General features: G+C 68.5%; 52 protein-coding genes (1 of these 52 only partly in view). 27 read left to right on the plus strand and 25 right to left on the minus strand.

Features of this window, described 5'->3' with window-relative positions; translation table 11 throughout:
* Positions 1-7: 7 nt before the first annotated feature.
* The 4 genes from VH571_RS02100 to VH571_RS02115 all read right to left on the minus strand — a co-directional run bounded on the left by VH571_RS02100 (position 8) and on the right by VH571_RS02115 (position 5,227).
* Complete coding sequence (locus VH571_RS02100) at positions 8-1,837, minus strand: glycoside hydrolase family 35 protein (RefSeq protein WP_423263084.1); 1,830 nt, start codon at positions 1,835-1,837, stop codon at positions 8-10.
* A 99-nt stretch (positions 1,838-1,936) separates the two neighbouring features.
* Positions 1,937-3,280: an ABC transporter substrate-binding protein gene (locus VH571_RS02105; protein ID WP_123941326.1), complete on the minus strand. Its 1,344-nt coding sequence runs from the start codon at positions 3,278-3,280 to the stop codon at positions 1,937-1,939.
* Positions 3,281-3,344: 64 nt separating this feature from the next.
* The gene (locus VH571_RS02110; RefSeq protein WP_055960399.1) at positions 3,345-4,292 is read right to left on the minus strand and encodes a carbohydrate ABC transporter permease; all 948 of its coding nucleotides are present in this window, start codon (positions 4,290-4,292) and stop codon (positions 3,345-3,347) included.
* Complete coding sequence (locus VH571_RS02115) at positions 4,289-5,227, minus strand: carbohydrate ABC transporter permease (protein ID WP_055960402.1); 939 nt, start codon at positions 5,225-5,227, stop codon at positions 4,289-4,291. Before VH571_RS02115 ends, VH571_RS02110 begins: the two co-directional genes overlap by 4 nt.
* Positions 5,228-5,320: 93 nt before the next feature.
* Here VH571_RS02115 and VH571_RS02120 point away from each other — a divergent pair, with 93 nt between their 5' ends.
* Positions 5,321-6,349, plus strand: a complete 1,029-nt coding sequence (locus VH571_RS02120; protein ID WP_423263085.1) for a LacI family DNA-binding transcriptional regulator — start codon at positions 5,321-5,323, stop codon at positions 6,347-6,349.
* 315 nt (positions 6,350-6,664) lie between these two features.
* Here VH571_RS02120 and VH571_RS02125 read toward each other — a convergent pair whose 3' ends face one another.
* Positions 6,665-7,699 (minus strand): iron-siderophore ABC transporter substrate-binding protein, encoded by a 1,035-nt coding sequence (locus VH571_RS02125; RefSeq protein ID WP_423263086.1) that lies wholly within the window; start codon positions 7,697-7,699, stop codon positions 6,665-6,667.
* Between the two features lie 119 nt (positions 7,700-7,818).
* Positions 7,819-8,289 (minus strand): Lrp/AsnC family transcriptional regulator, encoded by a 471-nt coding sequence (locus tag VH571_RS02130; RefSeq protein WP_423263087.1) that lies wholly within the window; start codon positions 8,287-8,289, stop codon positions 7,819-7,821.
* Positions 8,290-8,469: 180 nt separating this feature from the next.
* Between VH571_RS02130 and VH571_RS02135 the strand changes: the two genes are divergently transcribed.
* Together VH571_RS02135 and VH571_RS02140 are read left to right on the plus strand one after the other, a co-directional pair.
* Entirely contained in the window at positions 8,470-9,045 is a 576-nt protein-coding gene (locus VH571_RS02135; protein ID WP_084816162.1) for a YitT family protein, read from the plus strand.
* A 97-nt stretch (positions 9,046-9,142) separates the two neighbouring features.
* A complete protein-coding gene (locus VH571_RS02140) occupies positions 9,143-9,982 on the plus strand; it encodes a metallophosphoesterase family protein (RefSeq protein ID WP_423263088.1) in 840 nt (279 codons plus the stop codon).
* A gap of 205 nt (positions 9,983-10,187) precedes the next feature.
* On the opposite strand, the gene VH571_RS02145 is transcribed toward VH571_RS02140, so the two are convergent.
* Genes VH571_RS02145 through VH571_RS02170 form a run of 6 tightly spaced genes read right to left on the minus strand, consistent with a single transcriptional unit; the run spans position 10,188 to position 16,190 of the window.
* Positions 10,188-11,666: an AMP-binding protein gene (locus VH571_RS02145; RefSeq protein WP_423263089.1), complete on the minus strand. Its 1,479-nt coding sequence runs from the start codon at positions 11,664-11,666 to the stop codon at positions 10,188-10,190.
* Positions 11,611-12,771 carry an MSMEG_0565 family glycosyltransferase gene (locus VH571_RS02150; protein ID WP_423263090.1) on the minus strand — a complete coding sequence of 387 codons (1,161 nt, stop codon included), beginning with the start codon at positions 12,769-12,771 and terminating at the stop codon, positions 11,611-11,613. Before VH571_RS02150 ends, VH571_RS02145 begins: the two co-directional genes overlap by 56 nt.
* A complete protein-coding gene (locus VH571_RS02155) occupies positions 12,771-13,619 on the minus strand; it encodes a carbon-nitrogen hydrolase family protein (RefSeq protein WP_423263091.1) in 849 nt (282 codons plus the stop codon). The genes VH571_RS02150 and VH571_RS02155 overlap by 1 nt, the downstream gene beginning before the upstream one ends.
* A 9-nt stretch (positions 13,620-13,628) precedes the next feature.
* Positions 13,629-14,921: an MSMEG_0569 family flavin-dependent oxidoreductase gene (locus tag VH571_RS02160; protein ID WP_423263092.1), complete on the minus strand. Its 1,293-nt coding sequence runs from the start codon at positions 14,919-14,921 to the stop codon at positions 13,629-13,631.
* Positions 14,918-15,250, minus strand: coding sequence for an MSMEG_0570 family nitrogen starvation response protein (locus VH571_RS02165; RefSeq protein WP_423263093.1), 333 nt, complete (start codon positions 15,248-15,250; stop codon positions 14,918-14,920). The genes VH571_RS02160 and VH571_RS02165 overlap by 4 nt, the downstream gene beginning before the upstream one ends.
* A complete protein-coding gene (locus VH571_RS02170) occupies positions 15,243-16,190 on the minus strand; it encodes a carbon-nitrogen hydrolase family protein (protein WP_423263094.1) in 948 nt (315 codons plus the stop codon). The genes VH571_RS02165 and VH571_RS02170 overlap by 8 nt, the downstream gene beginning before the upstream one ends.
* Positions 16,191-16,416: 226 nt before the next feature.
* Here VH571_RS02170 and VH571_RS02175 point away from each other — a divergent pair, with 226 nt between their 5' ends.
* Genes VH571_RS02175 through VH571_RS02185 form a run of 3 tightly spaced genes read left to right on the plus strand, consistent with a single transcriptional unit; the run spans position 16,417 to position 19,579 of the window.
* On the plus strand, positions 16,417-16,947 hold the full coding sequence (locus tag VH571_RS02175; protein ID WP_055960425.1) for an MSMEG_0572/Sll0783 family nitrogen starvation response protein: 531 nt from the start codon (positions 16,417-16,419) through the stop codon (positions 16,945-16,947).
* Positions 16,948-16,959: 12 nt separating this feature from the next.
* Entirely contained in the window at positions 16,960-18,036 is a 1,077-nt protein-coding gene (locus VH571_RS02180) for an MSMEG_0568 family radical SAM protein (RefSeq protein ID WP_200919574.1), read from the plus strand.
* 1 nt (position 18,037) lies between these two features.
* The gene (locus VH571_RS02185; RefSeq protein WP_423263095.1) at positions 18,038-19,579 is read left to right on the plus strand and encodes an MSMEG_0567/sll0787 family protein; all 1,542 of its coding nucleotides are present in this window, start codon (positions 18,038-18,040) and stop codon (positions 19,577-19,579) included.
* Positions 19,580-20,218: 639 nt separating this feature from the next.
* On the opposite strand, the gene VH571_RS02190 is transcribed toward VH571_RS02185, so the two are convergent.
* Positions 20,219-21,100 carry an SDR family oxidoreductase gene (locus VH571_RS02190; protein WP_423263096.1) on the minus strand — a complete coding sequence of 294 codons (882 nt, stop codon included), beginning with the start codon at positions 21,098-21,100 and terminating at the stop codon, positions 20,219-20,221.
* Between the two features lie 117 nt (positions 21,101-21,217).
* On the opposite strand from VH571_RS02190, the gene VH571_RS02195 reads away from it, so the two are divergent.
* On the plus strand, positions 21,218-21,841 hold the full coding sequence (locus tag VH571_RS02195) for a TetR/AcrR family transcriptional regulator (RefSeq protein ID WP_423263097.1): 624 nt from the start codon (positions 21,218-21,220) through the stop codon (positions 21,839-21,841).
* Positions 21,838-21,993, plus strand: a complete 156-nt coding sequence (locus VH571_RS02200; RefSeq protein ID WP_423263098.1) for a LacI family DNA-binding transcriptional regulator — start codon at positions 21,838-21,840, stop codon at positions 21,991-21,993. The genes VH571_RS02195 and VH571_RS02200 overlap by 4 nt, the downstream gene beginning before the upstream one ends.
* A gap of 13 nt (positions 21,994-22,006) precedes the next feature.
* On the opposite strand, the gene VH571_RS02205 is transcribed toward VH571_RS02200, so the two are convergent.
* Positions 22,007-22,231, minus strand: coding sequence for a hypothetical protein (locus VH571_RS02205; protein ID WP_423263377.1), 225 nt, complete (start codon positions 22,229-22,231; stop codon positions 22,007-22,009).
* Positions 22,232-22,340: 109 nt separating this feature from the next.
* Positions 22,341-23,210: a sigma-70 family RNA polymerase sigma factor gene (locus VH571_RS02210; protein WP_423263099.1), complete on the minus strand. Its 870-nt coding sequence runs from the start codon at positions 23,208-23,210 to the stop codon at positions 22,341-22,343.
* Positions 23,211-23,365: 155 nt separating this feature from the next.
* Between VH571_RS02210 and VH571_RS02215 the strand changes: the two genes are divergently transcribed.
* The 4 genes from VH571_RS02215 (at position 23,366) to VH571_RS02230 (ending at position 26,038) form a co-directional block, all read left to right on the plus strand.
* On the plus strand, positions 23,366-23,743 hold the full coding sequence (locus tag VH571_RS02215) for a hypothetical protein (RefSeq protein WP_055960450.1): 378 nt from the start codon (positions 23,366-23,368) through the stop codon (positions 23,741-23,743).
* A 62-nt stretch (positions 23,744-23,805) separates the two neighbouring features.
* Positions 23,806-24,450 carry a hypothetical protein gene (locus VH571_RS02220; protein WP_423263100.1) on the plus strand — a complete coding sequence of 215 codons (645 nt, stop codon included), beginning with the start codon at positions 23,806-23,808 and terminating at the stop codon, positions 24,448-24,450.
* Between the two features lie 55 nt (positions 24,451-24,505).
* Positions 24,506-25,078 carry a GrpB family protein gene (locus tag VH571_RS02225; RefSeq protein ID WP_423263101.1) on the plus strand — a complete coding sequence of 191 codons (573 nt, stop codon included), beginning with the start codon at positions 24,506-24,508 and terminating at the stop codon, positions 25,076-25,078.
* 15 nt (positions 25,079-25,093) lie between these two features.
* A complete protein-coding gene (locus VH571_RS02230; RefSeq protein WP_423263102.1) occupies positions 25,094-26,038 on the plus strand; it encodes a hypothetical protein in 945 nt (314 codons plus the stop codon).
* 66 nt (positions 26,039-26,104) lie between these two features.
* Here the strand turns inward: VH571_RS02230 and VH571_RS02235 are convergent, their stop codons facing one another.
* Positions 26,105-26,320 (minus strand): hypothetical protein, encoded by a 216-nt coding sequence (locus VH571_RS02235; RefSeq protein WP_423263103.1) that lies wholly within the window; start codon positions 26,318-26,320, stop codon positions 26,105-26,107.
* Between the two features lie 199 nt (positions 26,321-26,519).
* Positions 26,520-26,975: a MarR family winged helix-turn-helix transcriptional regulator gene (locus VH571_RS02240; RefSeq protein ID WP_423263104.1), complete on the minus strand. Its 456-nt coding sequence runs from the start codon at positions 26,973-26,975 to the stop codon at positions 26,520-26,522.
* 31 nt (positions 26,976-27,006) lie between these two features.
* Here VH571_RS02240 and VH571_RS02245 point away from each other — a divergent pair, with 31 nt between their 5' ends.
* The gene (locus VH571_RS02245; RefSeq protein WP_423263105.1) at positions 27,007-27,267 is read left to right on the plus strand and encodes a hypothetical protein; all 261 of its coding nucleotides are present in this window, start codon (positions 27,007-27,009) and stop codon (positions 27,265-27,267) included.
* A 187-nt stretch (positions 27,268-27,454) separates the two neighbouring features.
* Here VH571_RS02245 and VH571_RS02250 read toward each other — a convergent pair whose 3' ends face one another.
* Positions 27,455-27,973 (minus strand): GNAT family N-acetyltransferase, encoded by a 519-nt coding sequence (locus tag VH571_RS02250; protein ID WP_423263106.1) that lies wholly within the window; start codon positions 27,971-27,973, stop codon positions 27,455-27,457.
* A gap of 183 nt (positions 27,974-28,156) precedes the next feature.
* Between VH571_RS02250 and VH571_RS02255 the strand changes: the two genes are divergently transcribed.
* From VH571_RS02255 to VH571_RS02265, 3 genes are all read left to right on the plus strand, one after another.
* Positions 28,157-28,642: an SRPBCC family protein gene (locus tag VH571_RS02255; protein WP_423263107.1), complete on the plus strand. Its 486-nt coding sequence runs from the start codon at positions 28,157-28,159 to the stop codon at positions 28,640-28,642.
* Positions 28,643-28,764: 122 nt separating this feature from the next.
* A complete protein-coding gene (locus VH571_RS02260) occupies positions 28,765-29,973 on the plus strand; it encodes a sensor histidine kinase (RefSeq protein ID WP_055960474.1) in 1,209 nt (402 codons plus the stop codon).
* Positions 29,974-30,633, plus strand: a complete 660-nt coding sequence (locus tag VH571_RS02265; protein ID WP_055960476.1) for a response regulator — start codon at positions 29,974-29,976, stop codon at positions 30,631-30,633.
* A gap of 159 nt (positions 30,634-30,792) precedes the next feature.
* Here VH571_RS02265 and VH571_RS02270 read toward each other — a convergent pair whose 3' ends face one another.
* Positions 30,793-31,512 carry a hypothetical protein gene (locus tag VH571_RS02270; RefSeq protein ID WP_423263108.1) on the minus strand — a complete coding sequence of 240 codons (720 nt, stop codon included), beginning with the start codon at positions 31,510-31,512 and terminating at the stop codon, positions 30,793-30,795.
* Between the two features lie 308 nt (positions 31,513-31,820).
* Here VH571_RS02270 and VH571_RS02275 point away from each other — a divergent pair, with 308 nt between their 5' ends.
* Positions 31,821-32,738, plus strand: a complete 918-nt coding sequence (locus VH571_RS02275) for a siderophore-interacting protein (protein WP_423263109.1) — start codon at positions 31,821-31,823, stop codon at positions 32,736-32,738.
* 132 nt (positions 32,739-32,870) lie between these two features.
* Here VH571_RS02275 and VH571_RS02280 read toward each other — a convergent pair whose 3' ends face one another.
* On the minus strand, positions 32,871-38,735 hold the full coding sequence (locus VH571_RS02280; protein ID WP_423263110.1) for an Ig-like domain-containing protein: 5,865 nt from the start codon (positions 38,733-38,735) through the stop codon (positions 32,871-32,873).
* A 512-nt stretch (positions 38,736-39,247) separates the two neighbouring features.
* Between VH571_RS02280 and VH571_RS02285 the strand changes: the two genes are divergently transcribed.
* The 4 genes from VH571_RS02285 to VH571_RS02300 all read left to right on the plus strand — a co-directional run bounded on the left by VH571_RS02285 (position 39,248) and on the right by VH571_RS02300 (position 44,281).
* Positions 39,248-40,444: a GAF domain-containing protein gene (locus VH571_RS02285; protein WP_423263111.1), complete on the plus strand. Its 1,197-nt coding sequence runs from the start codon at positions 39,248-39,250 to the stop codon at positions 40,442-40,444.
* A 138-nt stretch (positions 40,445-40,582) separates the two neighbouring features.
* The gene (locus tag VH571_RS02290; protein ID WP_423263112.1) at positions 40,583-40,861 is read left to right on the plus strand and encodes a DUF4190 domain-containing protein; all 279 of its coding nucleotides are present in this window, start codon (positions 40,583-40,585) and stop codon (positions 40,859-40,861) included.
* Positions 40,862-41,116: 255 nt separating this feature from the next.
* On the plus strand, positions 41,117-43,303 hold the full coding sequence (locus tag VH571_RS02295) for a sensor histidine kinase (protein WP_423263113.1): 2,187 nt from the start codon (positions 41,117-41,119) through the stop codon (positions 43,301-43,303).
* 51 nt (positions 43,304-43,354) lie between these two features.
* Positions 43,355-44,281 (plus strand): SDR family oxidoreductase, encoded by a 927-nt coding sequence (locus VH571_RS02300; protein WP_423263114.1) that lies wholly within the window; start codon positions 43,355-43,357, stop codon positions 44,279-44,281.
* Between the two features lie 108 nt (positions 44,282-44,389).
* Here the strand turns inward: VH571_RS02300 and VH571_RS02305 are convergent, their stop codons facing one another.
* The 4 genes from VH571_RS02305 to VH571_RS02320 form a co-directional block, all read right to left on the minus strand.
* Positions 44,390-45,721, minus strand: coding sequence for an ABC transporter substrate-binding protein (locus VH571_RS02305; protein WP_423263115.1), 1,332 nt, complete (start codon positions 45,719-45,721; stop codon positions 44,390-44,392).
* 102 nt (positions 45,722-45,823) lie between these two features.
* The gene (locus VH571_RS02310) at positions 45,824-46,657 is read right to left on the minus strand and encodes a carbohydrate ABC transporter permease (RefSeq protein WP_123942315.1); all 834 of its coding nucleotides are present in this window, start codon (positions 46,655-46,657) and stop codon (positions 45,824-45,826) included.
* Positions 46,658-46,746: 89 nt separating this feature from the next.
* A complete protein-coding gene (locus VH571_RS02315) occupies positions 46,747-47,676 on the minus strand; it encodes a carbohydrate ABC transporter permease (protein WP_055960504.1) in 930 nt (309 codons plus the stop codon).
* Positions 47,673-49,700, minus strand: a complete 2,028-nt coding sequence (locus VH571_RS02320; RefSeq protein ID WP_423263116.1) for a beta-galactosidase — start codon at positions 49,698-49,700, stop codon at positions 47,673-47,675. The genes VH571_RS02315 and VH571_RS02320 overlap by 4 nt, the downstream gene beginning before the upstream one ends.
* 243 nt (positions 49,701-49,943) lie before the next feature.
* Between VH571_RS02320 and VH571_RS02325 the strand changes: the two genes are divergently transcribed.
* The gene (locus tag VH571_RS02325) at positions 49,944-50,966 is read left to right on the plus strand and encodes a LacI family DNA-binding transcriptional regulator (RefSeq protein ID WP_423263117.1); all 1,023 of its coding nucleotides are present in this window, start codon (positions 49,944-49,946) and stop codon (positions 50,964-50,966) included.
* Positions 50,967-50,973: 7 nt separating this feature from the next.
* Entirely contained in the window at positions 50,974-52,152 is a 1,179-nt protein-coding gene (locus tag VH571_RS02330) for an ROK family protein (RefSeq protein ID WP_423263118.1), read from the plus strand.
* A gap of 50 nt (positions 52,153-52,202) precedes the next feature.
* Here VH571_RS02330 and VH571_RS02335 read toward each other — a convergent pair whose 3' ends face one another.
* Positions 52,203-52,601, minus strand: a complete 399-nt coding sequence (locus VH571_RS02335; RefSeq protein WP_423263119.1) for a MerR family transcriptional regulator — start codon at positions 52,599-52,601, stop codon at positions 52,203-52,205.
* Between the two features lie 126 nt (positions 52,602-52,727).
* Between VH571_RS02335 and VH571_RS02340 the strand changes: the two genes are divergently transcribed.
* The 4 genes from VH571_RS02340 to VH571_RS02355 all read left to right on the plus strand — a co-directional run.
* Positions 52,728-53,450 (plus strand): SDR family oxidoreductase, encoded by a 723-nt coding sequence (locus tag VH571_RS02340; RefSeq protein WP_423263120.1) that lies wholly within the window; start codon positions 52,728-52,730, stop codon positions 53,448-53,450.
* A 196-nt stretch (positions 53,451-53,646) separates the two neighbouring features.
* Positions 53,647-54,840 carry a xylose isomerase gene (gene xylA / locus VH571_RS02345; RefSeq protein WP_123941261.1) on the plus strand — a complete coding sequence of 398 codons (1,194 nt, stop codon included), beginning with the start codon at positions 53,647-53,649 and terminating at the stop codon, positions 54,838-54,840.
* Between the two features lie 9 nt (positions 54,841-54,849).
* Positions 54,850-56,325, plus strand: coding sequence for a xylulokinase (xylB, locus tag VH571_RS02350; protein ID WP_423263121.1), 1,476 nt, complete (start codon positions 54,850-54,852; stop codon positions 56,323-56,325).
* A 117-nt stretch (positions 56,326-56,442) separates the two neighbouring features.
* On the plus strand, positions 56,443-57,122 hold the 5' portion of the coding sequence (locus VH571_RS02355; protein ID WP_423263122.1) for an acetylxylan esterase. Its footprint extends 316 nt past the window's final position; 680 of the gene's 996 nt are visible here — the first part of the coding sequence; the start codon lies at positions 56,443-56,445; the stop codon falls past the right edge of the window.

Raw genomic sequence — 57,122 nt, forward strand, 5'->3', positions numbered from 1 at the left:
CGAGCGGTCAGGCACCCTGCACGTCGAACGCATCCGCCCGCGCGGGGCCGAGGTCGGCGAGGGCGGCGAACGCCGGGCGAGGCGCGTCGACCTCGGTCTCGAACAGCACGAGCTCGTTGGCGCCCGAGCGAGTCGCCGGGCCGGGTACGTAGAGGGTGCGCTGCGGCCCGTCGCTCCAATACCGCCCGAGCGGGAACCCGTTCACGAACGCGACACCCTTGCCGAGGCCGCCACTGTCGAGGAACAGATCGGCGGGAGCGCCGAGCGAGAACTCGAAGCGCGCGATACCGGGCCCGACGAGAGGCGAAGACGAAACCGAAGGATCCGCCCCGACCCCGCTCGCTGCCAGCAGATCGAGGTCGAGCGGAAGTGCGGTCCACTCGGCGGTGCGTCCGTCCACCGTGACCTCGCCGATCAGCCCCTTGGGCTCGCCGATCCGCTGGTCGTAGTTGACCCGCCCCTGGTCTTCCAGCAGCACGATGAGCTCGGCGCCCGCGGGCAGGGCCAGGCGTCGATCGCCGCGGGCCCGCTCGAGCACGCCGATGCGAACTCCATCGACGAAGACGATGGCGCGGTCGCGCACCTCGCCGACCTCGAGCACGTGGCCGCCGGACTCGCCCGACGTCGGCGAGCCAGCGTCGGGCAGCGCCGCACGGAGCACGAGGTAGCCGCGGTAGACGCCGAGCTCGTCGAAGGTGGGCGCGGCGGACGCGGGGGCGAGGTGGCCGAGTCGACCAAGAACGCCGAGCAGAGGCGTCGACCCGGCCATCTCGACGACCGGCACGGGTGCCGGGGTGTGAGCCGTCGGATCCTCGATGCTCCTGGGGTCGTCGAAGTCGAGATCGGGCACGTCGGTGTACTTCGCGAAGACCTCGCGGAAGGCGAAGTACTTCTCAGTGAGCCGGCCCGCCTCGTCGATCGGGGCGTCGTAGTCGTAGCTCGTGATCGTCGGCTCGTAGACGCCCTTGTCGTTGGCCCCGTTCGTGAAGCCGAAGTTCGTGCCGCCGTGCACCATATAGAGGTTGACCGACGCCCCGAGGGCGAGCAGCTCGTCGAGGTCACGCGCCTGCGCCTCGGCGGGCGTGGTGTGGTGCACGCCGCCCCAGTGGTCGAACCAGCCGTTCCAGTACTCGGAGCTCATCAGCGGCCCCGTCGGCTGCGCGGCGCGCAGGGTGGCGAGACGTTCAGGGCTGCGGGAGCCGAACGAGCCGGTCTTCAGCAGGTCGGGCAGCGAGCCGTTGTGGAGCATGTCGGGCTCGGGCTGGTCGACCGTGGTGAGTGGAACGTCGATGCCGGCGTCGCGGGTGAGGTCGACGAGGGCGCGGAGGTAGGCGGCGTCGGAGCCGTACGCGCCGTACTCGTTCTCGATCTGGACGAGCACGACCGGCCCACCGTGGTCGATCTGCCTCGGCACGACGATCTCGTAGACGCGCCGGAGATAGGTCTCGACGGCCGCTAGAAAGAGGGGCTCGGAGCGGCGGACGCCGACGCTCGGGTCGCGGAACAGCCAGCCCGGAAGGCCGCCGTTGTCGTACTCGGCGCAGATGTAGGGGCCGGGCCGGACGATGGCGTGCATTCCCGCTTCGTGCACGAGGTCGAGGAAGGCGCCGAGATCGAGCCGGCCGTCGGTGATCCACTCGTCGGGCGTCGGTGCGTGGTCGTTCCACGGCACGTACGTCTCGATGGTGTTGAGGCCGAGGAGCCGGGCCTTGTGGATGCGATCGGCCCAGTGCTCGGGGTGGATGCGGAAGTAGTGGAGAGCCCCGGAGAGGATCCGATGCGGGCGCCCGTCGAGGAGGAAGGCGTCGTCGCCGATCGTGAAGCGGCTCGTGGTCATGGGGTCTCTCTCAGAGTCGGAGGACGGAGAACGGGTGCGACCGAGGTGGTCGCACCCGCTCCGTGACTGTGGTGCTGGTCGAACGCAGTGCTGGTGGGGCTACTTAGCTGTGACGGTGAAGCCCTGCTCGTTGCCGTACTTCACGAGCGCCGTCTGCCAGGCCTTCAGACCGGTGTTGATGTCGGAGAAGTCGGCGTACGACTGACCGACGGTGTCGGCGTAGATGCTGTTCGCGTAGACCTGGAAGGGCAGGTACTTCCAGCCGGAGGCGACCGAGTCGGACGAGCTCTTGAGCACCTCGTTGATGGCCTGTCCACCGAAGTAGTCGGGCTTCGTGGCGAGGAATTCACTCGAGTCGAGCGTGGCGGTCGTCGACGGGAATCCGCCCGAGGCGAGGAACGTGTTGACGCTCTCGTCGCTCGAGTTCAGCCACTTCACGAATCCGGCCGCGAGGGCCTGGTTCTTCGACTGCTTCATGACGACCTGTGCGCCACCGCCGTTCTCGGCCGTGACAGCGGTCTTGCCGTCGTAGGTCGGGATCGGAGCGACAGCCCAGTCACCCGAGCCGGCCTTGGCACCCGACTCGATGACGCCGGGGAACCAGGCACCGGTGATCTGGGTCGCGATCTCGCCGCCGGCGAGCTGCTTGTACCAGTCGTCGGTGAAGCCGGGGGTCTGGGCGAGGAGCTTGTTCTCGACGAGCTCGTTCCAGGTGTCGGCCCACTTCTTGGTGCCCGCATCCTGCAGATTGATCGACACCTTGCTGCCGTCGACCTCGAACGGGCGGCCGCCGGCCTGCCAGATCATGCTCGTCGTGAACCCGGCGTCGCCGGTGTCGGAGTTGATGTAGGCCTTGGGGTCGGCCTTGTGCAGCTTCTTCGCGGCGGCGATGTATTCATCCCACGTCTTCGGCACCTGGATCGAGTACTTCTCGAAGAGCGTCTTGTTGTAGAACATGGCCATGGGGCCGGAGTCCTGAGGCAGACCGTAGAGCTTGCCGTCGAGCGACACCGAGCCCCAGGTCCCGCTGGTGTACTTGCTCTTGAGGTCGTTGAAGCCGTACTGGGTGAGGTCGGTCAGCGAGTCGGCGAGAGCGAACTGGGGCAGCGCGAAGTACTCGACCTGAGCGACGTCGGGCGCCCCGGATCCTGCCTTGACGGAGTTCTGGAGCTTCGTGTACTCGTCGGTGCCGGTACCGGCGTTGACGAGCTTGACGGTGACCTTCGGGTAGGCCTTCTCGAAGGCCTTGACCTGGGCTGCCGCGGACGGGGTCCACGACCAGTAGGTCAGGGTTCCGCCGGCTTTGAGGGCGGCGTCGACCTGGCCGGCGTTTCCGCCGTCGTTCGACGAGCCGCCGCCGCTGTTCGAGCAGCCGGTGAGAGCTGCGGTTACTGCGATCGTGGTGACTGCGGCACCGACGATCGTCCTCAAGCGCTTGTGCATGAGGGGTCCTTTCACTTCGTTGTGTGGGTTGGTGAGGGGAGGGATTGCTGGGGGGGCTGCTGGTCTACTGCTTCACGCCGCCGGCGCCGAGGCCCGACTGCCAGTAGCGCTGGAGGAGCAGGAAGATGATGACGATCGGCACGATGGTGATCAGCGAGCCGGTGACGACCAGGTTGTAGATCGGGTCGGCGGCGACGCCGTTCGCCTGCTGCGACCACTGGTTGAGGCCGACGGTCAGCGGGTACCACTTCGGGTCGCTGAGCATGATGAGCGGGAGGAAGTAGTTGTTCCAGGTCGCGACGACCGAGAACAGCAGCACCGTGACGATGCCGGGCGTCAGCAGCCGGATGGCGATCGTGAAGAAGATGCGGATCTCGCCGGCCCCGTCGATGCGGGCCGCTTCGAGCAGTTCTTCGGGGATCGCGTCGACCGCGTACGTCCAGACCAGGTAGAGACCGAACGGGCTGATGAGCGACGGAAGAATGATCGCCCACGGGGTGTTCGTCAGGCCGATGTTCGAGAAGAGCAGGAACGTCGGCACGGCAAGGGCTGTACCCGGGATGGCGATCGAGCCGAGCACGATGGCGAACACCGCACGTCGACCGGTGAAGCGGAACTTCGCGAGACCGTAGCCGGCGAGGGTCGCGAGCAGCGTCGCTCCCCCGGCACCGACCACCACGTAGAGCAGCGTGTTGCGGAACCAGGTGACGAAGATGCCGTTGTTGTAGGTGAAGACCTGCTGGATATTGTCGAACAGGTGGAACCCGTCGCCGAACCAGAGGCCGAACGACGCCAGGAGGGAGTCTTGCGACTTCGTCGAGTTGACGACGAGGTAGAACAGCGGCACGAGCGAGTAGACGAGGAAGATCACCATGATCGCGGTGAGGCCGCGCGACTTCTTCTCGCGGTAGCCACTGGGGCCGGGCCGGTCACGACGAGAGCGTTTCGACGGACCGCCGGATCCTCGGCCCTGTTCTTCGGGGATGACCTCGGGGCTGGTCAGGGTGCTCATCGGTTCTCCTGTCGCGTGCCGCGGACCTGGACGATGTAGGCGATGACGGCGGTGATGACGCCCATCACGATCGCGACGGTGGCGGAGTAGTTGAACTGCTGGCCGGCGAACGAGAGGTTGTAGGCGTACATGTTCGGGGTGAAGAAGGTGCCGATCACGTTCGGCGCCAGGGTCTTGAGCAGGTTGGGCTCGTTGAAGAGCTGGAAGCTGCCGATGATCGAGAAGATCGAGGCGATCACGATCGCGCCGCGGAGAGCCGGGAGCTTGATCGAGATGATCGTGCGGAGGCTTCCGGCGCCGTCGAGCGACGCCGCCTCGTAGAGCTCGGCCGGGACGACGCGGAGGGCCGCGAAGAAGATGATCATGTTGTAGCCCAGGAACTCCCAGGTCACGATGTTGCCGATCGACGTCAGGATCCAGGTCGAGGTGAACGGCTTGAGCAGGTCGCTGCCGAGCAGGTCGTTGAACGAGCCGGTGAGGCCGAACTGCGGGCCGTAGATGAAGCCCCAGATGAGGGCTGCGACGACACCCGGCACCGCGTAGGGCAGGAAGATCGCGATACGGAAGAAGCTCGCGGCGTGGAGTCGAGCACTGTCGAGGGCGAGAGCCGCGACCAGTGCCAGAACGAGCATCACCGGCACCTGGATCACCAGGAAGATCAGCACGCGCCCGAAGCTCGACCAGAACTTCGAGTCTTGGAGCAGCTGGATGTAGTTGGCGAGGCCCACGAAGTGGTTGCCGCCGATCAGCTGGTCGCGGAACAGGCTCAGGTAGATCGCGTAGCCGATCGGCACGATCAACATGAGGATCAGCACCACCATGAACGGAGCGACGAACATCCAGCCCGTCTGCTTGCCGCGGCCCGTGCGCCGGCGCTTGCGAGGCGTCGGCTCGAGCCGTGCCGCCTTGGCGCCCGTCAGGGTTCCAGAACTCATCGAAACTTCCTCGTCTCCACGATGTTTACGTCAACATCACGGAGGCGACGCTAGCATGGCAACGTCAACATCGCCACCGACCTGGAGGAAATCGTGACCTCAGCGACACCTTCACCTGCCGCGAAGAAGGCCTCCGCCGCAGACGTGGCACGCCACGCGGGCGTCTCGATGCAGACCGTTTCGCGTGTCGCCCGCGATCTCGAGAACGTCCAGCCCGCTACCCGCGACCGGGTGCGCGCCTCGATGGTCGAGCTCGGCTACAGCCCGAACCGTGCGGCCCGCGCCCTCCGATCGGGCCGGTTCCACACGATCGGCGTGATCATGTTCACGCTCTCGTCGTTCGGTAACACGAAGTTCTTGGAGGCCATCGCCGAGGCTGCGGGTCTGGTCGGCTACACGATCACCCTCCTTCCCGTCTCGCAGCGCACCCGCGGAGAGGTCACCGGCGCCATCGCGCGGCTCTCCGAGCAGGCCGTCGACGGAGTCGTCATCGTCATCGAGGCCGACCTGCTCTCCGAAGACGACGTCGATCTGCCCGCCGACGTGCCGGTCGTGATCATCGACTCCAGCCGCCTCAGCGAACGTCCCTTCATCGACACCGACCAAGCCCTCGGCGCCCGGCTGGCCACCCAGCACCTGCTCGACCTGGGCCACGAGACCGTGTGGCACATCGCCGGGCCGCAGACCTTCTATGCGGCCAGGCGTCGTGAAGCCGCCTGGCGCGAGGTGCTCGAGTCGCACGGTCGCGAGGTGCCTCCCCCGTTCACCGGTGACTGGAGCACAGGATCCGGCTACCGCGCAGGCCTCGAAATCGCCCGCCGCCCCGAGATCACCGCCGTCTTCGTCGCGAACGACGGAATGGCCCTCGGTCTCCTGCGCGCCTGCCACGAGCTCGGCAGGGACGTGCCGTCGACCCTGAGCATCGTCGGCTTCGACGACATGACGGAGTCGGAGTCGTTCTGGCCGCCGCTCACGACCATCCACCAGCACTTCGACGAGGTCGGGCGGTCGTCGGTTGCGATGCTCGTGGCGCAGATCGAGCGGACGACGCCGACGCCGGTGACGATGGTGCCGGTCGACCTGGTCGTGCGGGCGAGCACGGCGCCACCGCCCCGCGTCTGAGCCGCTGCGCTGACCGATCTGGTGCCGAGTGCCGTCTAATGCCGCCGGCGGTGGCCCGCACGCGGCATATGGCGGCACTCGGTGCCCCTGAAGCCGTGCGTCCTCGGATCCTTCGTTCGCGAGTGCGCGCCGGTGTCGCCGAGTGCCGTCTAATGCCGTTGGCGGGGGCCCGCACGCGGCATATGGCGGCACTCGGTGCACGAGCCCGCGGCACCCATGCCCGGCCCGACTCGCGAGTGCCGCCTTATGCCAACGGCGGGCCGCCAGGCACCGCATAAGGCGGCACTCGACGGCCCGCCGCGCGAGCAGAACCGGTCAGTCGACCTTGGCGGCCGCCGTCTTGATCATGGCGACGTACTTGTCGAGCGCGTACGGCAGGCTCAGCGGCGTGATGACGGTGGAGGCCATCGCGAGCTGCTGGTTGACGTTCGGCACGTACGAGCCGCGCTTCACCGCCGGGATCGATGCGTAAAGGGGCTGCTTCTCGATCTGTTTCTGGTTGGCCTCGTCGTTGAACCAGGTGAAGACGATGTCGGTCTTGTCGAGCAGGTTGGCCTTCTCGAGGCCGATCGTCGAGACGAAGGTGCCTGCGGTCTTCGGCAGAGCTGCGGCCGTCTTCTCCTGCGTCAGGCCGAGACCCGCGATGATGTCGACGCGCGGGTCGCCCTTCTGGTAGATCGACAGCGAGCCCGGCTCGGCGGCGTAGATGTAGGTGAAGTTGTACTTCGCGAAGTCGGGGTTCTCGGCGGCCGTCTTGGCGAGGGTCGTCTTGATGCCGGCGATCTGGTCGGCGGCCTTGTCGCTCTCGCCGAGGACCTTGCCGATGATCGTCATCTCGTCGCTCCACGAGGTGCCCCAGGCCTCACCGGGGTAGGCGACGGTCGGCGCGAGAGCACTGAGGGTCTTGTACTGCTTGGCAGTGATGCCCGACTGCGGGGCGATGATCACGTCGGGGTTCAGCTCGGCCAGGGCCGTCATGTCGATGTCTGGGTAGACCGCGAAGGTCTTAGGCAGAGCGTCGCCGCGCTTCTCGATGGCCGAGGTGACCCAGGGGTAGTTCTTCTCGGAGTCGCCACCCCAGGTGACCTCCTCGATGCCGACAGGCGTGGTGCCGAGCGAGACGACCGTGTCGGCAGCACCCCAGCCGATGGTGACGACGCGCTTGGGCTTCGACTCGATGGTCGCACTGCCGAGGGCCGACTTGATCGTGACCGGGAAGGCGTCAGAGGCCGATGCGCCCGACGTGCTGCCGGATCCTGCGTCGGACGACGTGCTGCAGGCCGCGAGGGAGAACGCCAGGGCTGCTGCGGCCACGACGGCGATTCCTCGGCGGAAAAGTTTCTGAGACAAGGGATGGTGCCTTTCGGATTGGGTGCCGTGCCACCGTATTAGGTAAGGCTTACTTAGGCAACCCTGACCTAACGGCGTCGAGAGACCCGTGCGCGTCGAGAAATCCGGGCGCAAAAGGCCTAGCCCCGGCCCGCAACGACGGACAACAGCGGCGCCATCCGTCGGGGCACGACCTCGGAGAGCGCGATCGTGGTGTTGGTGCGGACGATTCCGCGGATCCTGAGGATCGCCCCCGTCACGCGCCGCAGATCGTCGGTCGACGACGCGACCACCCGCGCGAGCATGTCGCTGTCGCCCGTGATCGCGTGAACCTCGACGACCTCGGGCAGCGCGAGGAGGCCCGCGACGGCGTGCTCCTCGTCGGCCTGGCTGATCGCGATCGACACGAACGCCATCAGCGGGCGACCGAGCGACGCCGGGTCGAGGCGTCGGCTCTGAGCGCCGAGCACTCCGTCGTCGACCAGCCGCCGTCGCCGGGAGTGCACGGTGGTGCGCGAGATGCCGAGGGCTCGGGCGAGGGCCACGTCAGAGATGTCAGGATCCGAATCCAAGACCTGGATGAGTCGGGCGTCAACAGAATCGATGGTCACCTAGGCATTCTGCAGCGCGTCGGTTGTATTGCAGCCCATTCTGCGCAACAGTGCCCTGGTGAGTTGCGCGAACAGGGCCCGCTACCCACCATTGAGGCCGTGACCCGGATCCTCGATGCCTCGACCGCCGCCCTCGCCGCGACCCCGCCTGAATCGAGGCACTCCGTGCTCGAAGACGTGATGGGTATCGCGACCGGCACGCTTGCCGCATCGCTCGGCCTCTCTCTGCTCAAGACGGCCGGTGTCGTCACGGGCGGCACCGCCGGGCTCTCGCTGCTCATCAGCTACGCCGCGCCGATCCCGTTCGGGGTGCTGTTCTTCGTCGTCAACGCCCCGTTCTTCGTGCTGGCCCTCTGGAAAAAGGGGTGGCTGTTCACCCTCAAGACAGCGATCTCGGTGGCTCTCGTCTCCGTGCTGTCGTCGGTGCACGTCGCCGCGCTCGACGTGTCGAACCTCTCGCCGGTGTACGCGGTGATCGTCGGGAACGTGCTGGCGGGCCTCGGCATGATCGTGCTGTTCCGGCACGGGGCGAGCCTCGGCGGCTTCAACATCGTCGCCCTGATCGCGCAGGAGCGTCTCGGCTGGCGGGCCGGCTACGTGCAGATGGCGTTCGACGTCGCCGTCGTGCTGGCCGCACTCACTGTCGTGCCGGCTTGGCTCGTGTTGCTGTCGGCCGTCGGCGCCGTCGTCATCAACCTGATGATCGCGCTCAACCACCGGCCTGGCCGATACTCGGGCGTGCCGCGCTGGAAGTAGGGCGCGGCTGCGGCTGCGCTGGTCGCCGGAGCGGCGCTGGCCGTGGCGCGGCGCCTTGGCGCGGCGCCGACCGCCAGCGAGCGCTAGCGTGACAGCCATGGCCGTGACGTTCGACATCCTGCACCTGAGCGACACCCACCTCGCGGCCGGCGACACACGCCACTACGGCCAGGTGGATACACGCGAGCAGCTCGACCTCGTTCTGGCCCGAGCGTCGACGATCGCCCGCCTCGACCTCGTCGCCTGCACCGGCGACCTCTCGGACGACGGGTCACCCGAGTCGTACCGCTACCTCCGCGACACCGTCGAGCCCTGGGCCGCAGCCCGAGGGGCCCGCGTCGTCTACGCGATGGGCAACCACGACCTCCCGGACGGATTCCGCGAGGTCTTGGCCCCCGGCGCCGATCCCTTGCGGGGAGTCATCGACGTCGACGGTGTTCGGGTTATCACGCTCGACACGTCGATCCCGGGCAAGGGCTACGGCCGGGTCGGGGCCGAGCAGCTGGCCTGGCTCGCCGACATCCTCGCCACGCCCGCCGCACGCGGAACCGTGATCGCCATGCACCACCCGCCGGTCTCCGCCGAGACTCCGCTGCTCGCGGCCCTCGAACTCCAGGATCCGTCGGAGTTCGCCGCCACCATCACCGGAACCGACGTCCGCCTTGTGCTCGCCGGCCATTACCACCTCGCGCTCCTGGACGAGGTCGCGGGGGCCCGCGTCGTCGTCAGCGGCGGCGTCACCAACCAGGCCGACCTGTTCGCCGCGCCCGACACCGAGGGGGCCTTTCAGGGTAGTGCGGCGAGCGTCGTGAAGCTTCGGGCTGACGGGACCACTCGGATCCTGCCGTTTACCGCCCCCGCCGGCGCCCCGGTCTTCGACCTCGATGCGGCGACGGTGGCGAGTATCGCGGCGGAGGCCGGTCCAGCGTCGGCGTAGCGCTTGCAAATTTGAAGGAGAAACTGCCGCTCGACCCCGCCGGATCGTGATGTTTACGTGCGCCTCTACGCGTTTCTCCTTCGAATTTGCAGCCGCCGGACCGCCGCACCTGCTCCTCCGCCGAGATCGCAGTAGTGGTCGGGTGCAGGCGACGCCAACTGCGATCTCGGCGGGCCGCACGCACAGGCCAGCCGCGCCTGGCCAATCAGCGGTCGGCAAAACGGGAGGCGTAAGCACGGCGACTCGTCTTCCCGGCGTCGGAGCGCACGGGGTCGTGCACCACGTGCACCCGCGAGGGGCGCCGCTCGGGGTCGAGACGTGACCGGGCCCACTCGAGCAGGGCCGAGGGATCCTCGTCCTGGCCCGCGACGTCGACGACGACCTCGATGCGCTGACCGAGGTCGTCGTCGGGCACCCCGAAGGCAACGGCTGACCGCACCGAGAGGTGGCCCTCGACGACGCGCTCGATGTCGGTCGGAAGCACGTTCACGCCGCCGCGGAGAATGACGTCGTCGGCTCGGTCGGAGATGAACAGGTAGCCGTCGGCGTCGACGTGACCGAGGTCTCCGAGGGTGTCCCAGCCATCCGGATCGCGCCGCGACGAGCCGCCGAGGTAGCGGTAGGTCGGCGAGCCCGGGCGTCGCATCCAGATGAGGCCGGTCGAGCCGACGGGCAGCGAGCGAGACGCGTCGTCGAGAGCGCGGATCGACACCTCCGTGCCACCGATCGGGAGACCGACGCTGCCGGGGCGCCCCAGCCACTCGCCGCCGCGGATCGTCACCAGCCCGTTCGACTCGCTGCCCGCGTAGAGCTCGACGAGGGTGTCTGCGCCGCCGGGCACAGCCTCGACCAGCCAGTCGACGAACGCGCGTTTGAGCTCGGGAGCGCAGGGCGCCCCCAAGTGCAGCACGGTCTCGAGCGACGACAGGTCCGCCGCGGCACGAACGTCGGCGGGCAGACGCAGCAGCCGGTGCATCATCGTCGGCACGACCAGCATCCAGGTGACGCGGTGCTGACCAATGGCCGCCAGCACGCGCCGCTCGTCGAACCGCGGCAGGATCACGAGCCGTGCCCCGGTGAGTAACGCCCGGAACGAATAGGTGAACGTCGCCGAGTGCACGAGCGGCCCGGCCACGAGGTGCACTCCCCCGAGCGGCAGGAAAGCGGCGACGGGCTGCGATGCGTCGAGCAGGGCGGGTGCCGTCGCGATCACGATCTTCGGCTGGCCGGTGCTGCCCGACGAGGTGGGCGCCTTCCACGACGCGGCCCAGGCATCGTCGAGCGGCTCGTCCGACAGAGACGGGTCGGGGAGGTGCCCGGCATCGACCCAGGGAAGAGAAGGATTCGCGGACTCGTACCCGACAATCAGCCGTGCCCCCGCCAGCCGCCCGAGCTCGGCCCGCTCCCGCGCGTCGAGCCCCGTCGACACCGGCTGCGGCGTCGCCCCGAGCTTCCAGATCGCCGCGCACACCACGATCACCTCGACCGTGTTCGGCAGCGAGACGGTGACGAGGTCGTCCTGCCCGACACCGCGCGAGGCGTAGTCGCGCGCGAGACGATTCGACTCCCGGTCAAGGGCGACCGCTGTCAGCGATCGGTCGTCGTCGATGGCGACGACGCGCTCCGGGTCAGCCTCGGCGAGCGCCGTAATGATCCCTGAGATCGACTGCCTGGCCACGGTCACCGCCCTCTCCGACGCGCGCGTAGAACACCTCGTGGAGCGCGGCGACGTCGTCCCAGTCGTGGCCAGCGGCGAGGGTTCGCCCGGCTTCGGGATCGGGAGCGGCGCCGTCGAGGGCGGCGGCGAGCTGACCGGCGATCGCCTCGACGTCAGACGCGTAGAGCACGGTGTCGCCGAAGACCTCGCGGAGCACGGGCAGATCGCGGGCGACGACCGGCACCGAGGCGGCGAGCGCCTCCATCGCGGCGAGACCGAAGCCCTCCTTGGTCGACACGAAGGCGAGAGCGGCGGCCCCGGCGACGAGCGGAGCCACATCGGCCTCGTCGAGCACGCCGAGGATGAGGGGGTCGAGGTCGAGCTCCTGCACGCGGGCGTCGAATGCCTCGCGGTAGGGCCGGTAGTCGAACAAGGTCTCGCCGCCGCCGAACACGAGCCGCGTCGCCGGGTGCGTGACGCGGAGCCGAGCGAACGCCTCGATCAGGTCGAGGCTGCCCTTGCGCGGCTCGATGCCGCCGAGGGCGAGGACGTAGGTGCCGAGATCCGGTGGGAGTGACTGCGGGCTGGCGGATCCTGCGCTCTGCCGACGAGCCGAAGCTGCCGCCGCGAACCGGGCCGCGTCGACGCCGTTCGGTATCACGGTCGGCGCAAGGCCCCAGCCGTCGTGCACTTCACTGGCGACCGCCGCCGAGACGCAGATCCGGGCGATCGGGTCGCGGACGGCGCGGTCGTGGCAGGCGATCAGCTCGGGCGTCGTGAACTCGTCGAGGTGGTGGATGGTGCGAATGCAGCGGCCGACCGCATTGGCCGAGATGCAGTCTTGCGCGTGAACGATGTCGTAGTCGCCCGCCGCCGGCTCGAAGGCCCGGCGCATCTCGACGATGGATCGCTGGATCCGCTCCCCCACACTCTCGTCGTCGCTCGCCTCGAACGGCACCACGCGAATCGTCACCGAGGGGTCGACGCTACGGAAGAACACCGTGTCGCCGCCGCGGCCGAGCGTCCAGACCGTGACGTCGTGCCCGCGTCGGGCGAGCGCCTCGGCGAGGGCCAGCGTGTGCACGACGCCGCCGCGGGGCTTCGTCGAGTAGGTGACCTGCGCGATGCGCATCAGGATCCCGCGGCTCGGTAGGCGCTCTCGCGGCGCTGGTCGAGGTGGTTCATCGTGCGGCGGGCTCTCGCCACGTCGGTCGCGACGTCAGCGGTCGCCACCGCGAGCCCACCCTTGGCCCAGGTCTTCGCGATGATCTCGCCAGCTGGGTCGACGACCTTCGCCTGCCCGAGAAATCGAAGGCCGCCGAGCACTCCGGTCTGGTTCGACGACACCAGGTAGACCTGGTTCTCGGCGGCGCGGGCGCAGTCGTAGAGGTCGAAGAGGTGGGCCTGGCGGTCGTTGCGGATCCGATCCGAGCGGTCGGTGACGCTCGCGGGCCAGGCGCTAAGGCAGGCGAGGATCTCAGCGCCGTCGAGCGCGAGCGACCGTGCCGCCTCGGGAAACGTCTTGTCGAAGTCGATCATCATGCCCACCCGGCCGACGGGCGTGTCGAACGAGCCGAACGAGCCGCCCGCGTCGTACGCCTCCGATTCGCCGAGCGGCAGGTGCACCTTGCGATGAGAGCCGAGGATCCGGCCGCCCTGCACGCAGACCGCCGAGTTGTAGCGGCGCTCGACGCCGCTCTCCACGGCCCGCTCGGCCACCCCGAAGCAGACGGTCAGGTCTTTTGCCAGCTCGGCCACCGCCTGCACTTCCGGTCCGTCGATCTCGACCGCGGGCGGCAGCGAGTCCGGGCCGGGATGCTGCAGGTCGAGGAGGTACCCGCCGAGGGTCGCGTCGGGCAGCACGAGAAGGTCGACGCCGCGGTCGCGCGCCTGGTCGAGGATGCCCGGCAGCTTCTGCAGGGTTCGCTCGACGTCTCGACCGAAGTGCGCGGCCACCGCCCCCATCGTGATGCTGCCCATGCCCCGAGGCTAGCCGGAGACGGAGGCCGGTTCGCGTGCGCTTTCCGCCGTTCGCGGCGTGCGCGAGGCGACGACCGACGACGCCACATGCTCGGCGTCGCGCGCGATCGCCTCGAAGCGGCCGGAGCCCCACGTGTGCAGCCACGGCAGGCCGAGAAAGTGCAGGCCCGGAGTACCCGTCGCGCCGTGCTGGTGTGTGGGGTGCCCGGCTCCGTCGAAGACGCCGACCTGCACCCACGAGTAGTCGGAGCGGAAGCCAACCGCCCAGACGACGCTGGTGATGCCGGCCTCGGTCAAGTCGAGCGATGTGGTCTCCGTCTCGGGTCGCCACACCGGCGAGTAGCGCTCCTCGGCGGGGGCGTCGATCCCCTCCCGGGCGATGAAGCGGTCGATATCGGTCTTGATCGACTCCATCACCGAGTCGGCGTGGTCGAGCGAGGCCTCGGCCGTCGGCGCGAACGTCAGCGCGTGGTCAACGAGACCCTCCAACCGGCCGTAGAGGTGCATGCCGGCGCGGGCGAACTCCCGGAAGTCGATGTCGCGGCCCCCGTCACGGCCGGTCATGTAGTGGTTGGTCGACTCGCGCTTGGTGAGGCCGCCGACCTGAGCGTGCACGGGGATGTCGTAGACGCCCATGTCGCTCAGCCAGGCGATGCAGTCGCGCCCCCGGTAGAAGCGGGCGCAGCGGGGCGCGGTGCCGAGGGCGACGTGGACGTCGCGTCCGGCGAGGAAGAGGTCTTCGGCGATCTGGGCGCCCGACTGGCCCGACCCGACGACGAGCACCGAGCCCTCCGGCAGCGCACCCGGCGACCGGTAGTCCGCCGAGTGGATCTGCACGACGTCAGAGGGAATGCGCCCCGCCATCGCCGGAAGCACCGGCTGGTGGTAGCCACCGGTCGCGACGATCACCTGGTCGGCCGTGACGGTGCCGCGGTCGGTGACGATCTCGAAGCCCCCGCCGCCGGTCTCACGGAGCCTCGTCACGAGGACGTTCTCGACGACCGGCGCATCGAAGGTCGACGCGTAGCGCCGCACCCAGGCATGCACCTCGTCGCGCTTCATGAAGCCGTCGGGGTCATCGCCGTCGTAGGGGTAGCCGGGGAGCACGCACTGCCAGTTCGGCGTGACGAGGGTGAAGGCGTCCCAGCGGCGGTCTTTCCAGTCGTGGCCGATCGTGTCGCGCTCGAGCACGAGGTGATCGACGCCCGCCCGGGTGAGATGCCAGCTCGCCGAGAGTCCGGCTTGCCCGGCGCCGACCACGACGACCTCGAGGTGAGCGCCGTCGACCAGCTCGCGGCTCATGCCGAGGCCCCGGTCGATCGGGCGGGGAATGCGGCCTGGTCGACCGGTAGCGGAGGGGCCATTCGCAGGATCCTGACGTCTCCGCCGTCGAAGTCGGCCGCCTTCTCGTGGATCTCGCTCTTCTGCTGCAGCGCCGAGGTGCAGACGAAGCCGAAGGTGGCGCGGACGCGATCGCTCGCCAGGTCGAGGGCCGCCGAGGATCGCTCGACGAACTCCTGCAGCGGATAGTCGGCGCCCTCGTCGAGGAAGTCGTGCATCACGAGGCTCGGCGAGTAGCAGGCGACCTCGGTGCCGTCGGGCCAGCGCACGCTAAAAGTCATCTCAGGCATGCGCGAGCACCTCCGTGTCGGCCAGCTGCGTCGACGAGTCGGCGAGCTGGGCGGCGGCAGCACGCGCGGCTTCGTCGCGAGCCTCGGCCTCGCCTGTCCGGTAGGCGTCGGGCCGCCGGTCGCGCAGGTGGAACATGCCGCCGCGCATCGCCCGGAAGCTCTCGTCGACGTCGATGGTGGCGACCGCCATGCCCGAGCCGAGCAGCGTCGTCGCCAGGATGTTGCCGCCCGGATCGACGACCTTGGCGTTACCGACGTAGCGCAACGAGCCGAACGTGCCCGACTGGTTCGACGCCATCCAGAACACCTGGTTGTCGAGCGCCCGCGCCATGTCGAAGAGGTTGAAGCGGTAGGTCCAGCGATCCTCCTGGAGGTTTTCGGCGGTGGCCGTCCGGGCGGCGGGCCAGGCCGACATGCTGATGATGATCTCGGCGCCGTCCATCGCCAGCGAACGTGCCGCCTCGGGGAACGCCTTGTCGTAGCAGATCTGCAGACCGATGCGACCGACGGGGGTGTCGAACGCCTCGTAGGTGTCGCCCGCCGAGTACGACATGTGCTCGCCGAGGGGCTGGTGCACCTTGCGGTACGAGCCGTAGATGGTGGTGCCGTCGAGGCAGACGGCCGCGTTGTAGCGCGTCTCGCCGTCGTCGCCGAGCTCGCAGAATCCGACGGCGACGACCAGGTCGCCGACGATCTCTTGCACCCGCCTGATCTCGGGTCCGTCGAGGCGGATCGCCGGCGGGAGCGAGCGCGACGTCGTCTTGACGGTGTCGCCGTGGTTGCCGAGCGACGAGAGGTACCCGCCGATGGCGGCCTCGGGCAGGGCGAGCAGCTGGACGCCCTGCTCGCGGGCCTCGGCGACCAGGCTCTCGATGAGCGCGTAGTTCTGTTCGAGGTCTCGGGTGAAGTTCGCCGAGACGCTGGCGACGGTGGTGGCCATCGAAGACTCCTTGCGGCTGATCGGTGGAGCGGACACGCAGGATCCTGCGGTGCAGCTAGTCAACGTCACGTCGTGTTTCGGATTGGTTTCGCCCGGAATAAGAGTGCGTTTCGGCGGGAACATGCAATCTGCCCGAAACCAGTCGGCAACACGGGCGGCAAAGACTCGTTCTCGTACGGCTCCCCGAATCAGATCATCACGACTCTCGACCCGCTAGGAGACACCCATGAGCGACATCGACATCGACCAGCAGATCCTCGACAACATCGAGACGTCCCGTAACGAGATCCCGCACCCCTCGCAGCCCAAGGGCACGAACATGTACGGATCGACCAAGATCTTCCCCGACTACAAGGCCGAGAAGAGCGAGTACTACTTCCAGCTCGTCCACGGCATCGCGCACGAGTCGTCGGTGTCGTTCGTCGCCACGCTCCAGGCCATCCGTGCCCTTCGCAAGGGCTTCACGAGCGTGCTGTACTTCTACGGCCCCGGCTCGATGAACTGCATCGCCAACCGCGGATTCCCGACGACGGGCGCCGACGGATTCCCCGGCGAGACCAACATCAACAACGCGCTCGAGACCTTCATCAAAGAGGGCGGCACGGTCTTCTGCTGCCGCTTCGGCCTCGCCCTGCACGGCAACCGCGAGGAAGACCTCATCGAGGGCGTCATCCCCTGCCACCCGCTCGACGTGCAGGACGCCGTCATCCACTACGCCCGCAAGGGCGCGATCATCAACAGCACCTACATGGTCTGAGCGGGCGACCCCGTGACCATCACCAACAACGCGTCGCAGCTGTCGACGCGGGTCGACATCGCGATCCGGGGTATTCGGGTCGCGGCCCCGGTGCACCGCGAGGGCGGCGCCGGCCCCTCCGACGACGGCCACGTGCTCTTCCAGGGAATGCAGTCGGCGATCCCCGTCAACCAGGAGAGCCCGTACCTCGTCGACGACGGCAAACTGCTGCTCGACGGCGAAGACACGGGCATCGAGGTGTCGCCGGTGGCACGGCCGAAGTTCTACGACCTGGCCACGGCCGACGGCGTCTCGTACGAGCAGATCGCTCGGCTGCACGGCGCGAAGGTGCTGGCGACCACCGTCGTGCAGACCTGCATCCGATACGACCCGGCCGAGCGCTGCCGCTTCTGCTCGATCGAGGAGTCGCTGAAATCGGGCTCGACGGTCGCCGTCAAGACCCCGGCGATGATCGCCGAGGTCGCCGAGGCCGCCTGGCGTCTCGACGGCGTCGAGCAGATGGTGATGACGACCGGCACCTCCAACGGTCGCGACCGCGGAGCCACCCACCTGGCCCGGTGCGTGCGCGCCATCAAGAAGGCCGTGCCCGACCTGATGATCCAGGTGCAGTGCGAGCCGCCCGCCGACCTGCAGACGATCACCGACCTCTACGAGGCGGGCGCGCGATCCATCGGCATCCACGTCGAGTCGATGGACGACGACGTACGCCGGCGCTGGATGCCCGGCAAATCGCGTGTCTCGCTCGACGAGTACCGCGCCGCCTGGCGTGAGGCCGTGCGAGTGTTCGGTCGCAACCAGGTCTCGACCTATCTGCTCGTCGGCATGGGCGAGGATCCCGACGAGATGGTCGCCGGAGCCCAGGAGCTCATCGACATGGGCGTCTACCCCTTCGTCGTGCCGTTCCGTCCACTCCGCGGAACGCTCGCAACCGACGTCGACAAGGTGCCCGCTCCGCACCGCTCCGTGCTCCACGACATCACGTCGCGGGTGTCGGAAGCGCTGATCAGAGCAGGGATGCGCGGCTCCGACCAGAAGGCGGGATGCGCCGCCTGCGGCGCCTGCTCCGCCCTGCAGACCGCGGGAGGGTGACGTGAGCCTGATCGACGTGCCGGCGCTGATGGGGCCGAGTGGAGTGCTCGGCGCGACGGAGTCGGATCCTGCGCTCTCCCCCCTGGTGGTGCGGGCCGAAGGATCCGACGTGGCCGCGTACCGCAGACTCCGTCACGACGCGTTCGTGGCCGAGCAGGCAATCTTCTCCGGCACCGATCGCGACGACCTCGACGACGATCCGCGAACGATCGTGCTCGTGGCATGGGTGGGCGCGGAGGTCATCGGCGGTGTCCGGATCGCTCCCGCCACCGCGATCGACATCGGCTGGTGGACGGGAAGCCGACTGGTCGTGGCACCCGGCGCCCGGGGAGCCGCCGGCATCGGGTCGGCGCTCGTGCGCGCGGCGTGCGCTCTGGCCGAACAGCTCGGCGTGATCCGATTCGACGCGACCGTGCAAGAGCGGAGTTCGATCCTGTTTCGGCGGATCGGATGGGAGACGACCGGAACCGCCGTGATCGGCGGGGTCGAGCACCGGCGCATGCGCTGGCCGATCGGGCGGTATCAGCGGCTCGTCGACGCGACGAAGTCGCACCTGGCGGCGCTGCTCGAGCCCGGGTCGCTGTCGGCGGCCGGGTCGCTGTCCGCCGGGTCGCTGTCCGCCGGGTCGCTGTCGGCGCTCGGGTCGCTGTCGTCGCTCGGAGGCGCGGGCTGGGTGGGCGACGACGGGGCGCCCGTGCCCGGCACCGATGTGATCGCGGCGTGCGACGCGATCCTGCCGTCGATGGTCGAGCGCGATCCCGAGTGGGCCGGCTGGTGCGGTGTGCTCGTCAACGTCAACGATCTGAGTGCGATGGGTGCCGCTCCCGTCGGGCTGCTCGACGCGGTCGCCGGTCGTGACGCCGCGTTCGTGCGTCGCGTGTTGGCCGGACTCCGTCGCGGTGCCGAGGCCTGGGGCGTTCCGCTGCTCGGCGGACACACGCAGGTCGGTGCGCCCGCATCCCTCTCGATCACAGCGCTGGGGCGCACCTCGACGCCGGTGCCGGGCGGCGGCGGCCGTCTCGGCGACGCACTGAGCCTCACGGTCGACGTCGGCGGCTCGTGGCGGCCCGGCTACTCGGGGTCGCAGTGGAACTCCACCGAGGCACGACGCTCGGGCGAACTGCGTGACCTCGCGGGCACGGTCGCCCGGGCCCAGCCCGCCGCGGCGAAAGACGTCAGCATGGCCGGAATCGTCGGCACCGTCGGCATGCTCGCCGAAGCCAGCGGGTACGGAGCGGTGATCGAGGTGGGGGCTGTGCCCGTGCCTGGTTCTGGTGCCGCTGGTGGTTCTGGCGCTGCTGGCTCGGTCTCGAGGGGCTCGGTCTCGATGGGCTCGGTCTCGATGGGCGACTGGCTCGGCTGCTTCCCCGGCTTCGGCATGGTCACGGCTGACCGGGCCGGGCGCTCACGCATGTCGTCTCCCTACGCCGTCACCGCCGAGATGGGCGAACTGACCACGTCGCCCGGCGTGCGGCTGCGATGGCCCGACGGCGAGACGACGCTTGCCGTGAGCGGTGGCGTGACTGGGTTGGGGCCGGCCTAGCCGATGCAAATTTGAAGGAGATTCTGCCGCGCGACCCCGTCGGATCCTGATGTTTCCGTTGGCGCCGGCGCGTTTCTCCTTCGAATTCGGGAGCACGCCCGGGGCTGACGCCCCAGCAGCTGCTCGAGCAGGATCCGCGACGCCCCGCTCAGAGCCGACGTCACCAGCCGCACCTCGCCTCTGCCGTCGCCGAGATCGCACTAGGCGTCGGGTACAGGCGACCCCAACTGCGATCTCGGCGCACCGCTCGCCTCGCACGACTCCGGCGACGCGGCCAAAGCCGCGAGACACACGTCTTTCGAGACAGGCAGGAAAGGCGGGAGACCACAACCCGAATTGTGGCCCCCGCCGGCCCGCAACCCGAATGCGGACCCTCACCCCTGATGTGGTGATGACACCAGCCAACCCCACGGCGACCGGAATGGGCCCGACATTGTGTCGGAGTCGAGAAAAACATGAGTGGAGCCACCGTCGAGGATTCGGGCCCTGACAGTGGCCCCGGCCTGCTCCTTAGGGAAGAAGCAGGTTGTTGTGCGGTGGGGACGCACTCGAGTGACCGTAATCCTCCGAAGAAATCAGCCCTGTCAGTTTCGGTGCCGCTCGTACCCCTGCTCAATCCAGCGCCACGAGACCCGGCGATCACGACGTATAGAAACCGGCCTCGAGGTCGTCGAGCAGAGTGGGGCCGGACGGCTCCCACCCGACGAGCCCTCGCGTGAGCGACGACGACGCCGGCTGATCGCCGCCGAGCAGCGCACCGAACACACCGAGCTGCTCGGGATCGACGGCGATAGCGGGCAGACCGGTCTTCGCCGAGATCACCTCAGCGACCTGACGCATGGCCACGCCCTCCTCGCTCACGGCGTGCAGAACAGAACCGGCCGGGGCTTTCTCGACCGCCAGCAGAAACAGTCGCGCCGCGTCGCTGATGTGCACGGCCGGCCACCGGTTCTGGCCGTCGCCCACGTAGGCAGCGGTTCCCAGCTGCCGGTCGAGCCCGACGAGTGACGCGATGAGGCCGTTGCGATCTGCTTCGCCATGGACGCTTCGCGGGAGACGCACGAGCACCGACCGAATACCCCGATCGGCCAGCGCGATGACAGCGTTCGCGGTCCGCGCTCGGGCCCCGGCCGGCCCGTCAGGATCCAGATGATCGGCCTCGGTCGACACCCTGCCTTCGAGAATCGGTGTGCCGGATGCCGCGACGAACGCCTTGCCGCTCCCGGAGAGCGCATCCCCGATTTTCTGCAGCAACGCCACCTCGTTGTCGATCGTCTCGTCGAAGGCGTCGAAGTCGAGGGTGAAGGCGAGATGCACGGTCGCGTCGGCCTGCGACGCCTCCGACACGATCAGGTCGTGGTCTTGCATGTCGCCGAGCACAGCGCTGGCGCCGAGGTGCCGGATCCTTGTCGCCGATGCGTCCGAACGCGCGAGCCCGACCACCTCGTGCCCGGCGGCGATCAGGTCTTTCGTGAGTGCGGTGCCGATCCATCCGGACGCCCCGGTGATGAAAACGCGCATGATGTGCTCCCTCTCGTTGCGGCGCGGACGAGAGGTTTCTCGTCATCGCCTTTTGATGTGACTTGGTAACATCACCGTACACCTGATGCGACTGAGTAACATCACTAGAATCAGAGCATGGGTCGATGGGAGCCGGACGCGCAGGGGCGCCTCTTGAGCGCTGCCCTCGAGCTCTTCGCCGAGCACGGCTACGAAGCCACGACGACCGCGCAAATCGCGGAACGCGCCGGGCTGACGAAGACGACGCTGTTCCGACTGTTCTCCGACAAGCGCGAGATCGTGTTCCAGGGCCAGAGCGCACTCGTCGAACTGGTGAGACGCGGTGTCAGCGAGGCACCGATGGGCGCGAACCCGTCCGAGTTGATGGCCGGCGCAATCGGGCTCCTGTCGCGCGCGCACACGGAGGATCATCGACGGACGGGCAGGATCCTCGATCCCGTGCTCGCCGAAAGTCCCGAACTGAACGAGCGGGCTGTCTTCAAGCGCTTCGCCATCGCCTCCACCCTCGAGAAGGCCCTGGTCGATCGGGGCGTCGAGAAGCGAGAGGCAGGCATCCTCGCCGACCTCGGGGTTCGGGCGTACTACTCGGGCTATGAGCTCTGGGTCGCGTCCGACAGCCCCTCGCCCCTCGCGGACTACGTCGCCGACGAGCTCTCGCACCTCGAGGAGGCAGCGGCGATTCTGGTTCGCAGCGCCGCAGAACCCGCCACGGCAGTCGGGTCGCCGAGGAGCGCGCCGTGACCGACTCCGTCCCCACAATCTACGACGTCGCCGCCGGTGCCGGTGTGTCGAAATCCGTCGTCTCCCGCGCCCTCTCCGGTGCCCCCGGAGTAGCACCGGCCACCCTGGCCCGGGTCAAGCAGATCGCCGCCGACAACACGGCTGCCGGATAACGCGCCGGGCCGCTCACCCGGGCAGGTCAGCGAAATCGCGCTTGACGCCGTTGTACCAATCCATGGCCTTCTTGGGTCTCATCCACCGGCCCTTCATCGCGTCGCGAGCCTCTTGATGCGCGGTGTCACCGCTCTTGACCGCGTCTCGCAGATGGCGATCCTGAGCCTTGATGATCAGGTCGGCGGTTTCTGCCCGGTGGGCGAGGTCGCAGGGGCCTCCGAGTTCGCGGCACGTCATGCTTTTCACGGTTCCTTCTCTCTGCCGTCGCTAGGCGCAACGGCTCTTGCCCTCCTCGACGGATGCCGGGCCGGAAGTGTGACCGATCGATGTGCCCGATAACGGAAAGTCAGCTGATCGGTGGTGGCGGCCAGGCAGAATCCCGACGCCGCACACTCTCCAGCGTCTGAGGTTCGGCCCGGAAGCGGACCGACTCCACGACACCCTCGACGATCGTGAAGTCGAAGGCGACCAGGGGCTTCCCTCGGTGGAACCAGGCGGCCCCTGGTCGTCCATCGATCAGCGCGGGCAGTGCCGCACGGGCACTCCCGTTGAAGAACTCGGCGACGGCTTCGCGCCCGTCGATGCGGCGCGGCGTACCGGAGGCGATTGCCTCCGCGTCAGCACTCACACTCGCGTCCGGGGCGAGCAGCTCGAGAAGCCGACCCAGGTCACTGCCTCGTGCTGCCGCCATGAACGCATCCACGATGTGCCGATCGCTGACGGGCCCGCCCTTTTCCGCCCCGGCCACTTTGGTCCGAGCCCGAGAGGCCAACTTGCGGGCGGCCGCCGCAGATCGGTCGAGGATCTCGCCGACCGTCTCGAAATCGAAGCCGAACGACTCGTGCAGCACCAGCGCGACCCGCTCGTTCGGGCTGAGCCGATCGACGACCACATGCAACGCCTGCCCGACGGCTTCCCGCCGCTCGATCGATGCCAGCGGGTCGTCTGGGGGCGATGACGACCTGGAGTCGACGCCTGTGCCGAGAGAATCAGGCTCTCGAGCGACGGGGATGCGTTCCCTGAGTCGGTCGATGCAGAGTCGGGTGGTCACCGTGGTCAGCCACGCCGGCAGGTTGTCAATGGTGGCCGTGGTCGCCTGCAGTCGCAGCCACGCTCGCTGGACGACGTCTTCGGCCTCGTGCCGGTCGTCGAGGATGCACGCGGCGATCATCACCAGACGTCCGCGCTCTCGCTCAAACGCCGATGCCTGCTCCATGCGGTCACACTACGACGGCGCTCGGTCGCACGCGAGGGCCAGCCGACCGACCGACCGAGCCGGGGCCGACCCATGAAAAACGAGCCGAAGGATCCTGCCGCCCGAAACAAGGGTGCGCGTCGTAGTCTTGACAGACCTGCTCGAGAGGAACGTCTGTGGGAGAACGACTCGACGCGGCTGCGCGGATCTCCGCCCGGACCGTGCGCGTGGCCTCGAAGACGCCGCTCGGCAAGCAGCTCAGAGAGAACATCGCGTTTGTCCGTCGCGTTGCTCGAGCCGCGGTCACCGAGGCCGTTGCCACTCCCCCGACCGCCACTTCGTCGCGAGACACGACTGCGCATGAAGGGCTCGAGCCGCAGCCCCGCGACGAGTTCGTCGCCGGCGACGACGAGCGATGCACCTGCCGCGAGCCGGCCTGGTGCGGGGCCACGAAGGGTGACGTCGTGCACGACCTGATGAGCCGCGGAATGCGCCTCGACCGCCCGCAGGCCGAAGCGATCTGGCGTGAGGCGCAAGACCGTCGCGTCGCTTGACGCGGTCGGTGAGCCCCTCCCCTCGGTGAGCCCCTTCCTTCCAGGCAGGGCACACTAAACGCATGGAATACGCGGGGGATCGCTGGGTCAGACACCTACGCGACGGAACAACTCCCCGCGCGTGGCGTTCCGTGCTCGGCCTGTCGATCCTCATCCTCGCCAGCGCAGCGATCCTGTTCGCCGAGTTCACCCATCTGTCCTTTGTCGTCGCGGACTTCGCTGGCCATGGCAGGGGCAGAGGCTCATCGGTCCTCCTCCCAGTTCTCCTCCTGGGCGTCGGTCTGTATTTCGCCATCTCCTCAAGGGACCGCAGCAAGTCCGATCGACGTGCCCTCGCTCTGATCCGGGCGTCGTCCACCCCCGCCTTCTACCTGCCGGTTACCGACTCAGACTCGGGCGACGACCACGTCGTGATGTGGACGGTCGACCGGGACGGCCTGCATGCCTGGACGCCGAGCTCGAAGACTCCGGTGAGGAGCGTGCCGTGGTCGACTCTTGAGACGATCACCCTCGCCGAGCAGTGGGTTTCACGGGCGGGAGCGAACCAGGCGTATGCTCTTGCGCTCGATCTCGCGGGCAACGACAGCATCGTCCTTCGATGTCGATCGACGATCGGCCGCTCGTACCCGGCGAGCGTCACCAAGCTCGACATCCTTATGCGCGTTCTGCGGTCGCTGAGACGCGAGCTCGACCGTGCCGACAAATGACAACGAGACCACGCCTCGGGGCGTCCCCCACCCCACGAGCGAAAGGCGGCACCGCATGACGAACCCCGGCAGAGCGATGCGGTCGGATGTCACGGACGTCGAGTTGGTCGGCGGCCCAGAGCCGCTCACGGTCGAGCTCCAGAGCTACGACGACCACTGGGCCGACGCGTACAGCGAGCATCGGAGTCGGATCCTCGTCGCCCTTACCGGTACCGACGTCGACGTCGAACACATCGGGTCGACCTCCGTGCCGGGCCTCGCCGCAAAGCCGATCGTCGACATCGTCGTCGCGGTCGCCGACATCACCGCCGAGGAGGACTACCTCGACGTGCTCCTCGCCGCCGGTTACGAGCTGCGGACTCGCGAGCCGGGTCATCGGCTGGTGCGGACTCCCGAGCGAGACGTGCACGTGCACATCCTCGAGCGCGGAAACGCCGCGATCGACGATTACCTGCTGCTGCGCGACCACCTGCGTCGCGACACCGCCGACCGCGAGCTGTACGGACGCGTCAAGCACGATCTGATGGGCCGAAGCTGGTCTGACACGAACGACTACGCCGACGCTAAGGGCGACGTGATCGCGGCGATCAAGGGTCGGGCTCGGGCTGCGCGCGATGCTGGCAATTGACGGTTTACTTCCTCTATGAAACTCACCGACGACCTGACCCGCGGCGACTGGACGCGGGAGCGCTTCGGGCCCGGGTGGTCGGTGGCGGGCACCGTGGGGTCGGGCTTTGAGGCGTACGCCCGGATCCTTCACCCGGTTCCTGCCAGCCGTGTTGACCTCGACGTGCCGCGCCAGCTGCCGTATGGCATGCCGACCATTGTCGAAGAGACGGTCTGGCCCTGGGCCGAGCTCGCCCGGCGCAATGGGCGGAGCATGCACCCCCTCGTGCAATCCACGCGGCTGAACGACGATGAATCGCGCATGCATTTCGACGACGGCTGGTATTGCGGGCAGACCCGGTCCGGCTTTCTCGAACCCGAGTACCTCGCCGATATCGTGACTCGACTTACACCCGAGACGACGACTCCTGGCGATCTCACGGTAGGCGTCTGGGAGGGATGGGGAGAGCTGCAGGGCACCGGCGTCGTCTACACCGCCTCGGGAGACGACGGGTCTGCGCAGGCTGCCTACGACGAGGCCTTCCGGGCAAGCGTCGCTCCGGAGGTTCGTGAGGCCCTGGCGAGAACCCGATACCGGCCGCCGCGACTGTTCCGTCGTCGCCCGGTCGTGCCACCGCTTCTGCTCGAGCTGCCGGATCGCCGGTACTTGATGTTCGCGACCGACGCCGCCGAACTCAGCAACCCCGACTGGCCCTTGACGGCCGGGATCGGTTGGGACGACGAGTCCGAGGGCGTGATGCCGCAGCTCGTATGGCCAGCAGACTCCGCCTGGTGCATCGCCTCCGAGATCGACTTCGACTTCACCCTCGTCGGCGGAACACGGGCGGCGATCGCTGCCGTTCTCGACTCGCCGCTTCTCGAGACCTACGAGGTGCAGCCGGACGACGACGTGTCGAGGGATGGCGACGTCGTCAACGAGTTCCGCGAGCCGGCTCCGCAGCTGCGCCATCCGTTTGCGTGACTTCCGCTGTCGGATCCTCGCCGTCTCACCCTGCCTCACTAGCAAGAACGTTCTGGGGCATCCCCGCTACAGCTTCACGAAAACGACCATCAGGGCAGCGAAGGCGAACGCGACGAGAACGAAGCCCCAGACGAACCAGGGCCTGACGGGCGCAGTTCGCCATGAGTCGGCCCGCCCGACGACCTCGCGTCGATTGCCTCGAATGGCACCGATCACGAGCAGTCCGACCCCGACGGCAAAGATCGGGATGACGACCGCAACAATGAGAATGTCTCGAAGCATGGTGTGACCTTAGGCGATCAAAGAGCTCATCGCTGGTCGTCCTCAACCCAGGCGGCTCAGTGAGCACCTTCGCCGCGAGCTGCGCGGCGTCGCCAACGTCACCTTCACGCAGCGGTGACCGTCGCCACCACCCGCGCCGCCGGGTGAGTGTCCACGATCTGCTGATCGCAGGCGCCTGGCACTAGCCGATCGTGGACAGTCACCCGGCCGATCGCGGCGGAGAGACGGCTGCGCGGCTGGCCTCCAGCAGCACCGTGAGCTCATCGCGCACTCGTTCGAGCGTGGCGGGGTCGACCCCCAAAAGCTCGAGGATCCGGCCCGGCACCGCGAGCGCCCGCTCCCGCAGGGCCACCCCGGCCTCGGTCAGCGCGATGTCAAGCGACCGCTCGTCGGCAGAGTTGCGCGTTCGGGTCAGATACCCCTGAGCCTCGAGCCGCTTGAGGAGCGGCGACAGCGTCGCCGGATCGAGCGACAGTTGTTCGCCGAGATCCCGCACGCGGAGCGGACTCGTCTGCCAGAGCGCCAGCATCACGAGGTACTGGGGGTGGGTCAGGCCGAGAGGTTCGAGCACCGGCCGGTAGAGCGCAATGACGCTACGACTCGTGGCAGCGAGTGCGAAGCAGACCTGCCGGTCGAGGGCGAGGGGATCTTCCATGGCCCCACTTTAACGCGTACACTAACTGTTTGTGGGCAAACCAGTACGCAACCGCAAACCAGCGCGACCGAAAGCCGCAACGCCATTCGACAAGGCACCCGGCTTCATCGGGCGCCTCAACCGCTTCATGTACCCGATCGCCGGCCCGGCCTCGCTGGGCGCCGGCCATCCCGAGGAGCCCTACGAGCCTCCGGCCGACCCCCAGTGCCCGGTCTGCCACACGTCACTCTCGACGCACGCGATCGACCGCGATCCGGTGACGAACCGCACGTTCCTGAACTGCCCGCGCTAGCCCGCGCCAGCCCGAGCTAGCGAGCTGTCGCGAGATGGCCTGACCTACGCCCATGCGCGCTAGTCGCCGCAGATTCGGCCATCTCGTGGCCATCGCTCGCCGAGATCGCAGTCGACGTCGGGTCGAGGCGACCGGAAGTGCGATCTCGGCGGAAGCTCGCCGCCCCGTGCACGCACGGGCCCACGCGTCAGACGAGCGTCATCCCCATCACGGTGCGAACGGGCAGCGCTCCCCCGGTGTCGTCGGGCCACTGCACCATGCCGATCTTCTCGGCCACGCGGCGGGATGCGACGTTCAGAGGGTGGATGATCGCGACCAGCACGTCAGACGCCAACTTCCCGGCGAGCGCCTCAGCGCGAGCGGCATCCCGGCAGGCCGCGGCCGCCTCGGTGGCATACCCGCGACCCTGCAACTCCGACCTGACGTGATAGCCGACTTCGAGCATCGGCACCCCGTTGACCTCCTGCCAGGTGAGTCCGCAGTCGCCGACGAACAGGCTGTCGACGGTCTCGAGGATCCACAGCCCGAACCCGTAGTCCGCGTAGTTCCGCTCGTTCCACGCAATCCAGGCCGCAGCCTCGTCGCGGGTCTTCGGCGCCGGGTAAAACTCCATCACGCTCGGATCGCCGAGCAGCCCCGCCATCGCCTCGAGATCGGCCCCACTCATTGGTCGGAACCGAAGTCGCGGAGTCGGTGCGGGCAGCATACCTCCACGGTATCGCGGGGTGTTCTCCGCGCACGAGGTCGCCGAGATCGCAGTTGACGTCGGATGCAGGCGACCACAAGTGCGATCTCGGCGAGGGCACTCGGCCCTGGCGTGCAGCACGCGACAGGGAGCAGAATCACTGCACCGGAACAGCGCTTCGACGACGAAGCAGGAGAGGGAGCCATGCCCGTCATCCAATCCACACACGACACCGACACTCTGACGATGACCGTCATCACGGAGTTCGGCGCGGCACCCGAGCGCGTGTGGGAGGTCTGGGCGGATCCTCGTCAGCTCGAACGCTGGTGGGGTCCGCCCACCTGGCCGGCCACTTTCGTCGAGCACGAGCTGACGACCGGTAGCCGCACGAGCTACTACATGACCGGCCCCGACGGCGATCGTGCCGCTGGCCTCTGGCTCATCACCGCGGTCGATGCCCCGCACCGGGTCGAACTCGACGACAGCTTCGCCGATGCCGACGGCAACCCCGACGAATCGATGCCGGTGTCGCACATGCGGATGACGCTCGACCCCGCGGCGAGCGGCACCCGCATGACGCTCGTCACCGAGTTCGCCAGCCGGGAGCAGCTCGATCAGCTGCTCGAAATGGGCATGGAGGAGGGCATGACGCTCGCGCTGGGGCAGATCGACGGGATCCTCGCCGAGTAAGCCGAGCGCAGGGTCGAGCGCAGGGTCGAGTGCAGATCCCCCTAGCGGACTAAGCCGCAGCGGCGTTCATCAGCCAGGATGGACTCGAGCGACGACTGACCACGATCACCCGGGGGCGATGCATGCCGAGACGACTCAGCGAGCGGTTCACCACGCTCGAGTTCCGGGTCGACGCGATGGCCGCGGTCGTCATCATCGCTTTGAGCCTGGTGCCGTTCGGCCTGCTGCTGAACAGCCCGAGTGTCGCCTCGGTGCTCCTCGCCGCCGTCGCGGTCGCCCTGCGCCGGGTCTCTCCTCGCGTCGCCCTCGTCCTCGTCTGGCTGATGGCCGCCGTCCAGGTCTTCGGCAACGAACGCCCGACCGTGACGACCCTCGCGCTCGTGCTCGTCATCTACGCGTCGGCCAGCGTCGGCACCCGCAACGAGCTGATCGCGGGTCTCGTCTCGAGTGTGATCGGAGGCGGGATCGCATCCGTCTATCTCGCGAACACCGGCACGCGCTTCGCCCTCCTCCTCTACGGCTCCCCCGGTCAGGCCGCGGCGACCCTCCTGGCCCCGATCGGCGTACTCGGATTCGCGTGGCTCGCCGGCCTGACCGTTCGCGCCTTCCGCTCTCGGCAAGACGAGTCGATCCTCCGCGTCCAGGCGCAGACCGAGACCGTGCAGGCCCTCGACCTCGCCGAAGGCGAGCGGCTGCGGGCTGCGATGGCGCGCGATGTGCATGACATCGTCGGACACTCGCTGGCCGTGATCATCGCGCAGGCCGACTCGGTGCAATTTCTCGACGACACCGACCGCATTCGCCAGGTGACCTCGACGATCGCCGACACCGCTCGGCGTTCCCTCGGCGAAGTGCGGGAGGTGTTGAGCGGCACCAGCGCCGGATCCTCGGGTTCTGCCGCCGACGAGCCGCACGATCTCACCGCCATCATCGAGCAGGTCACCGCCGCCGGGGTCGTCGTCGACCACGTGACCCGCGGCACCGCCCGCGCGCTCGAGCCCGGACAGGCCCTGGTGTTGCGCCGCGTCGCCCAGGAGCTTCTGACCAACGCCCTCCGCCACGGCGCACCCGGCATGCCGATCGCGTTCACCGAGCTGTGGCGGCGTGACGACGTCGTCCTCGAGGTGCACAACGCTGTGCTCGCCGAGGCCGATCGACCGACCCCGACGGGCGAGCTGCGACGGGCCGGGACGGGTGTCGCAGGAATGACGGCCCGCCTCGCGGCCATCGGCGGCACGCTCGAGGCGGAAGAGATCGACGGCACTTTCATGGCGCGCGCCCGGATCCCGGCCACGCAGCCCGTCTCACCATCGATGGCCAAGGAGGCCTGAGTGATCCGAATCGTCCTGGTCGACGACCAGCAACTCTTTCGCGGGGGCGTCCGCGTCGCCCTCGACGCGCAGACCGACATGGAGGTCGTGGGCGAGGCGTCGAACGGCCGCGAGGGTCTGCAGGTGATCGGCGAGACGCAACCCGACATCGTGCTGCTCGACATGCGGATGCCCGTGATGGATGGCGTCGAGACGGTCCAGGCGCTCTTCGGGCCGAACGGGCCAGCCACCCCGCCGCGCGTGATCGTGCTGACCACCTTCGCGCTCGACGCCGCCGCCGCGACCGCCATCCGCAATGGCGCCAGCGGATTCCTCCTCAAAGACAGCACGCCTGCTTTCCTGACCGCCGCCATCCGCGCGGTGCACGCCGGCAGTGCCGTGCTCGCACCCGACGAACTCGGCCAGCTGTTCAGCGCCGACGTGAGTGCGGCGCCCACTCCTGCGGCCGTGCCGGCGCCGCTCGAGTTCCAGTCGCTGACCACCCGCGAGCGCGCCATCTTCACGCTTGCGGCCCGGGGGCTGTCGAACTCCGAGATCGCGGCCCACGAATACGTCAGCGAATCGACAGTGAAGAGCCACATCTCGAGCGTGCTCGGCAAACTCAGCCTGCGCGACCGGGTGCAGCTCGTGGTCTACGCGCACGACAACCAGCTGCTGTAGGCCGGCCGGGCCGGGCCGGGCCGGGTCGGGCCGGGTCGGGGTGGGTTCGGGCCGGGTCGGGGTGGGTTCGGGCCGGGTCGGGGTGGGTTCGGGCCGCCGAGATCGCGCTAGTGGTCGCCGCACCCCGACCCCAAGTGCGATCTCGGCGCGACGGGCGGGCTAGCCGCGTCGCCAGAAGAAGGGGAAGCGGCGGCGGTTGCGGGTGGGGGCGGCATGCGCGGCGGGGGTGGGAGCAGCGGCAGGCTCCGGGTCCGCGGCCGGTGCAGGGGAAGAAACTGGCGCAGCAGCAGCAGGGGCAACCGCAGGATCCGCGGCAACCGCCGCCGGCACCGACGCCGCCGCCGCACCCTGTGCCTCTCTCCACCGAGCCTCGGCGGCCCGATAGTCGTCGAGCCCGGCGATCTGCTCCAGGTGGCGCAACGACCGTGCCCGCATCGGTGCCTGCACCGGAATGAGGTTGCCCTCGTCGTTCGGAACATCGGCGAGCAGCCGCTGGATCGCCGCGCTCGGCGTGAGCCCCTCGGCGAAGGCGGCTGCCAGGTCGTGCACCCACGGGTGCGTGGCGATCAGTGTGCGGCCGTCGGCCTCGCGCGCGCCCTCTTCGAACACGTTCGGCACATGCCACGAGGCGCCTGACGCGTCGTCCCACCACAGCCAGCCGAGCACGACCCGGTCGAGCTCCCAGGCGACGTAGAACACCGGCACGCTCTCGTCGACGGTGCGGGCGAACGACGGCCCAGGATCCGGCGCGACCGCGATCGGAGCAACCCCGACAGGCGGCTCATCGCCGCTCTGCCCGGCCGTGGGCTCAGCGCCGCGCTCGGGCTCGGCCCCGAGCAGGTACGGGTGGAACGGGAGGTCGTTCGTGTCGTCGATCACCGGGTCGATTATGCCGGGACCGTCTGACTTCCTGCTCCGGTGGGCGTAGCTCAGACTCCCGTGGTCGACCCGAGGCGCGTTGCCCCGGGCGCGTCGCCCGGAGTCGGCGGGTGTTCTCAGGTGTGGGCGGGTGCTCCAGCACCCGCCGACACCCAAAAACACCCGCCCACTCGGCGCACCGCCTGAAAGCACCCGCCCACTCCGCACAGCAACTGAAAGCACCCGCCCACTCGGCGCAGCGCCGAAAACACCCGCCCACCCCGCGCAACACCGAGCGCGCCCAAAGCACCGCACGGCAGAGTGGACTCATGAGCACGCCCACCCCCACCACCCCTCGCCCTCGCGGCACGCAGCACGTCTTCGTGGTCGAGCGATCCGAGCGCCTGAGCCCGCACCTGATGCGCATCCACCTCGGCGGCGACGCCTTCGAGGCGTTCATCGCCGGCGCCTCCCCCGACAAGATCCGCGCGACCGACAAGTACGTCAAGTTCCTGTTCGCGCAGCCCGGCTCGGGCCTCGAACCTCCCTACGATCTCGAGGCCCTGCGGGAGCGGCTCGATCCGGCCGATCTTCCCGTGCGCCGCACCTACACCGTCCGATCGGTCGACGAGTCGGCGCGTACCATCGCCGTCGACTTCGTGGTGCACGGCGACGAGGGAGTCGCCGGGCCCTGGGCGGCAGCGGCGCAACCGGGTGATCGCGTGGCTCTCTCGGGCCCCGGCGGACTGTATTTTCCCGACGAGGATCCGGCGACCACGCACCTCTTCCTCGCCGACGATTCCGCTCTTCCCGCCGTCGCGGCCGCCCTCGAGGCTCTCGCCGCGACCGTGCCCGACGCCCGCGGAACCGCCCTCATCGAAGTCGACACAGCAGCCGACGAGCTGCCGCTGACCGCGCCGGCGGGGGTGGAGGTCCGGTGGCTGCACCGCGATGGCGACGCGACCCCGGGCGAGCCGCTCGTCGCGGCGACCGCGGAGCTCGCGGCGACCACGGAGCTCGCGGCGACCGCGGAGCTCGCGGCGACCACGCAATTCGCGGCGACCGCGGGCCGAGTGCGAGTGTTTGCGCACGGCGAGAGGTCGGCGATGAAGGCGATCCGTCGGATCCTCGTCGACGACTGGGCGCTCGACCGGAGCGACTTCTCGCTCTCGGCCTACTGGGCCCTGGGCCGCGCCGAAGATCGATTCCAGGCGGAGAAGCGCGAGCCCATCGGCGCCCTGGAGTAGGTCGCCGCCGGGGCGCTTGCAAATTCGAAGGAGAAACCTCGGCACGCGAGCACGAACATCAGGATCCGGCGGGGTCACCCACCACAATCTCCTTCAAATTTGCAGCAGCCCCGCCGACGCAGCCCCGACCCGCTACAGGCCGGTCCGGCGCGGCCCGGGAGCGGGGCGCTTCAGCTGCCTCCCCACGAGCAGCCCGAGCCCGGCGATCAGCGACAGCAGGCCGATGCCGATCGCGACGCCCGTTCCGGCGCTTCCGGTGAAGGCGAGGGCGCTGACCACGCTGGCGGCGACAGGGGTCGCTGCCGCGCGGATGGCTGCCGCGACCACGGTCGGGTAGGTCACCCGGATGATCGCCGCGACCGTGACCGCGTCGGTGTCGGTCACTCGGTAGTGCACCGCTGCCACACCGTGGAAGTTGTGTTCCGGCGTGAAGCTCACGACGCTGCCGCTGACCCGGAACGTTCCCTTGCCGTCGAGGGCCACGGTGTCGGTCGCCTTACCGGTTGCAGGGTCGATCAGGCCGATCGTCGACGGGTCGAACGTCGCACCCGAGGTCGCCTCGTCGTTGGCGAGCAGGTCGATGGTGGCCTTCACATTCGGCTTGCCCTCGACGGCGTCGTTCACCGCGTGCGCACCCGGGCTGACCGTGATGGTCGCCTTGGCCGTCGTCGTGAAGCCGTTCCGGTCGGTTGCCGTGTACGTGAACGAGTCCGTTCCGGTGAATCCGGCCTTCGGCACGTACGAGTACGAGCCGTCGCGGTTCACGGTCACGGTGCCGTGACGCGGCGCCGACTTGAGGGCCGCGGTGAGCCCGGAGCCGCTGTCGTCGGAGAGGAGCCCCTTGCCGGCGGCGACGGTGAGCGTGCGCCCGGCCGTGGTGGCCCCGGAGTCGGGGGTCGCGCGCGGGGTCACCGTGATGATGACGACTGCGGGATCCTGACAGGCGAAGCCATCGGCGTCGATCACCGTGTAGGTGAAGGTCTCGACGCCCGAGAATCCGGCAGCCGGCGTGTAGGTCATGAGACCGGTCGGGCTCACTGTCGTGACGCCGCCGTGGTCGGGCCGCGTCGTGCTCGTCACCGAGAGCTTCGAGCCCCAGTCGTTGCCGAGGAGTCCGCGCTTGCCGCCGATCACGATCTTCGTGCCGGCCGACGTCTTCATCACGTCGTTGGCGACCACGGGAAGCACGCGGATCGTCACCGTACCGGTTCGGATCTGCCCGGAGTCGTCGGTGATCGTGTACGTGAACGAGTCGAGGCCCGAGTAGCCCGGGGCCGGCTTGTACGTGTACGAGCCGTCGCGAGCGACGGTGACTTTTCCGTGCGTCGGGGGCGCGTCGAGGGTGGCGGTGAGGTTCGACCCGACGGTGTCGAGCAAGAGCCCCTTGGCCGCGTCGGTCGAGTAGCCCGTGCCGGCGTTCGTCGTCGATTCGTAGTTCGCGGCGCGGTCGCCGACCACGATCCGCACGAGGGCCGTGGTCGTCTGACCGGAACCGTCGGTCAGCGTGTAGACGAACGAGTCGGTGCCCGAGAAGCCCGCCTTCGGCTGGAAGACGAAGGATCCATCGGACTGCTTCACGAGGGAGCCGCCCTTGGCCGTCGTCGTCCCCGCGGTGACGCCGAGCCCGGTGCCGCGGTCGTTGCCGGTGAGGGCGATGACGGAGATCGGCAATGCGGTGTCGGCGTCGGTCGAGAACCGGTCGTCGACGGCCACCGGGGTGACTGTCACCGTGATCGTGGCGGTCGCGCTGTCGCCGTCCTTGTCGGCGATTGCGTAGGGGAACGAGTCAGTGCCCGAGAAGCCGGTCGCCGGCGTGTAGTCGAAGGTGCCGTCCGCCGAGACCGTGACGGTTCCGTGCGGCGTGGTGATGACCGACCCGGGGAGGCCCTTCGTGCCGACGCCGGTGACCACGATCGACTGGCCGCGGTCATTGCCGAGGATCCCGGGAGCGTCGGAGGAGATGCGCGTGCCCGCCGTCGTCCGGTAGCTGTCATTCGCCGCCAGGGGGTTCACCGTGATCGCGACGGTCGCCGTGGTGGGTGTCTTCGCGGCGTCGGTGAGCGTGTAGGTGAACGAGTCGGGGCCGGAGTAACCGGGTGCCGGGGTGTACGTGAACGAGCCGTCGCCGTTCACCGTGACGGTGCCGTGCGCGGGGGTGGCGGCGAGCGTCGTGGTGAGGCCGGTGCCAGAGTCGTTCACGGTCAGGCCGTCGCCCTTCGCGACGGTGAGCGGGGTCGCCGCAGTCGCGGTGTAGGCGTCGTTCTTCGCGACCGGGGCCACAGTGATCGTGACCGTCGCCGTGGAGGCCTGGTGTTCGGTGTCTTCGACCGTGTAGGTGAACGTCGCTTTACCCGAGAAGCCGTCGGCGGGGGTGTAGGTGAGGGTGCCGTTGCCGTCCGAGGTGAGGGTGCCGGGCGATGCCGTGCTCGTGGCCGCCACGGGCGGGGTGAACGTGAAGCTGCCGAGTCCGGTTCCCCGGTCGTTGGCGAGCAGGTCGGCCGTGGCGATGGCCCGCGGGGTGCCGGCGAGCGCGCTCACGGCGTCGTCTTTCGCCACCGGTGTGACGGTGACGGTGACGGTGCCGGTCGACTTCGTGCCCGAGCCGTCTTTCACCGTGTAGGTGAACGAGTCGGTGCCGGAGAAAGTCGAGCCGGGCGTGTAGGTGTACGAGCCGTCGCGAGACGGGTCGACGGCCAGGGTGCCGTGCTGGGGATCCGTCGTGCCGACGAAGGTGACGCTGCTTCCGGAGGTCTGTGACAGGAGCCCGTCGGCGGCGCCGACCTGGTCGACCGTGCCGGCCGCGACCGTGGTCACAAGGTCGCCCGCCGCGGGGGCGACGACGATGGTGGCCTTGGCCCCGCTCGTCTGTCCCGTCGCGTCGACGATCGTGTAGTCGAAGGTGAACGAACCGGAGAAGTTCGGCATCGGCGTGTAGGTGGCCGTGCCCGCTTGCTTGTCGAAGGTCACGGTGCCCGCGGACGGGTCGGACGCGCCGGTGAGCACGAGGCCGGTGCCCCGGTCGTTGCCGAGGAAGTCGCTCGCGGGGATGACCGTGCTCGAGCCGCTGACGGCCTTCTCGGGCAGGGCGTCGTCGACGGCGACGGGCGTGACGGTGAAGGTGACGGTGGCCGGCGCCGAGACGTTGCCTGCCTTGTCGATCACCGTGTAGGTGAAGGAGTCGGGCCCCGACCAGCCGGCCGACGGTCGGTAGCTGACGGTGCCGTCGGAGTTGAGGCGGGCGATGCCGTGCTCGGGCGTCGACACCGAGGCGATGGCGAGCTCGCCGGGAACGCCGTGATCGTTGGCGAGGAGCGTCGCGCCGGGGAGGATCGAGAGACGTCCGGCGGACGGCGAGAAGGTCGAGGGCGAAAGCGCGTCGTCGATGGCGGCTGGTACGACGGTGATCGTGACGGTTCCCGTCATCGACGTGGTGCCGTCGGTAGCCGTGTAGGTGAACGAGTCCTCGCCCGAGAAGCTCGCAGACGGCGTGTAGACATACGAACCGTCGGGGTTCATCGACAGGTCGCCGTGCGAGGGGCCGTCACCGTCGGCGACACTCGCCGTGAGGTCGGTGCCCTCGGAGTCGGAGAGCACGCCGTGCTCCTTGTCGACCGAGTCGGGAGTGCCCGAGATCGCGGTGGTCGACGTCGCCGACACCGCCGGCGTGATGGTGAACCGGGCCGTGGTGGATGCCGTGTCACCGGAGGAGTCGGAGAGCACGTAGTCGAACGACGCGCCGCCCGAGTAGCCCGAGTCGGGGGTGAAGGTCACGGTGGCGCCGTCGGAGGAGAGCGAGACCGAGCCGTGCACAGCCGCGCGGACCGCGGTGATGGTCAGGCCGGATCCTCGGTCGTTTCCGAGGAGCACGGAGGATTCGGTGGTGAACGACGCCGCGCTGCCCGCAGTGACCGACGGCAGCGTGTCGGGGTTCGCGATCGGAGCGACGATGAGCGACGCGGTCGCCTGGGCGGTCTGCTGGCTCGAGTCGGTCACCGAGTAGGTGAAGGAGGCCGGGCCGGAGGTGCCGCGCGCCGGCACGTAGATGAACTGCGTGCCGTCGCTCGACAGCGTGACGGTGCCCGAGGTCGCAGCGGAGATGCTCGTCACGGTGAGGCCCGTGCCGCGGTCGTTGCCGAGGAGGACCGACACGGGGAAGGTCGTCGTCTGGCCGTAGGTGACGCTGCCGAGGTCGTCGGCGCCGGCCGTCGGAGCGACCGTCAGCGTGACGGTTCCGGTGCCCTTCTGACCGGCCGAGTCGGTGGCCGTGTAGGTGAACGAGTCGGGGCCGGAGTAGCCGGGGTCGGGCGTGTAGGTGTACGAGCCGTCGGTGTTCAACGTGAGCTGACCGTGCTGGGGGCCCGAGGCGAGAGCGGCCGTAAGGGCGTCTCCACCGTCATTAGCCAGGACGCCGTGCTGCGCATCGGCGACGAGCGCCGTGTTCGTGGTCGTGGCGGCCGTGTCGTCGGTGACCGAGGGGCCGACGACGATCGCGACGGTGGCCGCCGAGGTCTGCCCGGAGGTGTCGCGGACCGTGTAGGTGAACGTGTCTTTGCCGGTGAAGCCGTCGGCCGGCGTGTAGGTGAAGTGCCCGGTCGCCTTGTCGAGCGAGACGGTGCCGTGCGACGGGTCGGTCGACGAGACGATGCTGATACCGGTGCCCTTGTCGTTCGCGAGGATCACCGGGTCGCTCGAGGTGCCGTCGACGGTGACGGGGGTGCCGGTCGCCGTCTTGTACGAGTCGGGCTGCGCGCTGGCGTGAACCGACTTCAGGGTGTTGGTGAAGACGCACGAGACATCGACGTCTTTGGCCGCCTTGGCGAGGGTGATGGAGGCGGTGCGGCCGGATCCTTGGCCGTTCGGAAGCGTGTCTCCCGTCGCGACGTCGACGCAGCGGTAGGTGGTGTCGTAATCGACGAAGTCGCCGGTGTTCGGATCGACGGCGGTGCTGCCGGATGCGGTCTCGGTGGCCGTGTACGAGTTGCCCGCGACGATGAGCGAGGATCCGGCGGTCTCGGGCTGCAGACCGGGGCCCGTTCCCGCGGTGGTCGCCGTATTGCCGTACTGGATGTTGTCGCCGTCGATCTTGAGGGCGAACTGGTCGCCCGACTGCCAGCGCTGGTCGACCGAGGCCTGCGCCTGGATCGTGTCAGCGTAGTTGCACGAGGCGAGGTCGGTGGGCTGGTTGCCGTTCGCGATGGCGGTCGACGAGACCTGCTGGCCCGAGCTCGGGTCGATCTTGATGAGGTTCTTCGCACTCGAGACGTAGAGGTAGCCGTTGGTCGAGAAAGCGATGCCGGGGGTGTTCGTGCGGTCGGGAAGAGCTGTGACCTGCGAGGTGTGAATAGCGACGTCGCCGGCGGTGGTCGGCAGAACCGTGTTGGACCGGAGCACCTGGGCGCCCGAGGCGACGAACAGCGTGCCGCTGGTCGAGAAGGCGAAGTCACCGTTGCCCTGCGTGGCCGCGTCGTTGACCACGACATCGGTGAGGTGGCCCACCATGCCGATTGCGGTGTTGTTCGCCGTGTCGAAGGCGTAGACGGCGGGGTTACTCACGGCGCCCTGCGCGTAGTAGTAAATCTGCGTCTGAGGGTTGACCGCACCGCGGAGGGCTCGCTGCGGCACCGTCGCGGGGTAGCTGGTGATGTTCCCCGAGACCGCGTCGTAGCGCGAGACCGACCCGGTCGTCGGTGCCGGGGAGCTGTTCGTGGTGCCGTACGCGGCCGTGCCGTTCGCAGTGATCGCAAGAGCGTTGTTGGCACCCGTGAGAGTCGTGACGTTCGTCGCCGTCGTCGAGCCGACATCGATCGACTGCATGTTGCCGTTGGTGTCGATCGAGTAGATCGTGTTCTGGTCGCACGACAGCGTTGAGGCGGCCTGGGCCGGGCTGAGCCGGCCGCCCTCGGTCATGCCGAGTCCGCCGAGCAGCACGACGGCGGCGATGGCCACGGGCTTCAGGATCCGACGGGAGAGGGGGCGGCGGGCAGCGTGAGTCGACATACGGGTTTCCTTGGGGAGGGGGCTTGGTGCGCGGCCTGGGTTTCCGCTTCGCCGACGCCCCCTCTGATCAGGGGGCGCACCGGTTCTGTGAGAATCCTCTGATGCCCGTCACCCCGCGCCAACTCCCAGATCGGGTGCCCCTCGCGCGGGGGTAGCGTGTTGCATCCTTCATTTCAAACCGCTTGGTTCGGGCTGCGTCGCCGCCGAATTTGAGTCTGGTTCGGGCTGCGTCGCTGCCGAATTTGAAGGAAAAACCTGCGGGCGCGAACGAAAACATCAGGATCCGACGCGGTCACCTACCGAAATCTCCTTCAAATTTGCAGGCGCGCGCCCACCTCGCTACCCACGGGGCGGAGCTCGGACCGGGTGGCACAGGTCGGCCTGCAGACGCAGCTGCGGAGTGCTCGTTTTGGGGGGTGCGATCCGGGCCATGAATCACCACGATGGAACAGGGGCGCACGGGAGAGTGCGGACAGGGTGGCCGAAGGGCCACTGATACACAGGGGGCTTTTATGTACGAGTTGATGAGACCGGTAATGCGGGCCTGGTACGCCGGGCGCATGGCGATGGGTCGCTCGACCCCCAAGCCCATGGACCATCCCACCGTCCCCGCGACTCTTCCCGACGCCGACCAAGTCCTCCTTCTCGGAAACGGGCCGCTTCACGGGTGGGGCGTCCTGACCCACCAGATCTCCATCACCGGACATCTCGCGAGAGAAACCCATGGCGAAACCGCACGCCCGTGCTCGGTGAACTACATCGGTGACGAGACGATGAACCTCGCGTCCACCGAGCACTGGATCGGCACCCACGACCTCGCCTCCTACGACGCCGTCGTCCTGGTGATCGGCATGAACGACGCCGTCCGCCTCACCCCGCTGAAAAGTTGGGAGCACGATTACCGGGCTCTGCTGGAACACCTCACCCAGAGGTTGAAGAGATCCGCCCGGATCGTTGTCGCCGGCATCCAACCCGTTCGTTCCGTGACCGCCTTCGACCACCCCCTCGGCGCACTCGCGGAGTTCCATGCCGGCCGGATGAACAAGATCGTCGAAGACATCACCGACGACTTCTCCGCCGTGACGTACTTCCCCCTGGCCGCGCCCGCCGTCGAGCCCGGCCGGCCTCTCGGGTCGTCGTGCATGTACAACGCCTGGGCGAAGAGCATCGTCACCCACCTCGCCCCGGCCCTCGATCAGGTGCGGGCGGCCGACCCGGCTCCCCGGCACTCCCCCGGCAGCACCGAGTTCTCCTGGTCGGGAACGCGGCGGCTGATCGAGCAGGCAGAAACCGGCGGCTCGCCCGAATTGCAGCGTTTGGCCGCGCTGGCGCAGGAGACATTCGGTGTCGACATCGCCGTGGTGTCTCTCCTGGACGGCGATCGACTCTGGTACGCCATGAACACCGAACAGCTCCCCAAGTCCATCCCCAAAGACCTCGCCTATTGCAACACCGTCGTCGAACACGACGATTTCCTCATCGTCCCGGACGCGCAGAACGACCCCCGGTTCAAAGGCAACCCGTTCATCGACGTCACCGGCATGGACTTCTACGCCGGCCACCCCCTGCACTCCACCGCCGGGGAGACGATCGGAACCTTCTGCGTTTTGAACACGAGCCCGCGGCCCCAAGCATCGGTGTCACCAGAAGCGCTGCGAATGATCGCCCTCCAAGCCGAAACCGAACTCCGCCGATACGAGACCGCGTAGGGCCGGGCTCGTCTTTACCACCCGCCCACCGCTCATTACCGCGCGGGATCGGCGAAAGAATCACCCGTTATCGGCACCGCCAGACCGTTACGGTAATGAGGCACCAACCCGATCACACAACCCATAAAGGACACCGTCATGGCCTCCACCACACCCCAGCCCTATAACAACGCCGGATCGCCCGTCGCTAAGACCAACACGCTCGCGATTGTCGGTTTCGTTCTCGCTTTCGTCATCAACATCGCCGGTGTCGTCGTCAGCATCATCGCTCTGAACCAAATCAAGCAGACCGGTGAAAAAGGTCGCGGACTCGCGATCGCGGGAATCATCATCGGTGCCCTGTCGCTCATCATCGGCATCATCGCCGTCATCGTCGGCTTCGCTGCGGCGGCGCAGAGCGGAACGACCACGTACTGATCACTGGGTCACGACCGTCGTATGCCTCGATCCGGACACCGGGTCGAGGCAGACGTGTCTCACGGGGATCGCGACCCGTTCTGGGGCCTCGTGTGCCGACGTCGTCCGTTCTAGCGTAGGCAGGTGCCCGCGAGACCCGTGGACCTCACGGTCCTCCCAGCAGCAGTGATTCGGCGGGTGCTGGGCACCCGACACCTGGAGCATCGCACGCCATCGGGCACGGCCCCTTCTCTTCGAGACGGGGTCGAGCGTGGCATGGCGGCCACCCTCGCTGTCGTCGCGCTGCTGCTCGTCCTCCTCGCGTTGCCGAGGTTCTTCGACGACCATCGCCCAGAACTGTGGTTCCCGCTCATCCTCGCCGCTCTCGTGTTAGCGGGGGTCATGGTTGCCGCTCTGCCGCTCGCGCTCGCCCACGGATCAAGCCGCGTTCGGGCGGGTTACTGGGTCCCGATCGCGGCCTACGTGGGGCTGCTCCTCATCGAGCCCTTCACGCTCCGTGACCGACTGCCGGAAGGCTCCACGCCCTGGCTCCTCGGTCTGTCGCTCATCGCCTTCAGCTGCACGGTGCTTGTCGTGACAGACCCAGTGCGGGCGGGAGCCATCTGCACCGGCATCGACGTGGCTCTGGCCTGCGTCTACGCCGACCGGTTCCCCCTCAGCCACACCCTGATCACCTCCATCGGCCTCCTGCTGCTCGCGGTGGGTCTCATCGCCGGCGTCCGGGCTCTGCGCGCACGGGCCGATCAGGCCGATGCGGCAGAACTCCAGGCCCAACTCCTCTTCGAGCGCCAGCAGCATCAGGTGGCGACGGAGGCGGAACGAGTCCGCACGGACGCGCTCCTGCACGACACCGTCCTGGCAGCGTTCCTGGCCGCGGCGGGAAACCACGTACCCGAGCGGGCAACGAACATGGCCCGGGCGGCCCTCGACCTCGTCTCGTCCACCAGCGGCCACCCGCACGGGCAGCCGGCGAGCGTTCCCTTCGGAGTCGCGTGGTCGGAGGCGGGTACCGAGCGTGCCGCCTTTAATGACCTCGTCTCTTTCGACCTGACTCAGCTCGATGTCGCAGAGCTTCCGTCCGACGTCGCCGATGCAGTCGTCTCCGCCACCCTGCAAGCTCTGACCAACAGCGTCGCTCACGCTGGCAGCTCTGCCGTGAGGTCGGCGGCCGGCTCGCTCCTCGACGACGGCGGCATCCGCATCACCGTGTCCGATGACGGCGTCGGATTCGACAGCGGAAGGATCCCACAGGAACGGTTGGGCGTCCGGGTCTCGATCCTGGAACGCCTCCGTCAGGTCGGTGGCTCGGCCGCGATCCGCTCGTCTCCGGGAATGGGCACCACGGTGACCCTGGAATGGCACCCCGACCGCGCTGAGGCACCCCTCACCCGACAGCCGGGCGAGTTGCTCATCCACGCCATCCCGAGGCGAGTCCTCTACAGGCTCTTCGGCGCCCTGATCGTGATCGCCGTCCTGATTGCAACCGCCGACGCCGTGCTAGTCACCCACGCCTACGCCTCCGTCGCCTCCTCGATCCTCGGCCTCCTCATCCTGCCCACCCTGATCCGAGGCGCGAAGCAAGGAAAGATGTCCGACCGAGCGGCGTGGGGCACAGCCGGGGTCGGTGTCCTCCTCTGCAGCATCGCGACGATCGGGCTCGACGCCAGCGACTTCGACTCCGCATCCATCGCCCGCTACACCTGCGGCGTCCTCGCCGGAGCGACCATGGGCTGGATGGCCGGTCGCCGACTTCCTCCCCTCGTCACCGTCACCGCCCTGGTCACTCAGATGACGCTCTGGGCCGGACCCACCGGCGTCATCCGCCTCGGCCTCGCCGGCGAGATCGTCATCGTCATCGCCGGGCTGCTCATCCACCGTGCGATTCGCAAGGTGGCCGCCGCGGCCGACCTCGCGGCCAGGAAGCACCGCGACCTCACGATTCGGCAGGCAGAGCTGGATGCATTCGACAGTGAGCGGCACCACCGTCTCCTGCACGCCGGCAGCACTTCCGCTCCGATGCTCCGGCGCATCATCGACACCCGTGGGGAGCTCGACGGCGCTGACCGAGCGGAATGCCGAGTCCTCGAACAGGCCCTTCGCGACGAGATCCGCGGCCGCACCCTTCTCAACGATGCCATCCGACGGGTCGTGTTCGAGCACCGCCGACGAGGCACTCTCGTGCAGATCCTCGACGACGGGGGCCTCCACGAGATGGCTCCGACGACCCTCGACGCACTTCTCGACGACGTGGCTCGTCACCTGGAGCCGCTCCGGTCCAGTCGCATCGTGATCCGAACCGGTCACCCCGACTCCGACACGGCCATCACCATCGTCGCGTCCACGCCCGACGAGACGGCGGCCGCCCTCGGCCTCGACTCCGACGACGAGGTCGACCTGTGGCTCACCCTCCCCCATCCCGACAGTGTCGGGCTCGCCGCCTAGGCAGCCGACCCTGCCGCGCCAGCCGCGCGAGACCTGAGTACCGTGCACTGCATGGCACACCACGACGAGTCAGAAAAAGCCCCCGCAGACCAGTACGAGTTCGGCGACCCGACCACGCGCTATCCGAACATCCACCCCGAGGTGCAGCAGCAGCCGGAACCCGGCCTGCAGTCGCAGATGACCCCGACTCCCGACCTCGGTGAGACGAGCTACCGCGGCACCGGACGCCTGGCCGGCCGCAAGGCGCTCATCACCGGCGCCGACTCCGGTATCGGGGCAGCCGTCGCCATCGCCTTCGCCCGCGAAGGCGCCGACGTAACGCTGTCGTACCTGCCCGAGGAGGAGCCCGACGCACGCCACGTCATCGAGCAGATCGAGGCGGCAGGCCGACGTGCGGTCGCGGTCCCCGGTGATCTGATGGATCCTGAGCACTGCCGTTCGCTCGTGCAGCAGGCCGTCGACGGCATGGGCGGGCTCGACGCCATCGTCAACGTCGCGGGCAAGCAGGTGTGGCAGAAGAGCATCCTCGACATCACCGACGAGCAGTTCGACCAGACCTTCAAGACGAACGTGTACGCGCCGTTCTGGATCATCAAGGCGGCGCTCCCGCACCTGAAGCCCGGGTCGACGATCGTCAACACGGCGTCGCTCGAGGCCTACGTGCCGGCACCCGACCGACTCGACTACGCCACCACCAAGGGCGCGATCAACAACTTCTCGAAGGGCCTCGCGCAGCAGCTCGTCTCGCAGGGCATCCGCGTCAACGTGGTCGCTCCTGGGCCGACCTGGTCGGTGCTTCAGGTGACCGGCGGCGTCGACCCCGAGACCCTGCCCGAGTTCGGCTCGAGCGAGTCGCCGATGGGCCGCGCGGGGCAGCCGGCCGAGATCGCACCCGCGTACGTCTTTTTGACGAGCGCGGAGTCGAGCTTCGTTGCGGGCGACACCCTCAACGTCAACGGCGGCATGGTCACGCCGTAGCGACTGCGGCGCTCGCGCCGCCCCACCGGCGCACACGAAAGCGGTCGCACCCGGGCATCAAGCCCCGGTGCGACCGCTTTTCAGTGGTGAGTCAGTGGTGAGTCGGTGTTACTTGACCGCGATCGACTGCGCCTTGAGTGCCGCGATCGTCTTCGTCTGACCCGACGACAGGGCGTCAGACAGGGTTCCGGAGCCCGAGATGGCCGAGCCGAATCCGTCCGACACGTCGCTGTAGGTCTGGGTCATGGTCGGGCCCCAGGTGAAGGGCTGGATGTTCTCCGCCGCGGTGGCGAAGTCTTTGTAGATGGCCTGGTTACCGTAGAACTCGACGCCCGAGGTCAGAGCAGGCAGGTCGGCGCCGGTGCTCGAGGCGGGGTAGAGGTTCGCCTCTTTGTTCAGCGCGGTGAGAGCCTCTTTGCTGGTGTTCAGCCAGACCAGGAACTTCGACGCCTCGGCCGGGTGCTTGCTGCCCTTGAAGACGACGGACGAGGATCCACCCCACGCCGCTGATGCCTTGTCACCCTCGGTCCACTGCGGCATCTGCGCCACAGCCCACTTGCCGCTCGTCTTCGGAGCGCCGCTCGAGATCGTGTTCGCGCCCCAGACGGCCGAGACCCAGGTCCAGTCCTGACCGGTGTTGTAGGCGTTGTTCCACTCGTCGGTGAAGCTCGGAAGCGTGTTGACGAGCTTCTTCGAGATGAGGTCCTGCCAGTAGTCGGCGACCTTGGTCGACTCGGCCGAGGTCAGGTTGACGTCCCAGGTGCCGTCGTCGGTCGAGAACCACTGGCCACCGGCCTGCGAGACGAGACCGGCGAACTGGTTGACGTCGCCCTTGGCGAAGTTGGTGATGTTGCCACCGAGAGCCTTGATCTTGACCGCGTCGGCGGCGTACTCCGCCCACGTGGTCGGTACCGAGAGGCCGGCCTTGTCGAAGAGGTCTTTGCGGTAGTAGAGGGCCATGGGGCCGGAGTCCTGCGGAATGGCGTAGACGCTGTTCGCCTCGCCGAAGGTGACCTGGTTCCAGAGGCCGTCGGAGAAGTCGGCCTTGGCATCGCTCACGCCGGAGCAGGAGGCGATGTTGGCCAGGCCGTCCTGCACGCGGAACGCGGGGAGGGTGTCGTACTCGACCTGTCCGATGTCGGGGGCGTTGCCGGCCTTGAGCTGGTTGAAGAAGTTCTTGTACGTGCCGCTGTTTCCGTTGGCGACGATCGAGACCTTCACCTGGATATCGGGGTTCTCTTTGTTCCAGAGAGCGACGGCCTTGTCCATGTTCGGAACCCAGCTGGTGAAGTTGAGGGTCACCTTGCCGGTGGACGCCTTGCAGGACGCGGCCGTGTCGGATCCTGAGTCACCGGCTCCCGAGCCGGCGCTGCACCCGGCGAGGGCGATGGTTGCGGCCACGGCGACGGCCGCGGCGCTGAGGAACTTCGATTTCTTCATGTGATTTCCAATCGGGGGCTGTGCGTGGCGGATCGGATCGACCGGCACGGGAGGGAACGACGTTGTTGCCTTGCGGGAGGGGTGGAACGGGTGGCGACCGGACTACTTGAGGCCGCCGGCTCCGAGACCGCTGCGCCAGAACCGCTGGAGGCTCAGGAAGGCGATCAGGAGGGGAATGATCGACACGAACGCCCCGACGAGGACGAGCGTGCGGAGCTCGGGGTACTGGCTCACGTTGGAGTTCCAGGTGTAGAGGCCGAGGGTCACCGGGAAGAGCGACTGCGTGCGCAGCATGACGAGCGGCAGGAAGAAGTTGTTCCAGATCGCGACGAACTGGAACAGGAACACGGTGACGAGGGCCGGCGACATGAGACGGATCGCCACGGTGAAGAAGGTGCGGACCTCGCCGGAGCCGTCGATGCGCGCCGCCTCGATGATCTCGTCGGGAACGCTCGACGACGCGTAGATGCGGCAGAGGTAGACGCCGAACGGGCTCACGATGCTCGGCAGGAAGACCGCCCAGAACGTGTCGGTGAGCTGCACCTTCGAGAAGATCAAGAAGAGCGGAAGCGCCAGCGCCGTGGCGGGCACGAGCACGCCGCCGAGGAAGATGTTGAACAGTGCCTCGCGGCCCCAGAAGCGGTACTTCGCCAGGGCGTAGCCACACATCGCCGAGAGGATGGTGCCGAGGCCACCGGCGACCGTCGCGTAGACGATGCTGTTGAGCATCCAGCGGGGGAAGATACCGCCGTCGTAGGTGAAGAGGCGGCCGATGTTCGCGATGCCGTCCTGGAGCGACGACGGGGTGAACCAGAGGGCCGCACTGGTGTTGAAGTTGTCGAGCGTCTTGGTCGACGACACCAGCAGCCAGAAGATCGGGATGAGGAAGTAGAGCGTGAACACGCCCATGATGAGCATCGCCGCCGAGCGCGACATGACGCTCTCGCGGGGGCCCCGGCCCCGTTTGGGAGCGCGGGTGGTCTTGTCGTCGAAGGTCTCGGCCGGACGAAGGGGTGCGTCGACGCTCACTGGTCGGCCTTCCGCTGGGTCAACCGGAGGAATCCGATCGACAGGATGAATGTGGCGACGGCGAGCACGACGCTGAAGGCCGCCGCGAGGTTGAAGTTCGGCACCGACGAGGTCGAGTACACGAGCATGTTCGGCGTGAAGGTCGACGAGATGCTCGACGTGAACTGGCGGAAGACGAGTGGCTCGGTGAGCAGCTGCAGCGTGCCGATGACCGAGAAGACGGCCGTCAGGATGATGGCCGGAACCACCAGCGGGATCTTGATCGCGATGGCGATCCGGAACTGCGACGCCCCGTCGAGGCGGGCCGCCTCGTAGATCTCGGTCGGGATCGCGAGGAGCGACGAGTAGATGATCAGCATGTTGTAGCCGACGTAGACCCAGGTGACGACGTTGGCGATCGCCCAGAGGATCGTGCCGCCGCCGAGCAGGTCGACGTTGCCGGTGACGAACTTGAACGGAGACAGACTCGGCGAGTAGAGGTAACCCCACATGATCGCGGCGATGACGCCGGGCACGGCGTACGGCGCGAAGAACGCGAGCCGGAAGAATCGCTTGCCGCGGAGGAGCGGCGAATCGAGCAGGAGCGCGAAGAGCAGCGCGAGGGCCAGCATGACCGGCACCTGCACGATTCCGAAGGCCAGCACCCGAAGGATCGACGACCAGAACACGCTGTCCTGGAAGACGAGGACGTACTGGCTGAGCCCGCCGAAGACCTGCGTCGGGGCGCCGAATGTGCCCTGCCGCTGGATCTTGAGCAGCGACTGATAGACCGCGTAGAGAATCGGCACGAGGTAGAAGGCGACGAACAGGACGGCGAACGGCACGACGAAGATAGCGACCGCCTTGCGGTAGCGGAACCCGCCCTTCGGCTTCGGCCCCTGGGCGTCCGCTTTCGCGGCCCGCCGTCGCGAGGTGATGACGGTCATGATGCCTTCCTGTTCTGACGAATGATGTGGGTGCCGCCCGCAGGGAGCTCGATGCGCCCCGTGAGCTCCTGCTCGGTGACGAGGTCGTAGCCCTCGTGGTCGTGGGTGATGGCCGTGTCGCCGTGGTTGAGAACGAAGACCCACTCCTGGTCGACTGAGACGCGGCGGACGACCTCGACGTCGGCGGAGGCGCCGGTCGGGCGGTGCACCTCGGCCCCGTCGAGAACGGCTGCCACGACGGCTTCGAGAGCCGAAGGATCCAAGACGGTCGACACGTACCAGGCGCTCCCCCGGCCCCGTCGGTTGCGCGTGACCGCGGCCCGTCCGGCAAAGCGTCCCGTCTCGTAGAGGGAGACCAGCTCTGCCCCCTCGAGCTCGAGGGGCTCCGACCACATCGAGCCCGTCGCCCCGTCGGAGATCGCGACCGTGTCGCCCTGGTCGAGGGGCGAGAACTCGTCGGTGCGCACGCCGAGCAGGCGGCGGAACGCGCCGGGATAGCCGCCCGTCCGCACCGAGTCGGTCTCATCGACGATGCCGCTGAAGAAGGTCACGAGCGCCGAGCCGCCGGCTTCGACGAACTCCTCGATCACGATCGCGTGCTCGTCGCGCACGAGGTAGAGGCTCGGCACCACGACGACCGAGTAGCCGTCGAGGGAGGCGCCCGGAGCGACGACGTCGACGGTCACGCCGAGATCCCAGAGGGCGGCGTAGAGGCGGTGCACCTGCTCGATGTACGAGAAGTCGGAGGTGGGATGCGCTTCGAGGTCGGCCGCCCACCAGTTCTCCCAGCTGAACACGAAGGCGACGTCGGCGACCACCCGCGAGCCACGGAGCTCGCCGAGTCGGGAGACGAGTGCGCCCAGCGCGACCGACTCGTTCCAGACGCGCGACGAGGTGCCGGCGTGCGGCAGCAGCGCGGAGTGGAACTTCTCGGTGCCCTTGACCGAGGCGCGCCACTGGAAGAAGCAGACCCCGTCGGCGCCGCGGGCCACGTGGGCCGACGTGTTGCGGACCATCTCGCCCGGCCCCTTGGTCAGGTTGCGCGGCTGCCAGTTGACGGCGCTCGTGGAGTGCTCCATCAGAATCCACGGCGTGCCCGCGGCGAGGCCCCGGGTCGTATCGGCCGCGAACGAGAGCTCGACGTGCGGGCGGGCCAGACGGTGGTCGAGGTAGTGGTCGTTCGCGATGACGGCCATGTCGTCGACCCACGACCAGTAGTCCTGGTTCTTGATGTGGGCGGCGACCATGAAGTTCGTGGTGACCGGGATCGAGCTCGTGCGGCGGATCACCTCGGCCTCGGCGCGGTAGTGGGCCAGGAGCTCGTCGGAGCTGAAGCGATGGAAGTCGATCGTCTGCATCGGGTTGATGAACGAGAGCGTCGCCCGCGGCGGCTGGATCTCGGCGAACGACGAGTAGCGCTGGCTCCAGAAGGCGGTTCCCCACGCCGTGTTCAGCGCCTCGACGTCGCCGTAGCGGTCTTCGAGCCACACGCGGAACGCCGCGGCCGAGCTGTCGCAGTAGCAGAGCGAGTTGTGGCAGCCGAGCTCGTTCGACACGTGCCAGAGACGGACGGCGGGGTGCTCGCCGTAGCGCTCGGCGGTTGCGCGGACGAGCTCGAGCGCGAGTTCGCGGAAGACGGGAGAGCTGGGGCAGTAGGCCTGTCGGCCGCCCGGCCAGCGCGTGGTGCCGTCGGCGGCCTGCGGGAGCACCTCGGGGTGCCTCGTGGTGACCCACGGCGGCGGTGACGAGGTGCCGGTGCCGAGGTTGACGCCGATCCCGTTGGCGTGAAGGAGGTCGATGATCGTGTCGAGGTCGTCGAAGCGGAACTCGCCGGGAGCGGGCTGGATGTGCGACCAGCCGAAGATGTTGATGGCGACGAGGTTGACCCCGGCTTCGCGCATCAGGGCGACGTCGTCGGTCCAGGTCTCGGGCGACCACTGCTCCGGGTTGTAGTCGCATCCGAAGACGAGACCGGAGAGCCCGAGACCGAGTGCGGTCGTCTGCGGGTGGGTCTGGGTCAGCACGGGGTCCTCGGCTTCGTCGACGGGTGCTCCCCCTCGTCGATCGGCCGCTCGGCCCCCTCGACTGTGAAGGTTCACACACATGGTTCTGTGATCGTTCACAGATCACGCCGGATCAGAGATCCGGAGTTTTTCTGGGAACGTTCACAGAGTAAAACCCACTCTCGCCGATTTGTCAAAAAATCGGTCGTCCCCTCGGGTGGAACAAGGCCCGCACCCGGCGAATCCCTCCAGTAGGGTGACCACATGGCCGGTCGAAATGCAGGGGGACGACGCGCCACCATTCACGATGTGGCCGCCGAGGCAGGCATCTCGCGCGGTACCGTCTCCCGGGTTCTCAACGATGAACCCTACGTCTCGGCGACCGCCCGGCAGGCCGTCGAGGCGGCTGTCGCCAAAGTCGGCTACGTGCGCAACGCGGCGGCGCGCAACCTCGTCACCCAGAGATCGCGGGCCGTCGCCCTCATCGTGCACGAGCCGCACTCACTCGTGCTCGAGGATCCCAACATCGGCAACATCCTGATCGGCACAAACGCCGTGCTCTCGCAGGCCGACCACCAGCTCGTCACCCTGATGATCGACTCGCAGCGCGATAGCGACCGCGTCGTCGAGTACCTTCGCGGCGGTTTCGTCGACGGCGCCATCATCCTGTCGGCGCGCACGGGCGACCCCATCTCGGATGCGATCGCCGAGATGCACCTGCCGGCCTCGTTCGTCGGGCACCCGCCCGACGCCCCCGACATCCCCTACATCGGAATCGACAACAAATCGGCCGCCGAGGCCATCGTCCGCCGCCTCGTGGCGACCGGGCGCCGCCGCATCGGCATGCTCGCCTCCGGGCTCGATCGCGACTCGGGGCAAGACCGCCTGATGGGCTTCGCCACGGCCCTGGGCGACGCCTACGACCCGCGACTCGTCGTCCGCCACCCGTTCTACAGCTACGCGGCCGGGGCCGAGGGCATGGCAGAGCTGCTCGACATCGACCCGACCATCGACGGGGTCTTCGCCGCGTCCGACGCCGTGGCGGCCGGAGCAATGGACGTCCTCCACCGCCGCGGAATCTCGATCCCCCGCGAGCTCGGCATCATCGGATTCGACGACAGCACGTGGGCGGTGCGCTGCACCCCCGCGCTCTCGACCGTCCGCCAGCCGGCCGAGGCCCTCGGGCGCCGCGCGGCCCAGCAGGTTCTCGACCAGCTCTCCGGCACCGCCGACTTCGAGCGCGACCTCATCCTGCCGACCGAGGTGGTCTGGCGCGAGAGCGCGTGACCGGCCGATGACAGAGCACGCGAAACCTCTGAGGCGCGACGATCCGGGGCGGTCGCGCAACCTGTCTCGGATCCTGAGCAGGATCCACGTCACGCCGACCAGCCGAAGCGATCTGACGAGGCTGACCGGGCTCAACCGCTCCACCGTCGGCGCCCTCGTCACCGAGCTGACCGAGCGCGGTCTGGCCGTCGAAGACGACAGCCGCGCCGCGGGCCAGGTCGGTCGACCGAGCCTGATCGCCCGTCCGAGCGACCGCACCGTGGCCCTCGCCGCGAACCCCGAGATCGACGCCATCACCATCGGTGCAGTGCTGCTGGGCGGACGCGTGCTGACGCGCCGGCGGATCGAGCTGGCACGCATCCCCGACGTCGACCGGGCGGTCACGCTGATCGGCTCAGCGGTCGGCGAGCTTCGCGCCTCCCTCGAGCCGGGGCACGAGGTCGTCGGGCTGGGTCTGGCGATTCCCGGCATCGTGCGGACGAGCGACGCCCACGTGCGATTCGCTCCGCATCTCGGCTGGCGCGATGCTCCGCTCGGGTCGCTCCTCGCCCACGCGACGGGGCTGCCCGTGCACGCGGCCAACGACGCCGCCCTCGGCGCCCGCGCCGAATGGACCTTCGGCGCCGGTCGCGACACCGACAACCTCGTCTACGTCAACGGCGGATCGAGCGGCATCGGCGGCGGGATCATCTCCGGCGGAGCTCCGCTTGGAGGCCGAAACGGTCATGCGGGCGAGATCGGCCACCTCTCGGTGCGCCCCGCCGGCAGCATCGACAGCGCCGGGCTCACCGGCACGCTCGAATCCGAAGTGCGTCGAAGCGACCTGCTCCGCGTGCTCGGCGTCACCACGGCCAATCCGGACGAACTCGAGAAGGCCTTGCTCGCGGCGGTGTCCGCCGAAGCATCGCCGGCGAACGATGTGCGGGCAGAGGTCGAGCGGCAGATCGACGCGCTGGCGATCGCGCTCGGCAGCGCCGTCAACCTGCTCGACCCCGAACGGATCGTGCTCGGCGGGTTCCTCGGCAGTCTTGCGGCAGTCGACCTACCGAGGATCCGGGCCGGCGTCGCGCGTCACTCCCTCCCGGCCGTCGACCCCGTGGCGATCGCCCGCTCGCAGCTCGGATCCGACCTCCTGCTGATCGGTGCGGCCGAGCTGCCGTTCGCGGCGCTGTTCGACTCGCTGTAGAAGCCCGACCGGACGCCCCCGAGCCCACGATCGGCCAGGCCCGTCTCCTGTCAGCGCTGCAGGTGCATCTCAGCGACCGGCTCGCGGAGCGCCGGACAGTGCTCGGGAGTCGGGAAGTGAGCGATCTCGATCATCCGATCGAGAGCGTCACGGGCGTCGGCGAGCGTCGCCATCGACTCGGTGATGCGCGCACGTTCGTCTGCCAGAAGCGCGAAGACCTCGGGCGACGACGTGCCCGTGTCGACGCACGGCAGCAGCTGGGCGATGGTGCGGCTCGGCAGCCCCGCCGAGAAGAACTGCTGAATGAGCTGCACCCGCTCGACGGCGGCGTCGGAGTAGACGCGTTGGCCCGCGGCCGTCCGCTCGGAATGCAGGAGGCCCTGCTCTTCGTAGTAGCGCAGAGCTCGAGCGCTGACGCCGGAACGATGAGCGACATCGCCAATTCGCATTGCAGGACCTTTCGAGAAAACTTGATGCGGCAAACACTTGCCCTTGACGTCAACGTCACCTTTTAGCGTAGTTCGTGCCGGCTCGCATTCGAGCCGATTCGCACCACCTCGCAACGAAGGAACCTCATGAACATCACCGGACAGACCGCCCTCGTCACCGGAGCCAACCGTGGTATCGGACGCCAGTTCATCCTCGAACTCCTCGACCAGGGTGCGGCTAAGGTCTACGCGGCTAGCCGCCGCCCCGAGACGATCGACTTCGACGACGACCGCGTCGTCCCGCTCCGCGTCGATCTCCTCGATCGGGAGTCCATCGCGGCCGCGGCCGCCGCAGCCCCCGACGTAACCCTTCTCGTGAACAACGCCGGGATCTCCACCTCCACGCCGGTCATCACCGGCGACCTCGACGACATCCACCGCGAGATGGACACCCACTTCTGGGGCACCCTCCACGTGACCCGAGCCTTCGCACCGATCCTCGCGGCGAACGGCGGCGGGGCGGTCGTGAACATCCTCTCGGCGCTTTCGTGGTTCTCCTACCCCGGCAACGGCGCCTACGCCGCCGCCAAAGCAGCCGAATGGAACATGACGAACGCCGTCAGGCAGGAGCTCTCCGCCCAGGGCACGCTCGTCCAGGGCGTGCACCTCGGTGCCGCGGCGACCGACATCATGGCCGGCTACGAGGGGCCCATGATCGACCCGCGCGACGTACCGCGTGACTCGCTCGCAGGGCTCGCCTCCGGCGCGATCGAAGTGGTCGTCGACGACTGGAGCGCCATGGTGAAGGCGTCGCTCGGAGGAGACCCCGCGGCGTTCTACGCCCAGCTCGAGGCAAACCTGCCCGGCTGATCGCGGTGGGGCCGGATCCTGCTCGTCAGGACCGGTTCGCGCTTCGCGGACCGTTTCACGCATCGCTTACCGCCGCGTCGGTGAGCGATGCGTGAAACGGTCCGCAAAGCAAACCTCGGCAGGCCAGCCGCTTGCGCACGAGGGGTATCCCACGTAGTTTGTTGGATGCCCCAACAAATCTCACGAAGGTGACCCCATGGCAACGACGCCCACTCGCTCCGACAAGTTCTCCTTTGGTCTCTGGACCATCGGCTACAACGGCTCAGACCCGTTCGGCGGCCCCACCAGGCCCCCGCTCGACGTCGTCGAGGCGGTCGAGAAGCTCGACTCGCTCGGCGCCTACGGCCTGACCTTCCACGACGACGACCTCTTCGCGTTCGGCTCGACCGACGCCGAGCGTCAGACCGAGATCGACCGCCTCAAGGGCGCTCTCGCCTCGACGGGCATCGTCGTGCCGATGGTCACCACGAACCTCTTCAGCGCGCCCGTCTTCAAAGACGGCGGCTTCACCTCGAACGACCGCGACGTGCGTCGCTTCGCACTCCGCAAGGTGCTCCGCAACGTCGACCTCGCCGCCGAGCTCGGTGCCGAGACCTTCGTCATGTGGGGTGGCCGCGAGGGCGCCGAGTACGACGCCGCAAAAGACGTCCAGGCCGCTCTCGAGCGCTACCGCGAGGCCGTCAACCTCCTCGCCCAGTACACCGAAGACAAGGGCTACGGCATTAAGTTCGCCATCGAGCCGAAGCCGAACGAGCCCCGCGGCGACATCCTGCTGCCGACCCTCGGCCACGCGATCGCCTTCATCGACACCCTCGAGAAGCCCGAGCTGTTCGGCGTCAACCCCGAGGTCGGCCACGAGCAGATGGCGGGCCTGAACTTCACGGCCGGCATCGCCCAGGCGCTGTACTCCGGCAAGCTCTTCCACATCGACCTCAACGGCCAGCGCGGCATCAAGTACGACCAAGACCTCGTCTTCGGTCACGGCGACCTGCAGAACGCGTTCTCGCTCGTCGACCTGCTCGAGAACGGCGGCCCCGGCGGGGTCCCGGCCTACACCGGCCCGCGCCACTTCGACTACAAGCCGAGCCGCACCGAAGACATCACCGGCGTGTGGGATTCGGCCGCTGCCAACATGCGCATGTACCTGCTGCTCAAGGAGCGCGCGGCGGCATTCCGCGCCGACCCCGAGGTGCAGCAGGCTCTCGCCGCCGCCAAGGTCGACGAGCTGCGCACGCCCACGCTGAACCAGGGCGAGACCTACGACCAGCTCCTCGCCGACACCTCGGCGTACGAGTCGTTCGACGCTGACGGCTACTTCGGCGCCAAGGGCTTCGGCTTCGTCCGCCTGCAGCAGCTGGCGGTCGAGCACCTCATGGGCGCCCGGGGCTAGGCACAGCAGATGGCACAGCTGGTGGCGGGGGTCGATTCGTCGACGCAGAGCTGCAAAGTACTGATCGTCGACCCCGCCACCGGCGAGATCGTCCGCCAGGGGCGCGCCGCCCACCCCGACGGCACCGAGGTGGCGCCCTCCGAGTGGTGGCGCGCCCTTGGCGAGGCTCTCGATGGCGCCGGTGGCCTCGCCGACGTCGGCGCGATCTCGATCGGTGGTCAGCAGCACGGGCTCGTGGCCCTCGACGCCGCAGGCCACGTGGTGCGCGACGCGCTCCTCTGGAACGACACCCGAAGCGCCCAGGCGGCCGCCGACCTCACTACCGAGGTCGGAGCCGCCGACTTCGCGACCCGCACCGGCCTGGTTCCGGTGGCGAGCTTCACGATCACGAAGCTCCGTTGGCTCCGCGACGCCGAGCCCGGCAACGCGGCGCGAGTCGCCGCCGTCGCACTCCCCCACGACTGGCTCTCCTGGCGCCTCCGCGGCTACGGCCCCGAGGGCGAATCGCCGCTCGGCCCCGACCTCGACGCACTAGCGACCGATCGGTCGGACGCCAGTGGCACCGGCTACTTCGACCCCACCACCGACGAGTACGACAGCGGCCTGTTCGAGCTCGCATTCGGGAGACCCCTTCGGGTCGCAGGATCCGACGGCGCCCCGGCAGCGGTCGTCGTGCCGCGCGTCACCCGCCACGATCAGCAACTCGGTGCGCTCGATCGAGACGTCACCGTGGGATCCTCGTCTCTCGCCCCCGAGGGGCTCCGCGTCGGCGCGGGCGCCGGCGACAACGCGGCCGCGGCCCTCGGCCTGCAACTCGGCGCCGGTGACATCGCCGTGTCGCTCGGCACCTCGGGCACGGTCTTCGGCGTGAGCGAGACAGCGACCTCCGACGAGACCGGCACGGTGGCTGGATTCGCCGATGCGACGACCGCTCGTCTTCCGATCGTCACGACTCTCAACGCCGCCCGAGTGCTCGACGTCTTCGCCGGAGTGCTCGAGGTCGACTACGACGAGCTCGGCACCCTGGCCTTGCAGGCCCCTCCGGGCAGCGACGGCCTCGTGCTCGTGCCGTACTTCGTCGGCGAGCGCACTCCGAACCGCCCTGATGCGACCGCATCTCTGACCGGCATGACGCCGACGACCATGTCGCGCCCGCACCTGGCGCGCGCCGCGATCGAGGGCATGCTGTGCAGCCTCGCCGACGGCCTCGCCGCGATCGAGGCAACCGGCACGACCGTTGAGCGGCTGTTCCTGATCGGCGGTGCCGCGCAGAATCCGGCGGTGCGCGCGATCGCGGCGCAGGTGTTCGGGCGCGACGTCACCGTGCCCGAGGCCGGCGAATACGTGGCTCTCGGGGCTGCGGTGCAGGCGGCCTGGCTCCTCACCGGCAGCCGTCCGACCTGGGAGCTGGCCAGCGTGGTGATCGCCGCGGATCCGCACCCCGGTGTCCTGGAGAGCTACCGCGCCGCTGCGTCCCTTTCCTGAGTTCGTCTGGTCGCGAAACTCCAGTAGTTGCGGGTGTGATGTCCGGGGACCCGCAACTTCTGGAGTCTCGATATTCTGCTGCGAGACCCCCTGCATCCGAGAACGGACCACACCGACGTGCCCCTGACAGACCTCCCCCTCGATCAGCTCCGCGCCTACCGACCCGACGTCCGCGAACCCGCCGACTTCGAGGCGTTCTGGCGAGAGACCATCGCCCAAGCGCGCTCCGCGGGCGCCGACTCCGGTGCGACCGCGACGCTCCGCCCGGCCGACACCCCGGTGACCGAGCTGATTGTCGAAGACCTGACGTTTCCGGGCTTCGGCGCCGAACCGATCCGCGCCTGGGTCACACGGCCCCGCCGCCCTGAGGGCACAAAACTGCCGACCGTCGTCGAATTCAACGGCTACAACGGCGGCCGCGGGCTCCCGACCGAGCACACGGCCTGGGCGCTGGCCGGCCTCGCGCATGTGTTCATGGACACGCGCGGGCAGGGCAGCGGCTGGGGCACCGGCGGCGATACCCCCGATCCGCACGGGTCGGGGGCGCAGGTCGCCGGGTGGATGACTAGCGGGATCGCGGATCCTCGTCACCATTACTACCGGCGCGTCTACACCGACGCGCTCCGCCTGCTCGATGCCGTCGAGACCTTCGACTTCGTCGACCCCGACCGCATCGCGACGACCGGGGGAAGCCAGGGCGGCGGCATCGCGATCGCCGCCGCCGCGCTCCGCGAGATGCACGGCGGCTCCGTCATCGCGACCCTGCCCGACGTGGCGTTCCTCTGCGACTGGGAGAA

This window comes from Frondihabitans sp. 4ASC-45, assembly GCF_049472575.1.
GTDB lineage: Bacteria > Actinomycetota > Actinomycetes > Actinomycetales > Microbacteriaceae > Frondihabitans.

Coding starts and splice junctions, on each gene's coding strand:
- VH571_RS02100 (WP_423263084.1), bottom strand. CDS start 1,837: ATGACCACGAGCCGCTTCACGATCGGCGACGACGCCTTCCTCCTCGAC.
- VH571_RS02105 (WP_123941326.1), bottom strand. CDS start 3,280: ATGCACAAGCGCTTGAGGACGATCGTCGGTGCCGCAGTCACCACGATC.
- VH571_RS02110 (WP_055960399.1), bottom strand. CDS start 4,292: ATGAGCACCCTGACCAGCCCCGAGGTCATCCCCGAAGAACAGGGCCGA.
- VH571_RS02115 (WP_055960402.1), bottom strand. CDS start 5,227: ATGAGTTCTGGAACCCTGACGGGCGCCAAGGCGGCACGGCTCGAGCCG.
- VH571_RS02135 (WP_084816162.1), top strand. CDS start 8,470: ATGGGTATCGCGACCGGCACGCTTGCCGCATCGCTCGGCCTCTCTCTG.
- VH571_RS02140 (WP_423263088.1), top strand. CDS start 9,143: ATGGCCGTGACGTTCGACATCCTGCACCTGAGCGACACCCACCTCGCG.
- VH571_RS02150 (WP_423263090.1), bottom strand. CDS start 12,771: ATGCGCATCGCGCAGGTCACCTACTCGACGAAGCCCCGCGGCGGCGTC.
- VH571_RS02155 (WP_423263091.1), bottom strand. CDS start 13,619: ATGGGCAGCATCACGATGGGGGCGGTGGCCGCGCACTTCGGTCGAGAC.
- VH571_RS02160 (WP_423263092.1), bottom strand. CDS start 14,921: ATGAGCCGCGAGCTGGTCGACGGCGCTCACCTCGAGGTCGTCGTGGTC.
- VH571_RS02165 (WP_423263093.1), bottom strand. CDS start 15,250: ATGCCTGAGATGACTTTTAGCGTGCGCTGGCCCGACGGCACCGAGGTC.
- VH571_RS02170 (WP_423263094.1), bottom strand. CDS start 16,190: ATGGCCACCACCGTCGCCAGCGTCTCGGCGAACTTCACCCGAGACCTC.
- VH571_RS02175 (WP_055960425.1), top strand. CDS start 16,417: ATGAGCGACATCGACATCGACCAGCAGATCCTCGACAACATCGAGACG.
- VH571_RS02190 (WP_423263096.1), bottom strand. CDS start 21,100: ATGCGCGTTTTCATCACCGGGGCGTCCGGATGGATCGGCACCGCACTC.
- VH571_RS02195 (WP_423263097.1), top strand. CDS start 21,218: ATGGGTCGATGGGAGCCGGACGCGCAGGGGCGCCTCTTGAGCGCTGCC.
- VH571_RS02205 (WP_423263377.1), bottom strand. CDS start 22,231: ATGACGTGCCGCGAACTCGGAGGCCCCTGCGACCTCGCCCACCGGGCA.
- VH571_RS02210 (WP_423263099.1), bottom strand. CDS start 23,210: ATGGAGCAGGCATCGGCGTTTGAGCGAGAGCGCGGACGTCTGGTGATG.
- VH571_RS02220 (WP_423263100.1), top strand. CDS start 23,806: ATGGAATACGCGGGGGATCGCTGGGTCAGACACCTACGCGACGGAACA.
- VH571_RS02225 (WP_423263101.1), top strand. CDS start 24,506: ATGACGAACCCCGGCAGAGCGATGCGGTCGGATGTCACGGACGTCGAG.
- VH571_RS02230 (WP_423263102.1), top strand. CDS start 25,094: ATGAAACTCACCGACGACCTGACCCGCGGCGACTGGACGCGGGAGCGC.
- VH571_RS02235 (WP_423263103.1), bottom strand. CDS start 26,320: ATGCTTCGAGACATTCTCATTGTTGCGGTCGTCATCCCGATCTTTGCC.
- VH571_RS02240 (WP_423263104.1), bottom strand. CDS start 26,975: ATGGAAGATCCCCTCGCCCTCGACCGGCAGGTCTGCTTCGCACTCGCT.
- VH571_RS02250 (WP_423263106.1), bottom strand. CDS start 27,973: ATGCTGCCCGCACCGACTCCGCGACTTCGGTTCCGACCAATGAGTGGG.
- VH571_RS02255 (WP_423263107.1), top strand. CDS start 28,157: ATGCCCGTCATCCAATCCACACACGACACCGACACTCTGACGATGACC.
- VH571_RS02260 (WP_055960474.1), top strand. CDS start 28,765: ATGCCGAGACGACTCAGCGAGCGGTTCACCACGCTCGAGTTCCGGGTC.
- VH571_RS02275 (WP_423263109.1), top strand. CDS start 31,821: ATGAGCACGCCCACCCCCACCACCCCTCGCCCTCGCGGCACGCAGCAC.
- VH571_RS02280 (WP_423263110.1), bottom strand. CDS start 38,735: ATGTCGACTCACGCTGCCCGCCGCCCCCTCTCCCGTCGGATCCTGAAG.
- VH571_RS02285 (WP_423263111.1), top strand. CDS start 39,248: ATGTACGAGTTGATGAGACCGGTAATGCGGGCCTGGTACGCCGGGCGC.
- VH571_RS02290 (WP_423263112.1), top strand. CDS start 40,583: ATGGCCTCCACCACACCCCAGCCCTATAACAACGCCGGATCGCCCGTC.
- VH571_RS02295 (WP_423263113.1), top strand. CDS start 41,117: ATGGCGGCCACCCTCGCTGTCGTCGCGCTGCTGCTCGTCCTCCTCGCG.
- VH571_RS02300 (WP_423263114.1), top strand. CDS start 43,355: ATGGCACACCACGACGAGTCAGAAAAAGCCCCCGCAGACCAGTACGAG.
- VH571_RS02305 (WP_423263115.1), bottom strand. CDS start 45,721: ATGAAGAAATCGAAGTTCCTCAGCGCCGCGGCCGTCGCCGTGGCCGCA.
- VH571_RS02310 (WP_123942315.1), bottom strand. CDS start 46,657: ATGTCGCGCTCGGCGGCGATGCTCATCATGGGCGTGTTCACGCTCTAC.
- VH571_RS02315 (WP_055960504.1), bottom strand. CDS start 47,676: ATGACCGTCATCACCTCGCGACGGCGGGCCGCGAAAGCGGACGCCCAG.
- VH571_RS02325 (WP_423263117.1), top strand. CDS start 49,944: ATGGCCGGTCGAAATGCAGGGGGACGACGCGCCACCATTCACGATGTG.
- VH571_RS02330 (WP_423263118.1), top strand. CDS start 50,974: ATGACAGAGCACGCGAAACCTCTGAGGCGCGACGATCCGGGGCGGTCG.
- VH571_RS02335 (WP_423263119.1), bottom strand. CDS start 52,601: ATGCGAATTGGCGATGTCGCTCATCGTTCCGGCGTCAGCGCTCGAGCT.
- VH571_RS02340 (WP_423263120.1), top strand. CDS start 52,728: ATGAACATCACCGGACAGACCGCCCTCGTCACCGGAGCCAACCGTGGT.
- xylA (WP_123941261.1), top strand. CDS start 53,647: ATGGCAACGACGCCCACTCGCTCCGACAAGTTCTCCTTTGGTCTCTGG.
- xylB (WP_423263121.1), top strand. CDS start 54,850: ATGGCACAGCTGGTGGCGGGGGTCGATTCGTCGACGCAGAGCTGCAAA.